This is a genomic window from Ensifer sp., from assembly GCF_035999135.1.
Classification (GTDB): Bacteria; Pseudomonadota; Alphaproteobacteria; order Rhizobiales; family Rhizobiaceae; genus Ensifer.
Genome location: NZ_DASYGZ010000162.1, coordinates 1 through 47,068, shown reverse-complemented (window position 1 = coordinate 47,068; position 47,068 = coordinate 1). Strand labels below are relative to the sequence as shown.

At 64.0% G+C, this 47,068-nt stretch carries 52 protein-coding genes and 2 pseudogenes; 34 read left to right on the top strand and 20 right to left on the bottom strand.

Translation table 11 applies throughout. The annotated features are described in order from the left end of the window. The first annotated feature begins 40 nt into the window (after nucleotides 1–40). From VGO12_RS21010 to VGO12_RS20985, 6 genes are all read left to right on the top strand, one after another. A complete protein-coding gene (locus VGO12_RS21010; RefSeq protein WP_327514693.1) occupies nucleotides 41–1,330 on the top strand; it encodes an RsmB/NOP family class I SAM-dependent RNA methyltransferase in 1,290 nt (429 codons plus the stop codon). Nucleotides 1,331–1,518: 188 nt separating this feature from the next. Then, nucleotides 1,519–2,799, top strand: a complete 1,281-nt coding sequence (locus VGO12_RS21005) for an imelysin family protein (RefSeq protein ID WP_327514692.1) — start codon at nucleotides 1,519–1,521, stop codon at nucleotides 2,797–2,799. 48 nt (nucleotides 2,800–2,847) lie between these two features. Beyond that, the gene (locus VGO12_RS21000; protein ID WP_327514691.1) at nucleotides 2,848–4,377 is read left to right on the top strand and encodes a di-heme oxidoredictase family protein; all 1,530 of its coding nucleotides are present in this window, start codon (nucleotides 2,848–2,850) and stop codon (nucleotides 4,375–4,377) included. Further along, nucleotides 4,377–5,492: an imelysin family protein gene (locus VGO12_RS20995; RefSeq protein ID WP_327514690.1), complete on the top strand. Its 1,116-nt coding sequence runs from the start codon at nucleotides 4,377–4,379 to the stop codon at nucleotides 5,490–5,492. Before VGO12_RS21000 ends, VGO12_RS20995 begins: the two co-directional genes overlap by 1 nt. 208 nt (nucleotides 5,493–5,700) lie before the next feature. Continuing rightward, nucleotides 5,701–6,690: a magnesium transporter CorA family protein gene (locus VGO12_RS20990; protein WP_327514689.1), complete on the top strand. Its 990-nt coding sequence runs from the start codon at nucleotides 5,701–5,703 to the stop codon at nucleotides 6,688–6,690. A 73-nt stretch (nucleotides 6,691–6,763) separates the two neighbouring features. Then, complete coding sequence (locus tag VGO12_RS20985) at nucleotides 6,764–7,849, top strand: DUF1513 domain-containing protein (protein ID WP_327514688.1); 1,086 nt, start codon at nucleotides 6,764–6,766, stop codon at nucleotides 7,847–7,849. 12 nt (nucleotides 7,850–7,861) lie between these two features. Here VGO12_RS20985 and VGO12_RS20980 read toward each other — a convergent pair whose 3' ends face one another. Further along, nucleotides 7,862–8,416: a GNAT family N-acetyltransferase gene (locus tag VGO12_RS20980; protein WP_327514687.1), complete on the bottom strand. Its 555-nt coding sequence runs from the start codon at nucleotides 8,414–8,416 to the stop codon at nucleotides 7,862–7,864. Between the two features lie 85 nt (nucleotides 8,417–8,501). On the opposite strand from VGO12_RS20980, the gene VGO12_RS20975 reads away from it, so the two are divergent. From VGO12_RS20975 to guaA, 4 genes are all read left to right on the top strand, one after another. After that, on the top strand, nucleotides 8,502–8,954 hold the full coding sequence (locus VGO12_RS20975) for a TspO/MBR family protein (RefSeq protein ID WP_327514686.1): 453 nt from the start codon (nucleotides 8,502–8,504) through the stop codon (nucleotides 8,952–8,954). A gap of 79 nt (nucleotides 8,955–9,033) precedes the next feature. Further along, nucleotides 9,034–9,486, top strand: a complete 453-nt coding sequence (locus tag VGO12_RS20970) for a PaaI family thioesterase (RefSeq protein ID WP_327514685.1) — start codon at nucleotides 9,034–9,036, stop codon at nucleotides 9,484–9,486. After that, nucleotides 9,483–10,121: a 5'-methylthioadenosine/S-adenosylhomocysteine nucleosidase gene (locus VGO12_RS20965; RefSeq protein WP_327514684.1), complete on the top strand. Its 639-nt coding sequence runs from the start codon at nucleotides 9,483–9,485 to the stop codon at nucleotides 10,119–10,121. Before VGO12_RS20970 ends, VGO12_RS20965 begins: the two co-directional genes overlap by 4 nt. A gap of 160 nt (nucleotides 10,122–10,281) precedes the next feature. Then, nucleotides 10,282–11,844, top strand: coding sequence for a glutamine-hydrolyzing GMP synthase (gene guaA, locus VGO12_RS20960; RefSeq protein ID WP_327514683.1), 1,563 nt, complete (start codon nucleotides 10,282–10,284; stop codon nucleotides 11,842–11,844). A 269-nt stretch (nucleotides 11,845–12,113) separates the two neighbouring features. On the opposite strand, the gene VGO12_RS20955 is transcribed toward guaA, so the two are convergent. Then, nucleotides 12,114–13,016 carry a LysR family transcriptional regulator gene (locus tag VGO12_RS20955; protein ID WP_327514682.1) on the bottom strand — a complete coding sequence of 301 codons (903 nt, stop codon included), beginning with the start codon at nucleotides 13,014–13,016 and terminating at the stop codon, nucleotides 12,114–12,116. Nucleotides 13,017–13,128: 112 nt separating this feature from the next. Between VGO12_RS20955 and VGO12_RS20950 the strand changes: the two genes are divergently transcribed. Next, entirely contained in the window at nucleotides 13,129–14,310 is a 1,182-nt protein-coding gene (locus VGO12_RS20950; RefSeq protein WP_327514681.1) for an MFS transporter, read from the top strand. Nucleotides 14,311–14,387: 77 nt separating this feature from the next. Here the strand turns inward: VGO12_RS20950 and VGO12_RS20945 are convergent, their stop codons facing one another. Then, complete coding sequence (locus tag VGO12_RS20945; protein WP_327514680.1) at nucleotides 14,388–14,831, bottom strand: MarR family transcriptional regulator; 444 nt, start codon at nucleotides 14,829–14,831, stop codon at nucleotides 14,388–14,390. Nucleotides 14,832–14,979: 148 nt separating this feature from the next. Between VGO12_RS20945 and VGO12_RS20940 the strand changes: the two genes are divergently transcribed. The 5 genes and pseudogenes from VGO12_RS20940 (at nucleotide 14,980) to VGO12_RS20920 (ending at nucleotide 18,268) form a co-directional block, all read left to right on the top strand. Then, a complete protein-coding gene (locus VGO12_RS20940; protein ID WP_327514679.1) occupies nucleotides 14,980–15,738 on the top strand; it encodes an alpha/beta hydrolase in 759 nt (252 codons plus the stop codon). 123 nt (nucleotides 15,739–15,861) lie between these two features. Continuing rightward, complete coding sequence (locus VGO12_RS20935) at nucleotides 15,862–16,191, top strand: metalloregulator ArsR/SmtB family transcription factor (protein WP_327514696.1); 330 nt, start codon at nucleotides 15,862–15,864, stop codon at nucleotides 16,189–16,191. Further along, nucleotides 16,188–16,655 carry an SRPBCC domain-containing protein gene (locus VGO12_RS20930; protein WP_327514678.1) on the top strand — a complete coding sequence of 156 codons (468 nt, stop codon included), beginning with the start codon at nucleotides 16,188–16,190 and terminating at the stop codon, nucleotides 16,653–16,655. Before VGO12_RS20935 ends, VGO12_RS20930 begins: the two co-directional genes overlap by 4 nt. Nucleotides 16,656–16,777: 122 nt before the next feature. Then, a pseudogene (locus tag VGO12_RS20925) lies at nucleotides 16,778–17,188 on the top strand (GFA family protein); the annotation flags it as partial. Nucleotides 17,189–17,356: 168 nt separating this feature from the next. Then, nucleotides 17,357–18,268, top strand: coding sequence for an alpha/beta hydrolase (locus VGO12_RS20920; RefSeq protein ID WP_327514677.1), 912 nt, complete (start codon nucleotides 17,357–17,359; stop codon nucleotides 18,266–18,268). 93 nt (nucleotides 18,269–18,361) lie between these two features. Here VGO12_RS20920 and VGO12_RS20915 read toward each other — a convergent pair whose 3' ends face one another. Both VGO12_RS20915 and VGO12_RS20910 read right to left on the bottom strand, forming a co-directional pair. After that, a complete protein-coding gene (locus tag VGO12_RS20915; protein WP_327514676.1) occupies nucleotides 18,362–18,829 on the bottom strand; it encodes a hypothetical protein in 468 nt (155 codons plus the stop codon). A 177-nt stretch (nucleotides 18,830–19,006) separates the two neighbouring features. Next, nucleotides 19,007–19,633: pseudogene (locus tag VGO12_RS20910) on the bottom strand (glutathione S-transferase family protein). A 160-nt stretch (nucleotides 19,634–19,793) separates the two neighbouring features. On the opposite strand from VGO12_RS20910, the gene VGO12_RS20905 reads away from it, so the two are divergent. Continuing rightward, entirely contained in the window at nucleotides 19,794–20,852 is a 1,059-nt protein-coding gene (locus tag VGO12_RS20905; RefSeq protein ID WP_327514675.1) for a succinylglutamate desuccinylase/aspartoacylase family protein, read from the top strand. Nucleotides 20,853–20,903: 51 nt separating this feature from the next. On the opposite strand, the gene VGO12_RS20900 is transcribed toward VGO12_RS20905, so the two are convergent. Then, complete coding sequence (locus VGO12_RS20900) at nucleotides 20,904–21,377, bottom strand: Lrp/AsnC family transcriptional regulator (protein ID WP_327514673.1); 474 nt, start codon at nucleotides 21,375–21,377, stop codon at nucleotides 20,904–20,906. A gap of 208 nt (nucleotides 21,378–21,585) precedes the next feature. On the opposite strand from VGO12_RS20900, the gene VGO12_RS20895 reads away from it, so the two are divergent. The 5 genes from VGO12_RS20895 (at nucleotide 21,586) to VGO12_RS20875 (ending at nucleotide 25,029) form a co-directional block, all read left to right on the top strand. Then, nucleotides 21,586–22,755 (top strand): amino acid aminotransferase, encoded by a 1,170-nt coding sequence (locus VGO12_RS20895; protein ID WP_327514672.1) that lies wholly within the window; start codon nucleotides 21,586–21,588, stop codon nucleotides 22,753–22,755. 7 nt (nucleotides 22,756–22,762) lie between these two features. Next, complete coding sequence (locus VGO12_RS20890; protein WP_327514671.1) at nucleotides 22,763–23,395, top strand: YitT family protein; 633 nt, start codon at nucleotides 22,763–22,765, stop codon at nucleotides 23,393–23,395. Between the two features lie 119 nt (nucleotides 23,396–23,514). Further along, nucleotides 23,515–23,859: an ArsC family reductase gene (locus tag VGO12_RS20885; protein ID WP_327514670.1), complete on the top strand. Its 345-nt coding sequence runs from the start codon at nucleotides 23,515–23,517 to the stop codon at nucleotides 23,857–23,859. 16 nt (nucleotides 23,860–23,875) lie between these two features. Beyond that, complete coding sequence (gene ybaK / locus VGO12_RS20880; RefSeq protein ID WP_327514669.1) at nucleotides 23,876–24,349, top strand: Cys-tRNA(Pro) deacylase; 474 nt, start codon at nucleotides 23,876–23,878, stop codon at nucleotides 24,347–24,349. 92 nt (nucleotides 24,350–24,441) lie between these two features. Beyond that, nucleotides 24,442–25,029 carry a dual specificity protein phosphatase family protein gene (locus VGO12_RS20875; RefSeq protein ID WP_327514668.1) on the top strand — a complete coding sequence of 196 codons (588 nt, stop codon included), beginning with the start codon at nucleotides 24,442–24,444 and terminating at the stop codon, nucleotides 25,027–25,029. Between the two features lie 157 nt (nucleotides 25,030–25,186). Here VGO12_RS20875 and VGO12_RS20870 read toward each other — a convergent pair whose 3' ends face one another. Further along, nucleotides 25,187–25,642, bottom strand: coding sequence for a MarR family winged helix-turn-helix transcriptional regulator (locus VGO12_RS20870; RefSeq protein WP_327514667.1), 456 nt, complete (start codon nucleotides 25,640–25,642; stop codon nucleotides 25,187–25,189). A 79-nt stretch (nucleotides 25,643–25,721) separates the two neighbouring features. Here VGO12_RS20870 and VGO12_RS20865 point away from each other — a divergent pair, with 79 nt between their 5' ends. The 3 genes from VGO12_RS20865 to VGO12_RS20855 all read left to right on the top strand — a co-directional run bounded on the left by VGO12_RS20865 (nucleotide 25,722) and on the right by VGO12_RS20855 (nucleotide 28,712). Further along, nucleotides 25,722–26,402 carry a glutathione S-transferase family protein gene (locus VGO12_RS20865; protein WP_327514666.1) on the top strand — a complete coding sequence of 227 codons (681 nt, stop codon included), beginning with the start codon at nucleotides 25,722–25,724 and terminating at the stop codon, nucleotides 26,400–26,402. Between the two features lie 92 nt (nucleotides 26,403–26,494). Then, nucleotides 26,495–27,373: an MBL fold metallo-hydrolase gene (locus VGO12_RS20860; RefSeq protein ID WP_327514695.1), complete on the top strand. Its 879-nt coding sequence runs from the start codon at nucleotides 26,495–26,497 to the stop codon at nucleotides 27,371–27,373. 85 nt (nucleotides 27,374–27,458) lie between these two features. Next, nucleotides 27,459–28,712 (top strand): aminopeptidase, encoded by a 1,254-nt coding sequence (locus tag VGO12_RS20855; protein WP_327514665.1) that lies wholly within the window; start codon nucleotides 27,459–27,461, stop codon nucleotides 28,710–28,712. A gap of 81 nt (nucleotides 28,713–28,793) precedes the next feature. On the opposite strand, the gene VGO12_RS20850 is transcribed toward VGO12_RS20855, so the two are convergent. The 3 genes from VGO12_RS20850 to VGO12_RS20840 all read right to left on the bottom strand — a co-directional run bounded on the left by VGO12_RS20850 (nucleotide 28,794) and on the right by VGO12_RS20840 (nucleotide 30,798). After that, entirely contained in the window at nucleotides 28,794–29,192 is a 399-nt protein-coding gene (locus tag VGO12_RS20850; protein WP_327514664.1) for a VOC family protein, read from the bottom strand. A 22-nt stretch (nucleotides 29,193–29,214) separates the two neighbouring features. Then, nucleotides 29,215–29,847: an RNA polymerase sigma factor gene (locus VGO12_RS20845; protein WP_327514663.1), complete on the bottom strand. Its 633-nt coding sequence runs from the start codon at nucleotides 29,845–29,847 to the stop codon at nucleotides 29,215–29,217. Nucleotides 29,848–29,919: 72 nt separating this feature from the next. Continuing rightward, nucleotides 29,920–30,798: an EamA family transporter gene (locus VGO12_RS20840; protein WP_327514662.1), complete on the bottom strand. Its 879-nt coding sequence runs from the start codon at nucleotides 30,796–30,798 to the stop codon at nucleotides 29,920–29,922. An 88-nt stretch (nucleotides 30,799–30,886) separates the two neighbouring features. On the opposite strand from VGO12_RS20840, the gene VGO12_RS20835 reads away from it, so the two are divergent. Then, nucleotides 30,887–31,381, top strand: coding sequence for a MarR family transcriptional regulator (locus tag VGO12_RS20835; protein WP_327514694.1), 495 nt, complete (start codon nucleotides 30,887–30,889; stop codon nucleotides 31,379–31,381). 6 nt (nucleotides 31,382–31,387) lie between these two features. On the opposite strand, the gene VGO12_RS20830 is transcribed toward VGO12_RS20835, so the two are convergent. Together VGO12_RS20830 and xseA are read right to left on the bottom strand one after the other, a co-directional pair. Further along, the gene (locus VGO12_RS20830; RefSeq protein WP_327514661.1) at nucleotides 31,388–31,978 is read right to left on the bottom strand and encodes an NAD(P)H-dependent oxidoreductase; all 591 of its coding nucleotides are present in this window, start codon (nucleotides 31,976–31,978) and stop codon (nucleotides 31,388–31,390) included. A gap of 28 nt (nucleotides 31,979–32,006) precedes the next feature. Then, nucleotides 32,007–33,620: an exodeoxyribonuclease VII large subunit gene (xseA, locus tag VGO12_RS20825; RefSeq protein ID WP_327514660.1), complete on the bottom strand. Its 1,614-nt coding sequence runs from the start codon at nucleotides 33,618–33,620 to the stop codon at nucleotides 32,007–32,009. A gap of 257 nt (nucleotides 33,621–33,877) precedes the next feature. Here xseA and VGO12_RS20820 point away from each other — a divergent pair, with 257 nt between their 5' ends. Continuing rightward, a complete protein-coding gene (locus tag VGO12_RS20820; RefSeq protein ID WP_327514659.1) occupies nucleotides 33,878–34,027 on the top strand; it encodes a hypothetical protein in 150 nt (49 codons plus the stop codon). Between the two features lie 24 nt (nucleotides 34,028–34,051). Further along, nucleotides 34,052–34,264: a hypothetical protein gene (locus tag VGO12_RS20815; protein WP_327514658.1), complete on the top strand. Its 213-nt coding sequence runs from the start codon at nucleotides 34,052–34,054 to the stop codon at nucleotides 34,262–34,264. Between the two features lie 3 nt (nucleotides 34,265–34,267). Here the strand turns inward: VGO12_RS20815 and VGO12_RS20810 are convergent, their stop codons facing one another. Next, nucleotides 34,268–35,047 carry a helix-turn-helix domain-containing protein gene (locus tag VGO12_RS20810; RefSeq protein WP_327514657.1) on the bottom strand — a complete coding sequence of 260 codons (780 nt, stop codon included), beginning with the start codon at nucleotides 35,045–35,047 and terminating at the stop codon, nucleotides 34,268–34,270. Between the two features lie 128 nt (nucleotides 35,048–35,175). Here VGO12_RS20810 and VGO12_RS20805 point away from each other — a divergent pair, with 128 nt between their 5' ends. Continuing rightward, nucleotides 35,176–35,580 (top strand): hypothetical protein, encoded by a 405-nt coding sequence (locus VGO12_RS20805; RefSeq protein WP_327514656.1) that lies wholly within the window; start codon nucleotides 35,176–35,178, stop codon nucleotides 35,578–35,580. A 70-nt stretch (nucleotides 35,581–35,650) separates the two neighbouring features. Here VGO12_RS20805 and VGO12_RS20800 read toward each other — a convergent pair whose 3' ends face one another. Further along, nucleotides 35,651–36,637, bottom strand: a complete 987-nt coding sequence (locus VGO12_RS20800; protein ID WP_327514655.1) for a Gfo/Idh/MocA family oxidoreductase — start codon at nucleotides 36,635–36,637, stop codon at nucleotides 35,651–35,653. A 200-nt stretch (nucleotides 36,638–36,837) separates the two neighbouring features. On the opposite strand from VGO12_RS20800, the gene VGO12_RS20795 reads away from it, so the two are divergent. Both VGO12_RS20795 and VGO12_RS20790 read left to right on the top strand, forming a co-directional pair. Further along, nucleotides 36,838–37,782: an aldo/keto reductase gene (locus VGO12_RS20795; RefSeq protein WP_327514654.1), complete on the top strand. Its 945-nt coding sequence runs from the start codon at nucleotides 36,838–36,840 to the stop codon at nucleotides 37,780–37,782. 24 nt (nucleotides 37,783–37,806) lie between these two features. Then, nucleotides 37,807–38,280, top strand: coding sequence for a GNAT family N-acetyltransferase (locus VGO12_RS20790; RefSeq protein WP_327514653.1), 474 nt, complete (start codon nucleotides 37,807–37,809; stop codon nucleotides 38,278–38,280). Here VGO12_RS20790 and VGO12_RS20785 read toward each other — a convergent pair. Continuing rightward, nucleotides 38,232–38,867 carry a hypothetical protein gene (locus VGO12_RS20785; protein WP_327514652.1) on the bottom strand — a complete coding sequence of 212 codons (636 nt, stop codon included), beginning with the start codon at nucleotides 38,865–38,867 and terminating at the stop codon, nucleotides 38,232–38,234. The two genes, VGO12_RS20790 and VGO12_RS20785, sit on opposite strands and share 49 nt — an antisense overlap. An 87-nt stretch (nucleotides 38,868–38,954) precedes the next feature. Beyond that, nucleotides 38,955–39,845, bottom strand: a complete 891-nt coding sequence (locus tag VGO12_RS20780) for a LysR family transcriptional regulator (protein WP_327514651.1) — start codon at nucleotides 39,843–39,845, stop codon at nucleotides 38,955–38,957. A 251-nt stretch (nucleotides 39,846–40,096) separates the two neighbouring features. On the opposite strand from VGO12_RS20780, the gene VGO12_RS20775 reads away from it, so the two are divergent. From VGO12_RS20775 to VGO12_RS20765, 3 genes are all read left to right on the top strand, one after another. Further along, the gene (locus tag VGO12_RS20775) at nucleotides 40,097–41,092 is read left to right on the top strand and encodes an aldo/keto reductase (protein ID WP_327514650.1); all 996 of its coding nucleotides are present in this window, start codon (nucleotides 40,097–40,099) and stop codon (nucleotides 41,090–41,092) included. Nucleotides 41,093–41,188: 96 nt separating this feature from the next. Next, nucleotides 41,189–41,551, top strand: a complete 363-nt coding sequence (locus VGO12_RS20770) for a nuclear transport factor 2 family protein (RefSeq protein WP_327514649.1) — start codon at nucleotides 41,189–41,191, stop codon at nucleotides 41,549–41,551. After that, entirely contained in the window at nucleotides 41,548–41,946 is a 399-nt protein-coding gene (locus tag VGO12_RS20765; protein ID WP_327514648.1) for a VOC family protein, read from the top strand. Before VGO12_RS20770 ends, VGO12_RS20765 begins: the two co-directional genes overlap by 4 nt. Before the next feature lie 65 nt (nucleotides 41,947–42,011). Here the strand turns inward: VGO12_RS20765 and pheT are convergent, their stop codons facing one another. The 4 genes from pheT to rplT all read right to left on the bottom strand — a co-directional run bounded on the left by pheT (nucleotide 42,012) and on the right by rplT (nucleotide 47,028). Continuing rightward, nucleotides 42,012–44,438 carry a phenylalanine--tRNA ligase subunit beta gene (gene pheT, locus VGO12_RS20760; RefSeq protein WP_327514647.1) on the bottom strand — a complete coding sequence of 809 codons (2,427 nt, stop codon included), beginning with the start codon at nucleotides 44,436–44,438 and terminating at the stop codon, nucleotides 42,012–42,014. A gap of 133 nt (nucleotides 44,439–44,571) precedes the next feature. Further along, nucleotides 44,572–45,654: a phenylalanine--tRNA ligase subunit alpha gene (gene pheS, locus VGO12_RS20755; protein ID WP_327514646.1), complete on the bottom strand. Its 1,083-nt coding sequence runs from the start codon at nucleotides 45,652–45,654 to the stop codon at nucleotides 44,572–44,574. Between the two features lie 50 nt (nucleotides 45,655–45,704). After that, nucleotides 45,705–46,478, bottom strand: coding sequence for a serine/threonine protein phosphatase (locus tag VGO12_RS20750; protein WP_327514645.1), 774 nt, complete (start codon nucleotides 46,476–46,478; stop codon nucleotides 45,705–45,707). A gap of 145 nt (nucleotides 46,479–46,623) precedes the next feature. Further along, the gene (rplT, locus tag VGO12_RS20745) at nucleotides 46,624–47,028 is read right to left on the bottom strand and encodes a 50S ribosomal protein L20 (RefSeq protein ID WP_275022268.1); all 405 of its coding nucleotides are present in this window, start codon (nucleotides 47,026–47,028) and stop codon (nucleotides 46,624–46,626) included. Between the last annotated feature and the right edge of the window lie 40 nt (nucleotides 47,029–47,068).

Below are 47,068 nucleotides of genomic sequence, written 5' to 3'. Positions count from 1 at the left end.
GCCATCGCCGTTACCACGGCGAAAAAGGAGTTGATCGAAGATGCGTTTGGGCGGCAGGCTCGCTGGAGCCATTGAGGTTCTTGAGGATATCGAAAAGCGGAAGCGCCCGGTCGCCGACGCGCTCAAGGATTGGGGCCTGTCTCACCGTTTCGCCGGATCCGGCGATCGATCCGCCATCGGCAACATCGTCTACGACGCGCTTCGCATGAAGCTCTCCCACGCCTATCTGATGGACAGCGACAGCGCCACGGCGCTCGGCCATGCCGTGATGTACCGCCAATGGGGCTTCACGCCGGAAACGCTGGCTGCCGAACTCGACGGCGACAAGTTTGCGCCCGAGATGCCCTCCTCCGACATGGCGCAAGCCTTCGCCACGCGCCGCCTCGAGGACGCGCCGGCCCACGTGCAGGGCGACATTCCCGAATGGGTCCAGGCCTCGTTTGAGGAAAACTTCTCCGACGACTGGCTCGACGAGGCCAAGGCGCTTGCCGGCCGTCCGACACTCGACCTGCGGGCCAACACCCTGAAGGCGACGCGCGCCAAGGTGCTGAAGGCGCTGGAGCGCAGCGGCGCCGAACCTGCCACGATCGCTCGCAACGGCATCCGCATCCCCGCCGGCGAGGGCGCCTCGCGCCTGCCGAACGTGACCGCCGAACTTTCCTTCCAGAAGGGCTGGTTCGAGGTCCAGGACGAAGGTTCGCAGATCGTCGCCGACCTCGCTTTCCCGCAGGAAGGCGAGCAGGTTCTCGACTACTGCGCCGGCGGCGGCGGCAAGACGCTCGCCATGTCGGCGGCGATGAACAACAAGGGCCAGGTCCACGCCTACGACACCGACCGCAAGCGCCTTGCGCCGATCATCGAGCGGCTGAAGCGTGCCGGCACCCGCAATGTCCAGGTGCATGAATCGACCGACAGCCTTGCGCCGCTTGCTGGCCGCTTCGACCGGGTGCTGGTGGATGCCCCCTGCACCGGCACGGGCACCTGGCGCCGTCGCCCGGACACGAAATGGCGGCTCAACCAGAAGAACCTCGAGGAGCGCATCTCCCAGCAGGAGGAAGCGCTCGCCAGCGCCGCGCAGTTCGTCCGCCCGGGCGGCCACCTGATCTACGTCACCTGCTCGGTCCTGCCCGAAGAAAACGAAGCGCAGGTCTACGGTTTCTGCGAGGACAATCCCGAGTTTGAAATTCTCTCGGCGGCGGATATCTGGGCTGGCCTCTTCGGCACGGACAAGCCTCAGCCCTGGTCGGCGGACATGAAGACGGTGACGCTGACGCCCGCCTCGACCGGCACGGACGGCTTCTTCTTCTGCCTGATGCAACGCAAGGGTTGACGCGTTTTGACATTGGTCAAAACACGCGCATCAGATTGAAAACGTTCTAAACTATACACTTTGACACCAGTTTGCTTTTGGTTCATGAGAGGCAGGCCCGGCGGGGCCTCTTCTTGAGGCCCGACGCCTGAACGACGCCGCATCCGCGGGCTCGCTCGGCTACGCCGAAGAAGCAACAGGAGAGGGTCATGACCAAGAATTTCTTCCGCGGCGCAGCGCTCGCGCTCATGACGGCAACGTCGGCGCTGGCCCTGCAGCCGGCCCATGCGGCAACCGATGCCGCCGCCGTGGTAAAGCATTACACCGCCGTCGCCCATGCCAAGTTCGAAGACGCGCTGACGACAGCGGAAGCGCTCGACAAGGCGGTCGACGCGCTGATCGCAACGCCGAGCGAGGAAACGCTGAAGGCCGCGCGCAACGCCTGGCTCAAGGCCCGCAATCCCTACCAGGAAACTGAAGTCTACCGTTTCGGCAACGCGATCGTTGACGAGTGGGAAGGCAAGGTCAACGCCTGGCCGCTCGACGAAGGCCTGATCGACTATGTCGACCCGAGCTACGGCACCGAGAGCGACGAAAACGCGCTCTTCACCGCCAACGTCATTGCCAACAAGACGATCAAGATCGACGGCAAGGACGTCGACGCCTCCAAGATTACGCCCGAATTCCTGGCGGGCACGCTGCAGGAAGCCGGCGGCATCGAGGCGAACGTCGCAACCGGCTACCACGCGATCGAATTCCTGCTGTGGGGCCAGGACCTGAACGGCACCAAGGCCGGTGCCGGCAACCGTCCCTACACCGACTATGACACCAAGGCCTGCACCGGCGGCAATTGCGACCGCCGCGCGGCATACCTGAAGGCCGCGACCGAACTGCTCGTTTCCGACCTCAAGGAAATGGTCGCCAACTGGACGCCGGACGGTGCCGCCACCAAGGCGGTCGAAGCCGATCCGAAGGCTGGCCTCGTTGCCATCCTCACCGGCATGGGCTCGCTCTCCTACGGCGAACTCGCCGGCGAGCGCATGAAGCTTGGCCTGCTCCTGCACGATCCGGAAGAGGAGCATGATTGCTTCTCCGACAACACGCACAACTCGCACCTGCACGACGCGATCGGCATCCAGTCGGCCTATACCGGCGAATACACCCGCGTCGACGGCACCAAGATGACCGGCCCGTCACTCTCCGAGCTCGTCGCTGCCAAGGACGCCGCCCTCGACAAGGAGATGGCCGGCAACCTCGCAACCACGGTCGAGAAGATGCAGGCAATGGCCAAGCGGGCGGAAACGACCGAGGCCTACGACCAGATGATCGGCGAAGGCAACACCGAGGGCAATGCCACCGTGCAGGCTGCGATCGACGGCCTGATCGCCCAGGCCAAGACCGTACAGCGCGTCATTGCGTCGCTGGATCTTGGCACCGTCGAGCTTGAAGGTTCCGACAGCCTGGATAATCCTAACGCTGTCTTCCAATAAGCTGAAAAGGCGGGCCGCCCCCAATCGGTGCGGCCCGATCCTCCTCTGATGAAACCTGGCGCCTTTCGCCTCCTCGCGCTTCTACTTGTTCCGGCGTTCGCGACCGCCCTGCCCGCCGCCGCCGGCGACGACCTTCCGACCAGACGCACCGACCTTACGAGCAAGGACCGCCAGCGCGTCGAAGCTGTGACGCGGCCGACGACGGATTTCTCCAAGGCAGAAACCTTCGAAGCCATGTCCGGCGGTGCTGCGACCTCGATCGCGCCCATCAATGCCGACAGTTTTTCGCAGTTCTCCGCCAACCTCACCTTTCAGGAAGAGGAAGGCTTCAAGCTCGGCAATGCGCTGTTTCGCAAGCTCTGGGTTTCCTCGCCCTCCTCCACGCAAGCCTCCGACGGGCTCGGCCCGCTCTACAACGCCCGCGCCTGCCAGAGCTGTCACCTGAAGGACGGCCGCGGCCGGCCGCCCGAGGGCGCCGCCGACACGACCTCGATGTTCTTCCGCCTGGCGCGCCCGCCGCGCGACGACGCGGAGCGCCGGATGATCGCTGAGCACCAGGTGGTGAACTTCGGCGACCCGGTCTATGGCGCCCAGCTTCAGGACAGCGCCGTGCCCGGGCTTGCGGCCGAGGGGCATCTGAAGGTCAGCTACACCGAAGAACCCTTTACTTTCCCGGATGGCGAAACGGCTTCGTTGCGCAAACCCGACTACAGTGTTTCCGATCTCGCCTATGGACCGCTCGATCCGGAAACGACGCTTTCGCCGCGCGTGGCGCAGCCGATGATCGGCCTTGGCCTGATCGAAGCGATCCACGACGCGGACATCCTGGCGCTGGCCGATCCTGACGATGCGAACGGCGACGGGATCAGCGGCCGTCCGGCGCTGACGCGCGACCCGAGAACCGGCAAGCTGATGCTCGGGAGGTTCGGCTGGAAGGCGCAAAATGCGACGGTTCGCCAGCAGAGCGCCGATGCCTTTGCCACCGATATCGGCATTTCGTCGCCCGATGCCGACCGGCCGCATGGCGACTGCACGGCGGCGCAGACGAAATGCCTGACGATGGCAACGGGCGTGCAGGCGCGTCTCGGGCCGACCGAGGCGCCCGATCCGGTGCTCGACCTCGTCACCTTCTATTCGGAAAACCTTGCGGTGCCGGCGCGGCGCAAGGCGAGCTTCGCCGAGACGCTGCGTGGCAAGAAGGTCTTTTACGACCTCGGCTGCACCAGCTGCCACACGCCGAAATTCGTCACCCGCCGCGGTAGCGCGGGCAAGGCGCAGTCGTTCCAGCTGGTCTGGCCCTATTCCGATTTCCTTTTGCACGACATGGGCGAAGGTCTCGCGGACGGACAGCAAGTGGGCGTCGCTTCCGGCAGCGAATGGCGCACGCCGCCGCTCTGGGGCATCGGCTTGACGAAGACCGTCAGCGGGCACACCTTCCTGCTGCACGACGGACGCGCCCGCAATTTCACCGAAGCGATCCTCTGGCATGGCGGCGAAGGGCAGAAGGCCCGCGACGCCTATGCCGCCCTTGCCGCAAGCGATCGCCGCGATCTCCTTGCCTTCCTGGAGTCACTCTGATGCACCGTAACCGTAGACTTCCGCTCGCTTTAGCACTGGCCCTGACGTCCGCCGTCCCCGCGGCGGCGCAGGAGGGAAGCCCGCTCTCCCCGCGCGTCGTCAACGAGGCGGCGGTGCCGACCGTCATGGCCAAGGCCGTCGACGACTTCATCATTCCCGGCTATCGCAATCTGACGGAGAAGGCGGCGGCCGCGAACGCGGCAACGGCCAAACTCTGCGCAGCACCGTCTGAGCCGGCGCTCGAGACCGCCCAGAGCGCATTCTCCGACCTGGTCGGCGCCTGGTCGGCGATCGAGATCGTGAGGCTTGGTCCGGCGCTCGAACAGAACCGCTTCGAGCGTTTTCTCTTCTACCCGGACCGCAAGAGCACGGGCCTCAAGCAGGTGCAGGCGGTTCTTTCGAAACAGGACGAAAGCGCGACGGACGTCGCCAGGCTCAAGGGCAAGAGCGTCGCAGCGCAGGGGCTCGGCGCGCTCGAATACGTGCTCTACGGCACCGGCTCTGAATCCCTGTTGAGCAAGGAGGGCGACTTCCGTTGCCGCTACGGTCTGGCGATCACCAAGAACCTCGACGATATCGCCAACGAATTCCTCGCCGCCTGGCAAAAGCCGGACGGCATCCAGGCCGCCTGGAAACACCCCGGCCCTGACAATCCCGACTTCCGCGATAACCGGGAGGCGGCGACCGAACTGCTCGGTATTCTTGTGCACGGCGTCGAGACGGTGAAGGACCAGCGGCTGAAGCCCTTCTACGAAGGCAAGGATGACAAGGGCCACCCGAAGCTTGCGATCTACTGGCGCTCGGGCAACACCATGGCGTCGATCGCCGCCAATATCCGCGGCCTGAAGGCTCTGTTCGACGTTGCCGACATGCAGAGCCTTTTGCCGGAAGACAGCCGCTCGGTGGCGGGTTCCGCCGACTTCGTCTTCAAGTCTGTGATCGGCATGGCCGCCAACATCGACGGGCCGATCGAGCAGGCGCTTACCGACGAAAACAAGCGCGCCAAGCTCGCCTTCCTGTCGCTCAACACCAGCGACCTGCTCGACCGGCTGAACAAGGATTTCGGCGGCGCGATCGGTCTTGGCGCCGGCTTCTCCTTTGCCGACGGCGACTGACCAAAACCACCGCGCTGGCAGGGTGTTGACAATCATGGCTTTTGGGCGCAAAGCGCTTTTCGTGTCCGCTCTCGCGGGCACGTTTCACCACAAGGACCAACTCCCAATGAACCCCGACAGTCGAAGTCGAGCCTTCACGCTCACGGCCGTCCGGTCCTGATTTTTCAGGGCTTCAGGCGGTCGGATGACTCGCCCTATGGAGCCCAATATGCTGCGCATCTACAAAAGCCAGAACAGCCACCTCGTGCTCGTCGACATGATCGACGGCATCGCCCTGCCGACGCCGGCAATCTGGTACGACCTCTACAATCCATCGGCCGAGGAAACGCGGCTCGTCGAAGGCCAGCTCGGGATCGAGATCCCGACCCGCGACGAGATGCAGGAGATCGAGCTTTCCGACCGCCTCTACCAGGAGGCCGGCGCCGAATTCATGACGATGACGGCGGCCGCCAAGCTCGACAGCGATTATCCGGTCAAGGTGCCGGTGACCTTCATCCTCAAGGGCACGACACTGGTCACGGTGCGCCATGCGGATCCGAAGCCGTTCCAGAATTTTTCCAACCGCATCCAGAAGGCCAACGGCCAGATCTGCGAGAGCGGCGAACTGGTGATGCTCGGGCTGCTTGAAGCGATCATCGACCGCACGGCGGACGCGCTGGAGCGCGCCGGCAGCGAGGTCGACGGTATTTCACGCGAAGTGTTCCGCAAGACCAATGCCAGCGCCACCAAGAAGACGCGCGACCTGCAGTCGCTGATCGAGCAGATCGGCCAGAAGGGCGACCTGCTTACGGTCATCCGCGAAAGCCTGGTCAGCATCGGCCGGCTCGTCGCCTATCACGTCGCTCTTGAGGGCATGGGGCCGCGCAAGGCCGGCAAGGAAAGCCGCCAACGGATCAAGCTGATCCAGCGGGATGCGACCTCGCTTGGCGACCACGCGCTGTTCTTGTCGAACAAGATCAACTTCCTGCTCGACGCGACGCTCGGCCTCATCAATCTGGAGCAGAACCAGATCATCAAGATCTTCTCGGTCGCCGCCGTCGTCTTCCTGCCGCCGACGCTGGTCGCGTCGATCTACGGCATGAACTTCGGCGTGATGCCGGAGCTGCAGTGGGAGTTCGGCTATCCTGCGGCACTGATGCTGATGGTGATCTCGGCGATCGTGCCCTATTTCTACTTCAAGCGGCGCGGCTGGCTCTAGAGCCTGATGCAGCGATATCGCAGCCCCCGGTGTCCGGCGGGGCTGCGAAACCACAGAAGCAAGCGAGGATGGCATGGCGGCCACCACGGGTCTGATCGACCGACGCATTTTCCTCAAGATGGCTGGCGCCGCCTGGGTGGCGGGCCTTATGCCCGACCGCGCCTTCGCGCTCGGCAAGGCGGATGCGGTGTTCGCCTCGGCCTTCATGACGCCGGACGGGAACTATGGCGTCGCGACGCTGACGGAAGCCGGCGCGATCATCGATCGCACGGCGCTGCCGGCCCGCGCCCACGGCATGGCCTATTCTCATAGCAGCCGCCGCGCCGTCGCCTTTGCCCGGCGTCCCGGCACCTATGCGATGATCCTTGCGTCCGATGGGGCTGCCGATCCCATCGTCATCGCCGCAGCCGAAGGCCGGCATTTCTATGGCCATGGCTGCTTCTCGGCCGACGGCAAGCTGCTTTACGCCACGGAGAACGACTTTGCCGCCAACCGCGGCATGATCGGCATCTATGACGGTACCGACCGCTTCGCCCGCATCGGCGAATTCCCAACCTATGGCGTCGGGCCGCACGACATGACGCTCAGCGCCGACGGACGGCTGCTCGTCATTGCCAATGGCGGCATCGAGACCCACCCGGATTTCGGCCGCACCAAACTCAACCTCGACCATATGGAACCGAGCCTGACGCTGGTCGATACCAGCACCGGAGCGCTCGTCCAGAAACACGGTTTGCCCGATGAGCTCAGCCGTCTTTCGACCCGGCATGTCGACATCGGTCCCAAGGGCGAGATCTGGTTTGCCTGCCAGTACGAAGGCGCGCGCAACGACCTGCCGCCACTCGTCGGCACGTTCGCAAGGGGTGAGGACCTCAAGTTCCTGCAATTGCCCGAACGCACAACCGAGGCGCTCGCAAACTATGTCGGCGCCATCGCCGTCAACCGCTCCGAAGGTCTTGTCGGATTGACGTCGCCGAAGGGCGGCGTTGCCGTAACCCTCGACGCGCGCACAGGTGACGTCTTGAAGGAGGAGCGAGTGGCCGATGCCGCAGGTGTGGCCGCCGCCCGGCATGGCTTTGCGATTTCCTCCTATGACGGGCGCTTCAGGCAGGAAAAGAGCCGCGTCGCCTGGGACCAGCACATCGTGCGCCTGGCTTAGGCTGAGACACCTTCAGGCCGAATAACGGCCCTTGCCCGAGAGCTTTGCCAGGTCGTTCCAGCGATAGGCCGTCTGCTCGTGATTTTCGCCGCCGAGGCTCACCTGCCCCTGGCCGACGGCGGCAGCACCGAGATGCTCGTAGAATGCCCGGTTCGGATTGCTGGACAGCACCCAGGCAAACAGCGACTTTCCACCCAGTTCCCGGCAATGCGCCGCAGCGCTTCGCACCAGCGCCGAACCGATGCCGGCACCTTGATACTCTTCAAGCACGTAGAGCGCATAAAGCTCGCGGTCGAAACGCGGCGGCATCGAGCGGGCCTTGCCATAGTTGGCGAAACCGATCACCCGGTTGGTGCCCATGTCCACCGCAACCATGTGGAAGACGTCGGCGACGCGCATGCGCCGGGCATGACGCAGCGCCTGTTCCTCGATGGTCATGGCGTCGAGGAAGGCGTCCGAGATCAGCCCACGGAAGGTCGATCGCCAGGTTTCGACGATAACGGAGGCGATCATCATGATGTCATCAGGGCCGGCCGGCCGGATGTCGATGCGTCGGATGGTCTTCATGGCCCCTGATATAGGTGCCGCATGGCGGCTTCGAAACAGCGTGCACAGCTGGAAAGCCTGAAACTCTGTCCTATCTGTGGCAGCCATGAACAGAACCGTCGTCCATGCAGTCTTCATCGCCGCCGTTCTTGGCATCGGCCTCCTCATCGGCATCAACAACATCCCCGGCGAATGGTACCAGTCGCTGACAAAACCGGCGTTCAATCCGCCCAACTGGATTTTCGCCCCGGTCTGGTCGATCCTCTACGTGATGATCGGCCTTGCCGGCGCCCGGATCTTTCTCGACCATCGCCACACCGCGGCGATGCGATTGTGGTTCGCGCAGATGATCCTCAACTTCCTCTGGTCGCCGCTTTTCTTCGGCATGCAGGACATTTCGTCGGCGCTGATCGTCATCATCGCGCTCGTGATCGCCGTCGCCGGTTTCGTTGTGGCGAGCTGGCAGCGGGATCGCCTGTCAGCGCTGCTGTTCCTGCCCTACCTCGCCTGGGTAGCCTTCGCGACCCTGCTCAACGGCTCGATTTTCCTCATGAATTGAACTTGTCGTCCCCTGGCGACCGTGCCACTGTCCCGCGACCTCCAGGCTATGACGCCGCCAACCAGGGCCTTTCCAATTGATGGACGACCGCGACCCACCCGACTTTCGAAAGCGCATCCGCGACAGCTTTGCGCGACAGGCGGCAATGCGCACGATCGGCGCCGAGCTGACACTCGTCGAACAGGGCACCGTCGAGATCGAACTGCCCTTCGACGACAAGCTGACGCAACAGCACGGGTTCCTGCATGCGGGCGTCATTTCGGCGGCGCTCGATTCCGCCGGTACCTATGCCGCCTATTCGGTGATCGACCCCGATGCCTCGATCCTGACGATCGAATTCAAGGTCAACCTGCTTTCGCCGGGGCGCGGCGAGCGCTTCCTGTTTCGCGGCGAGGTGACCAAGCCCGGATCGACGATCATCGTCTCGGACGGGCGCGGCTATGCGATCCGCGCCGACGGTCCGGCGAAGCTGATCGCCTCGATGACGGGAACGATGATGGTGGTGCGCGGACGCGAAGGGATCGAAGGATGAGTTTTGCCATCAAGGACGTTGCCGGACGCAAGGTTCTCTACGTCATGGCCGTCGATGCCGAGTACGGACCGCACCTCAAAGCCCGCATCAAGCCGCTGATGACCGGCGTCGGCCCGGTCGAAGCAGCCGTCGTGCTGACGCGCACGCTTGCCGAACGAGCCGCAGAGCGGGCCTTGCCCGATCTTGTCGTTTCGCTCGGTTCGGCCGGCGCCGCCAATCTTGAACAGACGGAGGTCTATCAGGCTGTCTCCGTCGGCTATCGCGACATGGATGCCTCGCCGCTTGGTTTCGAGAAGGGGAGAACGCCGTTTCTCGACCTGCCGGCGGTGGTGCCGTTGCCGTTCAGAATCCCCGGCGTGCCCGAAGCGCGGCTTTCGACCGGCGCCAACATCGTCTCGGGCGCTGCCTACGAGACGATCGATGCCGACATGGTGGAAATGGAGACCTTCGCGGTCCTGCGTGCCTGCCAGTCCTTCGCCGTGCCGCTGATTGCGCTGCGCGGCATCTCCGACGGCAAGGCCGAGCTGAAGCATGTGAGCGACTGGACGGAGTATCTTCACGTCATCGACGAGAAGCTTGCAGCTGTGGTCGATCGGTTGGAGAATGCGATCTCAAGCGGCGCGATCCCGCTCTAAACGCGATCGTCAGTCTGAGCGGGATGCGGGTGGAAACCCCACACACTTTTCCTCATCTCGCTCTGAAACCCCGGAATTGTCGGGGTGCAATTGATTTGTTGCGCTGCTGGCGGCCTTTCATTAAAGGCTCGCCATGATCAAGCTTGTTTGAAGGCTTCCAATGACCCAGACAGCCCATCCCGATACCGTCCTCATCGTCGACTTCGGCAGCCAGGTGACGCAGCTCATCGCCCGCCGCGTCCGGGAATCCGGTGTTTACTGCGAAATCGTGCCGTTCCAGTCGGCGGAAGAAGGTTTTCAGCGGCTGAAGCCGAAGGCCGTGATCCTGTCCGGCAGCCCGGCCTCGACGCTCGACATCGGCTCGCCGCGCGCCCCGCAGGTGATCTTCGATAGCGGCCTTCCGGTCTTCGGCATCTGCTACGGCCAGCAGACCATCTGCGCCCAGCTCGGCGGCAAGGTCGAGAGCGGCCACCACCGCGAATTCGGCCGCGCGTTCCTCGAAGTTGAAAAGGACTGCCCGCTGTTTGAAGGCCTCTGGTCGGTCGGCTCGCGCCACCAGGTCTGGATGTCGCACGGCGACCGCGTCACCGCGATCCCCGAGGGCTTTGAGGTCGTCGCGACCTCGGCCAACGCGCCGTTCGCCTTCATCGCCGACGAGAAGCGCAAGTATTACGCCGTGCAGTTCCACCCGGAAGTGGTGCACACGCCCGACGGCGCCAAGCTGATCTCCAACTTCGTGCACAAGATCGCCGGCATCAACGGCGATTGGTCGATGTCGGCCTACCGCGCCAAGGCGGTGGACGCGATCCGCAAGCAGGTCGGCGACAAGAAGGTCATCTGCGCGCTCTCGGGCGGCGTCGACAGCTCAGTTGCGGCACTCCTCATCCATGAGGCGGTCGGCGATCAGCTCACCTGCATCCTCGTCGACCACGGCCTGATGCGCAAGGACGAGGCGAAGAACGTCGTCGCCATGTTCGAGGAACACTACAACCTGCACCTCCTGCACGTCGACGCCTCCGACCGCTTCATCGGCGAACTGGAAGGCCAGAGCGATCCGGAAACCAAGCGCAAGATCATCGGCCGCCTCTTCATCGAAGTGTTCGAGGAAGAGGCCAAGAAGCTCGGCGGCGCGGATTTCCTCGCCCAGGGCACGCTTTACCCCGATGTCATCGAAAGCGTTTCCTTCACCGGCGGTCCGTCGGTGACGATCAAGTCGCACCACAATGTCGGCGGCCTTCCCGAGCGCATGAACATGCAGCTCGTCGAGCCGCTGCGCGAACTGTTCAAGGACGAGGTCCGCGTGCTCGGCCGCGAGCTCGGCCTGCCCGACAGCTTCATCGGCCGGCACCCCTTCCCGGGTCCCGGCCTTGCCATCCGCTGCCCGGGCGGCATCAGCCGCGAGAAGCTCGAGATTCTCCGCGAAGCCGACGCGATCTATCTCGACGAAATCCGCAAGGCCGGTCTCTACGACGCCATCTGGCAGGCCTTTGCCGTGCTGCTTCCGGTGCAGACCGTCGGCGTCATGGGCGACGGCCGCACCTACGAATTCGTCTGCGCCCTTCGCGCCGTCACCTCGGTCGACGGCATGACCGCCGACTTCTACCACTACGACATGGAGTTCCTCGGACGCGCGGCAACGCGCATCATCAACGAGGTCCGCGGCATCAACCGTGTCGTCTACGACGTCACCTCGAAGCCGCCGGGAACGATCGAGTGGGAATAAGCCCTCGTCTCGCCGAGTGGCAGGAAAACCGAGAAAAGCCCGCGTAACTGCGGGCTTTTCTTGTTCTGAACCCTGTACTGCCTGGCCCGGCCGCACGCCAGGAACGAGATGCGCGGAAAGCGCATCTGCAAGGTGACGACGCGCGCTTCAGGTTTTTAAAGCGCGTCGTTATCGTAAAGCAGCTGCGCGCTTTTGCGCACCATGCTTTAGAGCAATTCCAGGAAAAGTGTGGAACGGTTTTCCGTCCTGAATTGCGTGGTATCAAAGAGTTAGATCTGCAACTCGGCAAGCAGTTCCAGCATGGCGTCCACCTTGGGCAGCAACTGTCTGCCGACGGGCCAGATCAGATTGAGCGGCAGACCCTCCGTCGTCAGTTCCGGCAGAATCGGCACCAGTTCGCCACGTTCTATCTCGCCGCTGACCAGCCAAGTCGCCAGTTGTGCGACGCCGCATCCAGCCTTGACCGCGGCGACCAGAGCCTCGGCATTGCCAATTGTCATGCGGCCCTCCATTGTCCGACGCTCGACCGCACCGGGGGCATGCGCAATCAACCAGGGGCTGGGCATGCCATCGGCCTTGCCGTAGAGCAGGGCATCGTGCCGCGCGAGTTCGGCCAGCGACAGAGGCGTGCCGCGCTTGGCCAGGTAGTCGGGCGAGGCGCAGAATATCAAGCGTTCGCGGCCCAGGGAGCGGTGCCCCACGGAGGCGGGCCAGTGATCCGGGCCGCCGATGCGCACCGCCACGTCGACGCCCTCCTCAAGCAGATCGACGAAGCGATCGGTGAAGGTGACATGCGGACGCAATTGCCGGTGCTGCTGCGCGAACCGAAGCAACAGCGGCCAGACGCGCAGACGGCCAAACGTCGTCGGCACATCGAGCCTCAGGCGCCCCACCGGCTCCCTGCGTTGCGCGGCGAGCACCGCCTCGGCTTCTTCCAGATCGGCCAGGACACGCAGGCACGTGCTATAGAACGCCACGCCCGCGTCGGTCAGCGCAAGGCGGCGAGTCGTGCGCTCGAACAACCGGTTACCCAGCCGATCCTCAAGGCGCGCCACGCTCTTGCTGACTGCGGAACTGGTCAAGTGCAGGCGTGCTGCCGCTGCCGTGAAGCTGCCTGCGGCAGCCGTTGCCACAAAGGTCTCGATGCCTTTGAGGCGCTCCGCTGACATCATGTTTTCCTCACCTATTGCGGATCTCAATTCATGAATTGAATGAAAACATATCCGAGATGAGAATGAAATTCTTGAATAGATTGATGACATCGAATTCGCACAGGAACTTCCGATGTCATCCCTTGCAACACCAAGCGACGCGGCTCCGGCCAGCCGCGACAGCCTCGCCATTGCCATCCTCGCGGTAGCGGCCTTCGTCATCGTTACCACCGAATATCTGATCGTCGGGCTGCTGCCAGCACTGGCCCGTGATCTCGAGATTTCGATTTCGGCCGCCGGTCAACTCGTCACCCTGTTCGCCTTCACGGTCATGTTGTTCGGGCCCTTGCTGACAGCGCTGCTGTCGCACCTCGAACGCAAGCGCCTGTTCATCGCCATTCTTCTGATCTTCTCCGTGTCCAACGCCCTGGCCGCGATCGCGCCGAATATCGGGATTCTCGCGCTCGCCCGTTTCATTCCGGCGCTGGTGCTGCCGGTGTTCTGGGGCACGGCGAGTGAGACGGCCGGCCAAATTGTGGGACCAAGGCGCGCCGGCCGCGCCGTTTCGCAGGTCTATCTCGGCATCTCCGCCGCCCTGCTCTTCGGCATTCCGCTGGGCACGCTCGCATCTGATGCCGTCGGCTGGCGCGGCACGTTCTGGATCCTCGCAGGTCTGTCGCTTGTGATGGCTTTGGCCCTGGCGGTGTTCATGCCAACTGTGGCGCTGCCCAGACGGCTGCGCCTTGCGGAACAGGCCCGCATCCTGAAAGACCCTCGTTTCGTCGGCAACGTCGTGCTGTCGGTGGTGGTGTTCACCGCCATGTTCACCGCTTACACCTATCTGGCCGACATGCTGGAACGGATAGCCGGCGTGGCCCCGGCGCATGTGGGGTGGTGGCTCATGGGCTTCGGTGCCGTTGGCCTCATTGGCAACTGGTTGGGCGGACGTTTTGTCGATCGCAGCCCACTCGCTGCCACCGCCGCATTCTCGCTGCTGCTGGGGGCCGGCATGGCGGCCAGCGCGGCGCTGGCGGGTTCCTTCGTCTTGCTGGGACTGGCGCTTTCGGTGTGGGGCATCGCCTATACCGCGCTCTTTCCCATCTGCCAGGTGCGGGTGATGAAGTCCGCGTCACACGCTCAAGCGCTGGCCGGAACCTTGAACGTGTCCGCCGCCAATGCGGGTACAGGCTTTGGCGCGATCATCGGCGGCCTGGTGATTAACCAGTGGGGATTGGGAAGCATCGGCTACGTGGCCGCAGGCATTGCGGCCGTCGCCATTCTGCTCGCAGCCTGGATCTCACGGCTGCGACCGTGATGAACACACTCGCGGCGCATGTGTAGGCCGCGGACCGCCGGTCCTCCGTCCCTGATGCAGTGGAGATGCACGCGCCGCTACTTCACCGCGCCGTGCATCCCGTCGCGCAGTTTGCGGACCTTCTCGTTCAGATCGATCATCTCGGCTACGGTAAAGCCGGAGTGTTCGAGGAGGGAATCGGTCAGGCAACCGGTCTTTACGCGCAGGTCGCGTCCTATCGCACTCAGGTGAACTTCGACCAGTCGCTCGTCGACCGTGCTGCGAAGCCGGCTGAGAAAACCGGCGGCCTCAAGTCGCTTGACGGCCGGCGTGATCGTGCTCGGCTCCAGGTTCAGACGATCTGCGATCGCCGAGATCGTCAATCCGTCCTTTTCCCAGAGCGTGCTGAGCACGAGATACTGGGTGTAGGTCACGCCAAGGGCATCAAGCATCGGCTTGTAGAGGCGGTTGATGGCGATCGACGCCGAATAGATCGAGAAACAGAGCTGGCTGTCCAGCGGCAGGGTGGGTGCATCGGACATCGCCGTCTCCTTGAGCTTTCTCGCTTCGCGCTGCGAAAATCAATATCGCGATAAAAAGTATCTTTACAACAAAATCGGGTAGGCGCATACGATACTTATCGCGATAACGATTTTCGCGGAAACCACCTCAACCCAAGGAGACCCGAAAATGATCAAGACCCTCATCACCGCCGCCGCTTTCGCACTCTCCGCAAGCGCACTCACGCCAGCCCAGGCCGCCCCCGCCGCCAAGAATGTCGTGCTCGTGCACGGCGCCTTTGCCGACGGTTCGGGCTGGCAGGGCGTCTACAACATCCTGAAGAAGGACGGTTACAACGTCACGATCGTCCAGAACCCGACGCTTACGCTTGCCGGCGACGTGGCCGTCACCAAGCGCGCGATCGCCGCACAGGACGGCCCGGTCGTGCTCGTCGGTCATTCCTATGGCGGCGTGGTCGTCTCCGAAGCCGGCACCGACGAGAAGGTGAAGTCCGTCGTCTATATCGCCGCCTTCGCGCCGGATAAGGGCGAGTCGGTTTCCACCCTCATCGCCAACCCTCCGGCGGGCGCACCGGTTCCGCCGATCCTGCCGCCGGTCGATGGTTTCCTTTCGCTCGACAAGGCAAAGTTCGCCGCCGCCTTCGCCGCCGACGTCGACCCCGAACTTGCCGCATTCATGGCCGACTCGCAGGTTCCGTGGGGTGTCGAGGCGGCTGCAGGCACTGTGACCGCACCGGCCTGGAAGGAAAAGCCGAGCTTCTATCTGGTCGCTGCCGACGACCGGATGATCCCGCCGGCTGCGCAGCGGCTGATGGCAAAACGCGCCGGCTCGACTGTCGTCGAAACGTCAGGCAGCCACGCCGTCTACGTCTCGAAGCCCGACGTCGTTGCGGCAATTATCGAACAGGCGGCCCAGGCAGGCGAATGAACTGAATTCATTCCACGCGATGCGCGGTAGGCGCAACTTGAGAAAGGGCGGACCGGACGGTTCGCCTTTTCGCTTTTCAATAGTATTGACTAATCAATTAGTAAATGCTATTTGTTTTTCATGATGATCGAAACCGCCCCCGTCACCGCCGTCATGCGTGCCCTTGCCGATCCGACGCGAAGGGCCGTGTTCGAGCGCATCGCCAATGCCGACGAGATCACCGTCGTCGAGCTGACCCGCGGCAGCGGCGTGACGCAAGGGGCGATATCCCAGCACCTCAAGTCGCTGAAGCAGGCGGGCCTCGTCACTGAGCGGCCGGAGGGGCGCAACGTCTATTACCGCGCCGAACCCGAAGGGCTGGCGCCGCTCGTCGACTGGATGAGCCATTACGGCAGCTTCTGGCGCGACCGCTTCGCCAACCTGCGCACCCTTCTCAAGGAGATCGATCCATGACCGACGCAGCAGCCCTGAAACTGGAGACGCAGGACATCGTCATCGACGAGGTCTTTCCGCACGCACCCGAGACGATCTGGAAGACACTCACCAACGGCGAGCTGATGGGGCGATGGATCATGCCGCCGACAGGCTTTCAAGCGGTCGAAGGCACGCATTTCACCTTCCAGACGACGCCGGCCGGTGCCTGGGACGGAACGATCCGGTGCCAGGTGCTGGACGTGCGCCCGCATGAGCGCTTCGTCTACTCCTGGAAAGGCGGCGACGAGGGCAATGTCGGCTACGGCTCCCGCCTCGACACGGTCGTCACCTGGACGCTGACGAAGGTCGGCAACGGCACCCGCCTTCGCCTTGTGCATTCCGGGTTTGTCGTGCCGAAAAACGACAGCGCCTATGCAAACATGAGCAATGGCTGGCCCAAGGTCCTGTCGCGCCTCGGCTCGATCACCGACGAACAGCGTTGAGAGACGAGGCCCGGCCCGATCGTCACGGCGATCGGGTTTCCTTCCCCCCTTAACAGGCAAAGGCCGCGCCGCCCCCCTCGCTGCGCCCGAAGCTTTGCCGTGCCCAGGACAGGAGCGACGACATGAGCAAGACCTATATCGGCGGATGCGCCTGCGGCGCCATCCGCTACGAGATCGCCGGCGAGCCGGTGTTTTCCAACGACTGCCAGTGCCGGGACTGCCAGCACGAGAGCGGAACCGGCCACGGTTCGCATATGACCTTCCGTCGCGACGGGGTGAAGCTTCAGGGCGAGGCCGCCCATTGGGACATGGTCGCCGACAGCGGCCACGTGAAGACGCGCGGCTTCTGCCCGACCTGCGGCTCGCCTGTCTACATGACATTTTCGGCCATGCCCGAATTCTTCAGCGTGCGCGCCGCGAGCCTTGACGATCCGAGCCGCTACAAGCCTGATGCGGCGACCTATGCGGTGCGCGGCCATCACTGGGACCATCTCGACCCTGCCCTCACGAAATTCGAGACGATGCCGCCGATGCAGCGCCGTCGGCGGCCGTCGAAGGTCTCGCCGGCCTTAAAGACAGACACCATCGTTCGGCAAAGGCGAACAATAACTCCGCTTTCCGGCTACTAGTTCGAACACCTGGCTGATGTCATCTTCTGCCCATCGAAACGCCACTTGGCAACTCGCAAACAGGAGAGACAGATGCTTCGTTCCCTCATGGCCGGCGCAATCATGGCCTTTGCCGCCCCCGCACTGGCCGACGTTCAGCCCTATCCGGCAGCCTTCAAGACGCAGGAGATCGCCACCAACGGCACGAGCCTTCACGTCCGCGTCGGCGGCTCCGGCCCCGCCGTCGTACTGCTGCACGGCTATGGCGAGACCGGCGACATGTGGGCGCCGCTCGCCGCAGAACTCGTGCGTGACCACCGTGTCATCGTGCCGGATCTCAGAGGCATGGGGCACTCGGAAAAACCTGCAGCCGGCTATGACAAGAAGAACGAAGCCAGGGATATCGCTGGCGTACTCGAGGCCTTGAAGGTGGACGAGGCAGACGTTGTCGCGCACGACATCGGCAATATGGTCGGCTACTCGTTCGCCGCGCAATTCCCGTCACGGACGACAAGGCTGGTGCTCATGGACGCGCCCCTGCCCGGCATCGGCCCTTGGGAGGAAATCCTCAAGAACCCGCTGCTCTGGCACTTCCGTTTTGGCGGGCCCGACATGGAGCGGCTGGTGGCTGGCCGCGAGCGCATCTACCTCGATCGCTTCTGGAACGAATTCTCCGCCGATCCAACGAAATGGGATGAAGCGTCGCGCGCGCACTATGCCAAGCTCTATGCCCAACCTGGAGCCATGCGCGCCGGGTTCGCCCAGTTCGCAGCCTTCGACCAGGACGCGCTCGACGACCAGGCTCTCTTGAACAAGGGCAAGCTCAAGATGCCGGTTCTCGCCGTCGGTGGCGAAAAATCCTTCGGGCCCACCATGGCCGTCGTTGCCCGGGCGGCCGCCGACACCGTGACGGAACTGGTCATTCCGGCATCCGGCCATTGGCTGATGGAAGAGCAGCCGGAAGCGACGGTGCAAGCGATCCGCAACTTTCTCGATGCTGAGTGATCGAAGCGCCTGACACCGGGCGTAGGCTCCCGAGAAAACGCCCGCGCGCCGTGTAAGGTGCGCGGGCTTGCGCGTCGATGGTCAGCCCTCGGTTCAGGTGTGCTTCAGCTGCGAATTGCAGATGCTGTAAAAGCCGCCGCCCTTCTTGATCCAGGTCAGGCCGCCCAGGCTGTTGTTCGCCTTGTCGGCGTTGTACTGGTCAAGGCAGGTGTGCATGCGCGCCTTGCCCGCGGTTTCACTGGAATACTTGGCATCGACCTTCTTCGGGAAGACGACGCCCTTTGGCGCCTTGGCCGTCGTCGTCGCGGGCTCCGGCGCGTTTTCCGTGTTGCTGGCGGTCGGCTCCTCGTTGGTCATCGCGGCCGGCTTGGCTGCCGCCGCGTCGGTTCCACATTGCGCCTTGCGGAAGTCATTCCACTTCATGCCATTCAAGGAACCGGCGGCCTGGGCCGACTTGTACTTCGCGCTGCACTCGCTCATCGTCAGAGCGTGGGCGCCGGAAGTGAAAATGAAGGGGGAGAACGAAAGAACTGCGATTGCTGCAATACGGGTGATTTTCATGGAAATTCCCCTTTGCCAGAGGCAACAAACGCCCAAGAGGCCCTTGAACGCCAGCCTCGCCAGAAGAATCTGCCGCGTTTGTGACCGGATGATGGACATTGCCCGCGCGCCAGCGCCCCAAAGCCATCACGCCTTGGTGAACTGTCCGCCGCCCTCGCCCATGATGGGTGAGCAACCTCAGGCCGGCGGAATGAAGGCCTGGCTGATCGTCTGGAACACCGGAAGCGCTTCCAGCTTTGCGGCATGCGCGCTCAGATGCGGATGATCTGCGATCGCCACCAGATCCGGATGCACATCCTTAAGGAAGCGCAGCACGGCGGCAACGGCGATATCCGCGTGACCGATGCGTTCCGAGAACCAGTATCCGGACCGGCTTTCCGCGCGGCTCGCTTCGAGCACGGCGAGTGTCTCCTCGATCTGGCGACGGCAGCGGTCGACCCAAAGCGTCGACACCGCGCCATGCAGGCGCGTCTCTTAAAACAGGCTGACCGCCTTGTCGCCGAGGCCTGTCGCAAGCGTGGCGATCCAGAGCGCACGGTGGCGCGCCGGCTCGACCCGGGGGAACATCACCTCGTCGTCGGTAACGAGACTGTCGAGATAGTCGAGGATGATGTGGCTGTCGGCGAGCGCCAGCCCGTCGTCCAGCACCAGGATCGGGACGCGCGTCAACGGATTGTAGGCACGAAGCGCGTCTGCGTTGCCGAAAGCGGACCAGGGACGATGTTCGAACGCCATGCCGTAGAGCGTCAGCGCGATGCCGACCCGGCGGACGAATGGAGAATCATATTGGCCGATCAGGATCATTCTGCCGTCTCCTGCATGCATGGGCGGTGCCGACAACAATAGGCATGGGGCAGAAATCAAAGCGAGAGCGCCATCGCCGCAATACCCAGTTCTTAGCGACTTGCAGTGGACTGAAGGAATGCCGATAAGCGCCACCAACACGTCGATACGGGAGGAGCCCATGGACATTTCCGAAATCATCATCGCCGGCGATACGGCCGGCATCGAGTGGCGCCTGCCGGTCTTCCGCTTCAAGGGGAAAAACGCCGCAGCGCCGAAGACCTATATCCAGGCGGCGCTGCATGCGAACGAACTGCCGGGCACGGCGCTCGCCCATTTCCTCATCGAAGAGCTGCAACAGGCGGACAAGAGCGGCGCCATCCTCGGTGACATCGTGGTCGTGCCACAGGCAAACCCGATCGGCACGGCGCAGTCGCATTTCGGCGAACTGCAAGGCCGGTTCGACCTCGGATCGCGCACCAACTTCAATCGTGATTTTCCGCTGACTTCGCTGACCAACCGCGACAGCCTCATCGAGGATCTCGATCGTTTCTCTGCGACCGACCGGCTGAAGCGGCAGCTGCTGCATATGGCGCTCGGCGCCGACCTGATGCTCGATCTGCATTGCGACGACGAGGCGCTGCAATACGCCTATATCGACGACGCCTTCTGGCCGGAAGCGGGCGATCTCGCCGCCGCACTCGACATGGAAGCGGTGTTTCTCTCGGACGGCGAAAGCTCGGCCTTCGAGGAGGCGGTCGCCTATGCGTGGAAATATGAAACGGGACAGAAGAAGACCCGGCTTCCCGGCCGCCTGTCGGTGACGGTCGAACTTCGCGGCACACGCGACGTCTATCCCGATCTTGCCCGCAAGGATGCCGAGGGCGTGTTCCGCTTCCTCGTTGCCCGCGGCGTTGTCGCAGGCGACGATCGCGTACTGGCCCCGTTTACCGGCGTCGTCGCGCCGCTCGACAACATCGAGATGATCCGCGCACCGGAGGCCGGCGCGATCCTGTTTCACCGCGACATCGGCGAGAGGGTGAAGAAGGGCGACCTGCTCGCGACCATTCTCGCGCGTCCGGGCCAGACGGGTGGCGCGGTCGAGGTCCGCGCGCCGCAGGACGGGCTGATCGTCACCCGCGTCTCGACGCGGCTCGCACGCCGGCGTTCGGACCTGATGAAGATCGCCTGCGCTCAAGCCACAAGCGCCGTGCGCAAACCGGGCCCGCTCGAAGCCTGAGAGGCGGCGCCTGCAAGGGCGCGGCCGGCTCCTGACACCACAGACAGGCCGTCACGCAAGCGTGGCGGCCGTCATCTTCGGACTGTCGAGCAGAATGGTCGAGCGCAGCGTCTTGATCTCGGCGACCTGCTCGAACTCGCTCCAGAGCAGCCGCTTGTAGTCGGCCACGTCGCGCACCGCGATCTTCAAGAGAAAGTCGAAATCGCCGGCGACAGTGTGGCATTCCACCACCTCGGGCATGCGCGACACGAGTTCGATGAAGCGCTGCCCGACCTTGCTGGCGGTGCGCTCCAGCGTCACCTCCACGAAGGCCTGGAAGCCGATGCCGGCCGCCTTCGGATCGACGGCCACCGTCTGGCGGATGACACCGGCCGCGTACAGTCTGGCAAGGCGGCGCGACAGCGGCGCGGGGGAGAGCCCCACCCTTGCCGCAAGCGCGTTGTTGCTGAGCGACGCATCCTCGACCAGGAGACGAATGATCCGCCGGTCGACCTGATCCAGCTCCATAACCATCTTCTCGACCATCCCGACCCTCCGTCGCGCAAATCAGCAAATGAATTGCAGAAGTTCGCGCAAATAGCACGCGGCTATTGTTGTCCCGGTGGCAAAAATACCGTCGATTTTGCGCCAACCCTGACTTAAGAAGGAAGCCGCTGGACGGCCAAAGGAACGGCAGCCGGCAACGCTTCTCGACCGCACTCGCATCGCTGCCACTCAAGGGGGACTTTCCGGCATGTTCGACGCTCTGACCCGCCAACCCGATGATCCGTTGCTCGCCCTGATCGGGCTCTACCGCAAGGACGAGCGTCCCGGAAAGGTCGACCTCGGTGTCGGCGTCTATCGCGACGAAACCGGCGCCACGCCGATCTTTCGCGCCGTGAAGGTGGCCGAGACACGCTTGCTCGAGACCCAGGACAGCAAGGCCTATGTTGGCCCCGAGGGCGATCTTGTCTTCGTCGACCACCTCTGGACACTGGTCGGCGGCGATACCGTCGATCGCAACCATGTCGCCGGGGTGCAGACACCGGGCGGCTCCGGGGCTCTGCGGCTCGCTGCCGACCTCATCCGCGAGATGGGCGGAAAGCGCATCTGGATCGGGCTGCCGAGCTGGCCGAACCACGCGAGCATTTTCAAGGCGGCCGGGCTCGAGCCGGCAGGCTACCCGTTCTTCGACGTGCCGACGCAAACCGTGCTCTTCGACACGATGATGACGGCGCTGCAGGGAGCGTCCTCCGGTGACGCTGTCCTCTTGCATGCCGGCTGCCACAACCCGACCGGCGGCGTCATTACCCAGGCACAGTGGATGGAGCTTGCCACTGTCATCGCCGAGCGCGGCCTGCTGCCGCTCGTCGATCTCGCCTACCAGGGCTTTGGCCGCGGCCTCGACGAGGACGTCGCCGGACTGCGCCACCTGATCGGCGTCGTGCCGGAAGCACTCGTCGCGGTCTCCTGCTCCAAGTCGTTCGGCCTCTACCGCGAACGGGCCGGCGCCATCTTTGCCGTCACCAGCGCGTCCGCCACGGCCGACAAGGTCCGCTCCAATCTCGCTGGACTTGCCCGCACCAGCTACTCGATGCCGCCGGATCATGGCGCAGCCATCGTGCGCACGATCCTTGCCGACCCCGAGCTTCAGAGCGACTGGAGGCAGGAACTCGAGACCATGCGGCTGCGGATCGCCAACATCCGCACGGCGCTTTCTGAAGGTCTTCGTGACCGCTGGCAGGCGCTCGGCGCGGTTGCGGGACAGGAAGGCATGTTCTCGTTGCTGCCGCTTGCCGAGGCCGACGTGCTCAGGCTGCGCAACGAACATGGCATCTACATGCCCGGTTCCGGCCGCATCAACATCGCCGGCCTGAAGACGGCGGAAGTCAACGGCGTCATCGCCAAGTTCAAGAACCTCTGAGACAACGATGGCCGAGCAAAGCATGACCGCGTCCGATATCCCGACCGAACGCCATCGCCTCTATGAGGATGCGCTGGCGATCCTCACGGGCACGCTGATCATGTCGCTCGGCGTCGTCATCTACAGCAAGGCGATGCTCTTGACCGGCAGCACGTCGGGCCTGGCGCTGCTTCTGCAATATGCGACCGGAGCCGAATTCTGGCTGGTGTTCTCGCTCGTCAACCTGCCCTTCTACGTGCTCGCCGTGAAGCGGCTCGGCTGGATGTTCGCCTTGCGCACCTTCCTTGCCGTCAGCCTCGTCGCATTGTTTTCGCGGCTGACGGCCGGCTGGGTCGAATTTGCCCGGCTCGATCCGATCTACGCCGCCATTGTCGGCGGCGGGCTGATGGGCACCGGCCTGCTCATCCTGTTTCGCCACCGCACCGCGCTCGGCGGCATCAACATCCTTTCGATCTACCTGCAGGAGAAATTCGGGATCCGCGCCGGCTACTTCCAGCTTGGTGTTGACCTGGCGATCCTTGCCGTCGCCTTCTTCGTGCTGCCGCCGGCAAACCTCGCGCTCTCCGTCATCGGCGCCGCCGTCGTCAACATGACGCTCGCGATCAACCACAGGCCGGGGCGCTATGCCGGCGTGACCTGAGACGTCTCGCGGTCTTCCCTCGGGCGCGACAGGGCGCTATCACTCCAGCCACTTTCTGAGGTTACGCGATTCCGGGCGGTCGCCCGCCGGGATCGCCGAGAGCGGTCCAGGGGCATGGCATGACGGTCACGATTTACGGCATCAAGAACTGCGACACGATGAAGAAGGCGCGGACCTGGCTCGATGGCCAGGGCATCGCCTATCATTTCCACGACTACAAGGCAGAAGGCATCGACCGCGAGCACCTCGAGCGCTGGTGCAGGCAAGCCGGCTGGGAAACCGTGCTCAACCGCGCCGGCACGACGTTTCGCAAGCTCGACGACGCCGACAAGCAGGGGCTCGATGAGGAGAAGGCGATCGCGCTGATGCTCGCGCAGCCCTCGATGATCAAGCGGCCGGTACTTGAAGCCGACGGCAATCTGCTGATCGGGTTCAAGCCGGATCTCTACGAAGCGACGCTGTAGCACCGGAGCGGACCCCATGTCGAAGACCACGCGCGCGACGCTGGCCCTTTCAAAGGCTGGTGTCCCCTTCAGCGTTCATGCCTACGACTATGACCCGAATGCCGAGCGGGTGGGTCTGCAGGCGGCCGAAGCGCTGGGCGAGGATCCGCGCCGGGTCTTAAAGACGCTTATGGCCGAGGTCGACGGCAAGCCGGTCTGCTGTGTCGTGCCGTCGGACCGGGAGGTGAGCATGAAGAAGCTCGCTAGCGCCTTTGGCGGCAAGTCGGCGGCGATGATGAAACCGGCCGATGCCGAGCGGCTGACCGGCTACCATGTCGGCGGCATCAGCCCGTTCGGGCAGAAGAAGGCGGTGCCGACGGCGATCGAGGAAGCAGCGCTTTCCGAGGCTGAGGTCTATATCAATGGCGGTCAGCGCGGATTGCAGGTCCGGCTCGCACCCCGCGACGCCCAGGCCGCCCTGAAGGCGATTGCCGCACCGCTGATTGCCTGATCCTGCCATCAAAATATCACGGATTGCTTGTATCGACCGCTCGACGGATGGGATCGCGTGCGCCCGCCAGGGATCGGTTTCGGGGTTGTTTCATGACATCAGCAAGAATTCCGCGTGCGAAGCGTCTCGTGAAACGCCTCGCCGTCGTAACCGCTGCGCTTGGCGCCGGCCTCGCCGTCTATCTTGTCGGCTTGCAGTGGACCGGCAATTTCCACACGCTCGTCGCCGGCGAGGTCTATCGCTCGGCCCAGCCGGGTCCCGAGGCGATTTCGGCCTATTCCAAGGCCTATGGCATCCGCACCATTCTCAATCTGCGCGGCGAGAAAAAGGATGAGCGCTGGTACCAGGACGAAGTCGGGGCCGCCGCAAAGAATGGCATCACGCTTATCAACTTCCCGATGTCTGCCTCGGCGACCATCGACCGCAAGGAAACCGACGCGTTGATGGCGATCCTCAGGGACGCGCCGAAACCGCTGCTGATCCATTGCCGCGCCGGCGCCGACCGCACCGGCCTCGTCTCGACGATCTACCTGCAGCAGATCGCTGGCGTCGACGAGGAGACGGCCGAATGGCAGCTTTCGCCGCTCTACGGCCATCTGGCCCTGCCCTATATCTCAGGCACCTTCGCCATGGACGAGACCTGGGAAGCGCTGGAGAAGTCCTTCGGGTTGGATAGCTGAGCGGCCAAAGTCAAAGATTAGCGTCGCCCCTCATCCGGCCTGCCGGCCACCTTCTCCCCGCACGCGGGGAGAGGGCTAGTCCTCGGGTTAAGCCCGAGGAGAGGGGCGGTCATGCATTGGATCGACCGGCGTTCCGCTCTCTCTGAATTGCCGTTCTCTACCGCAGCTTCGCCAGCAGCGCCGCGAGCTGCTTTGCCTCCGCTTCGCTCAACCGCGCACCGACATGCGCTTCGATCGACGGCCCATAGGTCCGCCACATGCGCTCGCGCATCGCCCGGCCCGTCTCCGTGACCACCACCCATTGCCCGCGCCCATCGGCACCAACAGCCTCGCGGCGGACCAGCCCTTCCTTGACCAGACGATCGATCAATCGCGAGAGATTGTACTGGGCAAGCAGCGTGCGCGCCTCGATCTCGAAGGGCCGCAGCCGGCCCTCGTCCGCCTGCACGAGCTCCCACAGCACGTCGTACCAGCCAAGCGGCGGCAGGCTCGCGGCCTTGAAGTCGGCCTCGATCCGGGCCAGCACGCTTTCGCGCGCCCGCATCAGCCCGATCCAGGCACCCGTTGTTTCCGGCCTCGGTCGGCCGGCGGCATTTCTTTCGTCATCGCTCATAGATGCAATTACATCCATCTTGAAAACCAAGGCAAGCCCACATACATGCAGATGCATCTACTTTAACCGGGAGACTGTTATGACCGCCACGCTTACCCTCGTCAGCCACCATCTTTGCCCCTATGTGCAGCGCGCGTCGATCGCGCTCGACGAAAAGGGCGTCCGCTTTGAGCGAACCAATATCGACCTCAATGCCAAACCGGACTGGTTCCTGAAAATCTCGCCACTCGGCAAGGTGCCGCTTTTGCAGGTCCCGGCCGAGACAGGCGAAACCGTGCTTTTCGAAAGCTCCGTCATTGCCGAATATGTCGAGGACTCCCAGGACGGCGCGAAGCTTCACCCAGCGGATGCGCTGGAGCGGGCACGCCATCGCGGCTGGATGGAGTTCGGCTCGTCGATCCTTTCGGATCTCTGGGGCTTTGAAACCGCCAAGGACGCAGAAACCTTCGAGCAGAAGCGCCAGGCAATTGCCGGCAAGTTTGCGACCGTCGAGGCGGCGCTCGGTGACGGTCCGTATTTTGCCGGTGCCCGTTTTTCCCTCGTCGACGCGGTCTTCGCGCCGATCTTCCGCTACTTCGATCTTTTCGACACACTTGCCGACCACCGCATCTTCGACGGTCTGGACCGGGTCGGCCACTGGCGAGAGGCGCTCGCACAACGGCCGAGCGTCAAGGCTGCGGTCACCGCGGATTACGGCGATCGGCTAATGGCTTTCCTTCGGGAGCACGACGCCTATCTCCTGCGGGCTGGCCGCGCCTGAAGCGACGGACCGCGTCGGGCGACCTTCATTTCTGTCGCGCGCTGCCCTATGACGGTGCCAAACCCGTTCTGGAGGAGCGCATCGTGACGGACATGACCTCGACCCTGACGATTCTGGAACCCTGTCCCGGCGTCTACGCCTATTACGACGGGCGTGTCGCCGGGGCGCGGCTTCACTCGCCAGCGCCCAACTGGCTTGACGACGGCGCCTATGAGCTCGGCGTCGCCTCCTATGCCATCGTCGATGGCGGCGAAGCGCTGGTCTACGACACGCATATCTCGCTCGACCATGCCCGCGCAATCCGCAGGCATCTCGAAGATCTCGGCGTGACAGCCATCCGGGTCGTGCTCAGCCACTGGCACAAGGATCACATCGCCGGAAACGCGGTCTTTGCCGATTGCGAGATCGTCGCGCTTCAGCTGACCGCGGAGAAGCTCGACGAAAACCGCGAAAAGATCGAAACGGCGACGCCGCCGATCCATCCGCTTGTCATACCCAACCGCCTGTTTGCGAAATCGCTCACACTCAGCGTCGGCAAGCGGCTCGTTGAATTGCATCACTTCGCCATCCACAGCGCCGATGGCAATGTGATCTGGCTGCCGGAAGAGCGACTGCTGCTTGCGGGCGACACGCTCGAGGACACGACCACCTATATCAGCGAGGCCGACCAGACAGCGACGCACATCGCCGAACTGACGCGCCTGCGGCAATGGCCGATCGCCAAGATCCTGCCTGCCCATGGCGACCGCGAACGCATTGCCGCCGGCGGCTACGGGCCGGACCTGATCGATGCCAACCGGCGCTATATCGAAAGACTGATCGAAGCGATCGCGGCCGGTGCCGAGATCGGCACGCTGAAGGATTTCGTCGCCGATGAGATCGCCGCGGGAGCGATCCTCTATTTCGCGCCCTATGAAGCCGTGCACCAGAGCAATGTCGAGCGGGTGCGCGCCGCACTCGGCGCGCGCTGATTGCAAAGCCTCAGGCGATCGGCCTTCATTTTCGCCGCAAAGCGCCCTAAATCTTGTTCTTTCGAATTCAAACGACAGGCACATCATGACCTATCCCGCCAACACGCCTAATCCCATCGATCCGGTGAAACTCGACAAGCTTGCGGAAGTCGCAATCCAGGTCGGCCTGCAGCTGCAGCGCGGCCAGGACCTGGTGATGACCGCGCCGGTCGCGGCGATGCCGCTGGTGCGACTGATCACCAAGCACGCCTACAAGGCGGGCGCCGGGCTGGTCACGACGCTCTATTCGGACGAAGATACGACGCTTTCGCGCTATGCCTATGCGCCTGACGAGAGCTTCGACCGGGCGAGCGACTGGCTGTTCAAGGGCATGGCAGAAGCCTTTGCCGGGGGTGCAGCGCGGCTGGCGATCTCCGGCGACAACCCGATGATGCTGTCGGCGCAGGATCCGGCCAAGGTCGCCCGCGCCAACAAGGCGAACTCGATCGCCTACAAGCCCGCGCTCGAAAAGATCTCCAACTTCGACATCAACTGGAACATCGTTTCCTACCCGAACCCGTCCTGGGCGAAGCTGGTCTTCCCGAATGACCCGGAGGACGTTGCGGTCGAGAAGCTGGCCAACGCCATCTTCGCCGCCTCGCGCGTCGATGTCGCCGATCCGGTCGCCGCCTGGAAGGAGCACAATGCCAATCTCGCGCGGCGTTCGGCGTGGCTGAACGGCGAGCGTTTTTCCGCCCTGCACTTCACGGGTCCTGGCACCGACCTGACTGTGGGCCTCGCCGATGGGCATCTCTGGTGCGGTGGTGCGTCGGAAGCCAAGAACGGTGTGACCTGCAATCCGAACATCCCGACCGAGGAAGTGTTCACGACCCCACACGCGCTGCGCGTCGAGGGCCATGTCTCCTCGACCAAGCCGCTGTCCCACCAGGGCACGCTGATCGACAATATCCAGGTGCGCTTCGAGGGTGGCAGGATCGTCGAGGCGAAGGCCTCGCGCGGCGAGGAGGTGCTGAACAAGGTGCTCGACACCGACGAGGGCGCGCGCCGGCTCGGCGAAGTGGCGCTGGTGCCGCATTCCTCGCCGATCTCGGCGAGCGGCGTGCTGTTCTACAACACGCTGTTTGACGAAAACGCCTCCTGCCACATCGCGCTCGGCCAGTGCTATTCCGGATGCTTCATCGACGACACCAAGCTGACGCCGGAGCAGATCCGCGCGCAAGGCGGCAATTCGAGCCTGATCCATATCGACTGGATGATCGGTTCAGGCCAGGTGGACATCGACGGCGTGCGCGCCGACGGCAGCCGCGTGCCGGTCATGCGCAAGGGCGAGTGGGCCTGATCCGGGCCGATCGTCAGGAGCATTTATTGAGAGGGCTTTCGGCCGCCGCAGCACACGCGGCGGCCTTTTCTGTGGCACCCGTCAGCCGTGGGCGGCGCGTTTCAGTCGCGGGACCTGAGCCGACTGGTAGAGCGACAGGACGTGCCCGTCCGGATCGGCGAATTCCGCCGACCAGCCGCCGGGCGCATGGCTCACCGGGGTGACGATAGTGGTGCCCTTCTCAGCGAGACCGGCGACCACGTCGTCGATGCCGCCCTCGGCGAGATCGAACACGATGATGGGTGAATTGCCGGGTTTGCTTTCCACGACGAAGAAGACCAGTTCGACCTCGTCTTCTATCTTCGCCATCAGCCAGGCTCCGGCGTCGTCGTCATCCATGCGCTGCACCTCAAGTCCCAGCACATCCCGATAGAAGACCTCCGTCCGATCGAGGTCCGATATGTAGTAGCAGACGGCTCCGATACGCGGTTTCGACAGCATTGCTTGCTCCCTTTTCCGTTGGTTACGCCGGCTTGTTGCCGCCGGTCGCGGTTTTGTGAGGCGGGCGAGACGAAAAACTGACCGCAAAGAGATGACCGTCCGGATCGTGGCTGGCGAATGCCGCCTTGCGGCTACGCGTCATGGGCAGGAGCGCCTGGCGGATACGGCCGCTTTCGAGCGGAAAGCGCAGCCCGACCAGTTCCAGATTGCTCTCGCTGTTGCCGGCGTCGCGCCAGGCCCGCCGCAGCTGCAGAATGCGCTGGCGCAGCGCCTCGTCGGAAATCCTGAGGAGATGACGAATCTCCGGCCGGTTGTGCCCGGCGACAGCAAGCAGCATCACGATCCTGGGAGCGGGTGCCAAAGTCGCGGCAAAGGCGAGCGGATCGTTCGAACCCGCACCAGTTTCCGCTGCCGGGAGGCTCGACTGACGCTCGCGGCGAAGGCGCCGCGCGGCGGTGCGCGCCTGCATCGCCGCCAGCTTGCGAATGACGCCGCAGAACCAGGCGCGGTCCTCGCCCGTCGGGAACCGCCCTGCCTTCAGCGCGACGACCAGCGCCTCATGCAGCAAATCCTCCGCTTCGGCGGCGCGGCGGGTCTGGCGCCGCGCAAAGCGGAGGAGATCGGAATACTGCGCCGGCGTCAGGTGCTCGGTCATGGGCGGCAGCGCTTCCTGCAGTTGCGGTAGCCGGCAATGTGACGGGCCGCCCCTGCGGTTGCAAGTCCCACCTCAGGCGCGGACGGGACTTGCCTTGGGCGCCTGTTGCGCACGCTGGCTGAACCAGACGCTGGCGAAGACGACGAGAATGCCCAGTGCCTGGATTGGCGTCAGTTGCTCGCCGAGCACGCCCCAGCCAAGCAGGATGGCGACGACCGGGCTCAAGAAACCGAGCGGCGAGACGGCGGAGGGTTCCAGCCGCGACAGGCCGCGGAACCAGAGCAGATAGGTGAAGGCAGCGCCGATCAGGCCGAGATAGGCAAGGCTGAGCACGTTTGTCGCCGACAGCGCCGGGAACGACGGTTCGAAGAACAGCGCCACCGGCACGAGCAGCAACCCGCCCGCCGCGAGCTGCCAGGCGGTGAAGGTCAGCGGCGGCACCGGCGGCGCCCAGTGCCGGCTGAGCACCGTGCCGAAGGCCATCGAGACGGCACCGGCAAGGCCCGCCATGATCCCGAGCGGATCCAGTGTCGCGCCGGGGGTCAGCACCAGCAGGCCGACGCCGACGATACCGGCAAGGCCCGCAACCACGCTGAGCGCGCGGATCGGCGAACCGAGAAAGACCCGCGACAGCAGGATGACGATCAATGGCTGGACGGCACCGACCGTCGCTGCGACACCACCCGGCAACCTGTAGGCCGAGACGAACAGCATGGCCCAGAAGAACGAGAAGTTCAGCGCTCCAAGGATGAAGGTACGTGGCCACCAGATGCCTTCCGGCAAGCGCCGGACGATGAGGAGCAGCAGCAGTCCCGCCGGCAGCGCGCGCAGCATGGCGACGGTCAGCGGGTAGCCCGACGGCAGGAACTCGGTGGTGACGAGATAGGTGCTGCCCCAGATGGCCGGAGCGAGTGCGGTCAATGCGAGATCGACGGTGCGGTTCGAGTTCATATCTTTACCTCAAGAATCTCTACATCAAGATAAATTGAAGCTATCACAGTTTATCTCTACGTCAAGATACTCTATGCTGAGAAAAATGATGGAGGCTTGGATGGATCGCGTCGACAGGATTTTGGCCCAATGGAACCGGGAGCGGCCGGACCTCGATGTTTCGGCCATGGGCCTGCTCGGTCGCCTTTCGCGGGTTTCGACGCATATCGCCCGGGAAATCGAGAAGTCGTTTTCCGAACGCGGGTTGAATGCGTCGAGCTTCGACGTGCTCGCCACGCTGCGCCGTTCCGGTCCGCCCTACCGGTTGTCGCCCAACGAACTGCTGGATACGACCATGGTCAGCTCCGGCACCATGACCAACCGCATCGACCAGCTGGAAAAGGCGGGACTCGTCGAACGGATCGCCAATCCCGAGGATCGCCGCAGCGTGATCATCGCGCTCACGAAAGAGGGTCTGCGTCGCGTCGACGAGGCAGCGACCGCGCATGTGGCAAACCAGCATCGCGTCGTTTCCAAGCTCTCGCCCGAGGAACGCCTGGTGCTCAACGCACTGCTGCGCAAATATCTCGCGGCGTTCGAATAGCCGCGATCACAGACTGGAGGCAAGCCGGCGGACACGCTCCAGATGCGCCTTGCGTTTGGCGTCGGTTGCCCGATCCATGTCGTGCAGCGAAAGCATGCGGAAGTTCAGGCCCTTGGCGCAGAAGGCGGCGATGCCGCGCTTCAGCAGCCGTTTCACCGGATTGCCCATATAGAGGTGAACCACCCACCAGGGCGAACCGGTCGTCGTCAGGGCCCAGAACAGCTTGATGTTGTTGAGCCGCGGGATGATGCGGCCGCCGGACGGGTCGTTGTCGAAGGCGACGCCTGGGGCAAAGACGCGATCGAAGAAACCTTTGAGGATCGCCGGGAAATTGAACCACCACTGCGGAAAGACGAGCACGAGGCCATCGGCCGCCTGCAAGCGCGCGATCCAGTCGGCCGCGTCCGATCGATCATAGCTATCGGTAAAATAGCTGTCTCGCTCGGCGACGCTCAGCCGTGGGTCGAAATTCTCGCGGTAGAGATCGAGCAGATCGATCGTATGTCCGCTCGCTTCCAGTGCGGCCTTGGCCTCACGGGCAACGCTTGCGGCAAAACTGTCTTCAAGCGGATGGGCAAGCACGAGCAGAATACGCATGGTTTCCCCAAACAGGAACAGAAGGAGACTAGAACAGGCTGCCCTGTTTCGGCGGATCGCCGCTTGTCGGCTCCGAAGACTTGACTGCCGCCGGCTTCTTGCGCGCAACCGTCGGCGGAACGGCAGGCTCGCCCTCGGCTTCGCCCGCAATCGCCGAAACGCGACCATCGGCGAATTCCAGAATCAGGTCCATGCCAGCCGAGACCGACGCCGCTTGCCGTACCGGACCGCCCTCGGCATCCCGGACCAGGGCAAAGCCGCGCTGCAGGACGTTGCGATAGGAGAGCGACTGCAGGATGCGGTCCTGCGCCACGATGACGCTGCGCAGACGCCTGACGTCGGCGCGCACGGCCACATCCGACCGGGCGGCAAGGCCACCGACGCGATCGGCGGCGCGATGGATCTGGCCGATGAGGCGCGAGGGCAGCGCGCGCAGAGCGGCATCAGCCGCCTGGACCCGGGCCTCGCCGCGATGCACCTGGCGCTCGACGATGCGCTCGGCCTTGTTGATGGCATCGGCAAGGCGCTGACGTCGCTCGGAAAGCTTGCCCTTGAGGAGATCCGCGCGCAGGTTCGCCGAAACGCGTTCGAACTGCCGGCGCTTGTTGGCGGTGTTCATCGTGAGACCGCGCCCAAGACCAACGGCGGCCTCGTCGAAGCGGCGGCGCGGGAGTGCCAGCAACTGGTCGAGCGACGGAAGCGCGCGCGCCAGCGAACGCACCGCTTGACGACGGTTGTCCATCTGCCGCCCAACCGCCGCCTTGAGGCGTGCCGAGAGCCCGGAGATACCCGCGTCGAGATCGGCCTTGACCGGCACCGCCATCTCGGCGGCGCCGGTCGGCGTCGGCGCCCGCTGGTCGGCGGCATAGTCGATCAGGGTCCAGTCGGTCTCATGCCCGACAGCGGAAATCAGCGGGATCTCGGACGCCGCTGCGGCGCGAACGACCGCCTCGTCGTTGAAGCCCCACAGATCCTCCAGGCTGCCGCCGCCGCGTGCGACGATCAGAACGTCCGGGCGGGCGATCGGCCCACCGGGCTCGATGGCGTTGAAGCCGCGGATCGCCGCCGCCACCTCGTCGCCCGAACCGTCGCCCTGCACCCGCACTGGCCAGACGACGACATGCACCGGGAACCGATCGGCAATCCGGTGCAGGATATCGCGGATGACGGCTCCGGTTGGCGAGGTGACGACGCCGATAACCTTGGGCATGTAGGGCAACGGCCGCTTGCGGCCGGCATCGAACAGCCCCTCGGCGGCGAGCTTGCGCTTGCGCTCTTCGAGCAGCGCCATCAGCGCGCCGGCGCCGGCCGGCTCCATGGATTCAATGACGATCTGGTATTTTGACGACCCCGGGAAGGTGGTGACCTTGCCGGTCGCGATCACTTCCATGCCCTCCTCGGGGCGGAAGCGCAGGCGCGAGAAGGTGCCCTTCCAGATCACCGCGTCGATGCGCGCGCGGTCGTCCTTGAGAGCGAAATAGGCGTGGCCCGAGGAATGTGGGCCCCGATAGCCGGAGATCTCGCCGCGCACGCGCACCTGGTCGAAGGCCTGCTCGACCGTTCGCTTGATCGAGCCCGAAAGCTCGCTGACCGAATACTCGGTGAGGTTGCTCGGAGAATCGCTGTCGAAAAAAGAAGCCATGGCTCCTTTTACCGCACCCTTCGCCGAAGGCCAGCACATCCCGTGCAATCCAGCTGTCCACGGCGACGGCTTTCAGGGTTTCAGCGCGTAGAGCCGGATGGAGGAACCCCTGGAACCGGAAGCGGCGACAGGAGCGCCGGCTCCTGCCCGAGGCCAGTGCGCAGGGGCTGCTTGCGCTTGCTCTGAGCCCAACGCTGATCATCGCCCTCGCCGTCTGCGGCATCGGCACGATCATCTGGATCTCCACGATCAAACCGGTGCCCCGGACGATCGCCTGCTCGTTCATGGCGCTGACGTTTTGCATCGTGCCGCTGTTTGCCGCCCTTTTCCTCGGCGAGGCCGTGACACTGCCCTACGCCTTCGGCGCCGCGCTGATCATCGGCGGCATGATCATCATCAACTTTTAAGTGATAGCCGGTATCAAGGTCCCCATGATTGTCACCGCGTCCTTCCTACTCGGCCTTGCCGCCTGCGGCCTCAGATCGGTGCGCGCCTGCCTGCTGATCGGCGCGGTTCTGATGGCGCTTGCCGGTTGGAGCGGCGACTGGATTCAGGTGACGGCGGCGATCGGCGCCTACAACATGGGCATGGCGCTGGCGCTGTGCGGCGCCATCGCCTTCGGCCTTCAGCGCCACCGCCGATAGCATCTATCCCTTCCGCTCGAAGAACGCCCTGGTCTGCTCATCGGCCGGAAAAAAGGATTCAATCAGCACGCCTTCGACGAGCGCATCCTGGGTCGAGCCGAACGTCTGAAGCGTGGTGATGAAGCTCAGCCGCAGGCCGTCGATGTCGAGGTCGATCGGCAGGACCGGCAAACGATCCGTGTCCGGGTGGTTCTCAGCGGCGCGCAAGACGGCCGGATTGGACGCGGCCTTTTCCAGGCGCTTGCCGAGGCGGCTGCGCGGACCCTGCAGCCAGGCCTCGGTGCGCACGCGCTGGACGAGATCGGCAGCGGCCGCTTCCCAGTTGAGAACCAGCCGACGAACGTTCTCGTTGCCAAGGAACACATCAAGGAAATTCTCGCCCGGTTGAAACGGCACGTCGGCGGCGACGGCCAGGTTCGCAAGCGCCGGATTGACGACGAGCAGCGTGTATTCGTGGTCGAGCACCAGTCCGGGATAGGGGTCGTGGCGCGCCAGAATGAGCCTGATGGCGTTGGCGACGGCAGGCGGCATGGCGTCCAGCCCCGCGGCGGAACGTGTCGCCATGCGCGGCCGATAGCCGGCTGCCGAAAACAGCGTGCCCTGGTCCCGCGCCGGAATGTCCAGTACCGAGGCCAGTCTCAGGATCATGCCTTCCGACGGTTTCGATCGCCCGGTTTCCAGAAACGACAGGTGCCGCGCGGAAATGCCGGCAGCGACGGCAAGGTCGAGCTGGCTCATGCGGCGATGTCCACGCCATTCCTTCAGGTGTTCGCCAAACTGCATGGATCGTGATTCTCCGTTTTGCCGGAGAGTGGCGTGCGCGCGGCGTAAAATCCATTACCTCAGAGGTAATTGGTTTGATGACACCGTCCCGGCACTCTCCGGCCATCGACAAACGGATGGAGCCGACCATGAACTTTTCGAACCGCAGCCTGCTCAACAAGACCTTCCTTGCCGACGGCGTCTACTCGCTCGCCGTCGGCGCCGTGCTGATCCTTGCCGCGGCACCGCTTGCTTCGCTGTTCGGCCCGGCGGCGACACCGGCGCTGCTGAAGCTGCTTGGCGTCGGCCTCGTCTTCTGGGGGATCTTCCACCTCTCCGCGGCCCGCAACGGCGGCCCGGTGGCGACAGCGGCCCGCGTCAGCATAGCTGGCGACGTGCTCTGGCTGGCGGCAAGCCTCGCCTTGCTTGTCGCGGTCTACCCGTCGCTCTCGGTCTACGGCATCGGCTTCATCGTCATCGGCCTGATCACCGTGACCGATTTCCTGGTCTACAAGCTGCGTGGCCTTACCCGGGAACGGGCGGCGATCGCCTGACGGCGACCGCAGGCATTGGCGCATCACAAAGGGCCCGCCGGTAAACCGGCGGGCCCTTTGTCCCGTGCAGTCAGATCGTTTCCCAGCCGTCCTTGGCGCTGGCGCGATAGATGGCGTCAATGAATTTCTGATTGAGACGCGAGTTTTCGAGCGTCACCACTTCCTCCGGCTCGCCCTTGGCGGCCCGTGCGAAGGCCTCCGCCTGGAGCTTGTACTGGCGCGCATCCTGGAAGCGGAAGAGCTGGGACTGGCCGTGGTTCTGGTTGGTCAGTTCCACTTCTTCGCGACCGTAGCGGTCGGCGTTGAAGGGCGACTTGACCTCGATGAAACCCTTGTCGCCGTGAAACACCATGACCTGGCGCGCAGCGAGCTGGGTGGAGATGTAGAAGCTGAGCTCGAAATCGCCGAAGTCCGCCCGTACGCTCGAATAGATGTCGGTGCCGAACTCCGGATCGCGGTCGGTGCTTGCCTGCACGCGCAGCGGCTCCCTGGCCGTGACGAAGCGCGTGGTGATCGTCGGATAGACGCCGATATCCGGCAGCCCACCGCCACCCAGCGCCGGAATGTTGCGCATGTTGTTGGGATCGCGGTTGAAATAGGTGAAGGCGCCCTGGACGTGGCGCAGCCGGCCAATCGCGCCCTCGGCGATGAGCGAGCGCACCTTGCGCCAGACGGGGCTGTAGGTGACCATGAAGGCCTCGGCGATCAGCACGCCGTTGCGGTCGCGCGCCGCCAGCAGCGTATCGATCTCCGAGGCGCGCAGCGCGATCGGCTTTTCGCACAGCACATGCTTGCCGGCATTGGCCGCCTTGACCGACCACTCGATGTGCTGGGACGTCGGCAGGGGAATGTAGACCGCGTCGATCGTGTCCGATGCCAGCATCTCCTCGTAGGATCCGAAGGCGTGCGGCACCGAAAAGCGATCGGCCATGGCCCGCGCCCTGTCGAAGTCGCGGCTGGCGACGGCAGACACGACACAGTTTTCTGCATCCTGAATGGCCGGCACGACGAGGTCGCGGCCGATCCTGGCCGTCGACAGAATTCCGAAACGTAACATGGTGATGCTCCCCTGATTTGGTGACAGAGACTAGCGCCGAGGTACGTACCTAGCAAGCCGGAGGCATGGGATCGGTGGGGATGGACCGGATGCAGAAAAATGCCGCAAGGCGGGTGACAATGTCAGCTTTTCTGCCCTATCTTTCCCAGACAAACCTCCCGTGACTTCAATGCCCTTATCCAGTCCAATGGAGCGAAACCATGGAAAAACTGAGACTTGGCCGCACCAACTTGAACATCGCACCCCTGGTCTTCGGCGGCAACGTCTTCGGCTGGACCGCCGACGAAAAGACCTCTTTCGCGCTGCTCGACGCCTTTTTTGACGCCGGTTTCAATGCCGTCGACACGGCCGACGTCTACTCCTCCTGGGCTCCCGGCAATCAGGGCGGTGAATCCGAAACGATCATCGGCAAATGGCTGAAACAGTCTGGTCGCTCACGGGACAAGGCCGTCATCATCACCAAGGTCGGCTCCGAACTCGGACCGGACCGCAAAGGCCTGTCGCGCCGCTGGATCGTGCAGGCAGTCGAAGATTCCCTGAAACGCCTGCAGACCGACTACATCGACCTCTACCTCTCGCACTGGCCGGATCCGGAGACGCCCTACGAGGAGACGCTTTCGGCCTATGACCAGTTGCTGTCGGAAGGCAAGATCCGCGCGATCGGCGCCTCCAACCTCAATTCACTGCAGCTGCGCGAAGCGCTCGACGTGTCGGCGAACCTCGGCCTACCGCGCTACGCCGTCCTGCAGCCGGAATACAATCTCTACGACCGCGACAGTTTCGAAGGACCGTTGCGGGATCTCTGCATCTCCGAGGAGATCGGCGTCATCACCTATTTCGGCCTGGCGCGCGGTTTCCTCTCCGGAAAATACCGGACGCACAAGGATCTTGAAGGCTCGACGCGCGGCAGCGGCGTCGAGAAGTATCTCGATGGCCGCGGCATGCGCATTCTCGGCGTGCTCGACGCCATTTCGGCCGAGACCGGCGCAACCCAGGCAGAAATCGCGCTTGCCTGGGTGCGGACCCGCAAGGGTGTCACCGCGCCGATCGCCAGCGCCACCAGCCTCGCGCAACTGCAAAGCCTCATTCGCTCCACCGAGCTTGAGTTGTCCAGCGAAGCGATCCGACAACTCAACGATGTCTGAGCACGACGGGAGCAGACCAGCATTATGACATTGACGATACGTGCGGCGGAAAGCGGCGACGAGGCGGCCTGGCGCCAGCTGTGGTCCGGTTATGTCGCCTTTTCCGGCACCGAGCTTGCCGAGGATATCATCGACCTCACCTGGAACCGGCTGATCGATCCCTCAGCCCCGCTCTTTGCCCGGCTGGCGATCCTTGATGGACAGGCGGTCGGCTTCTCCGTCTGCCAGGAGCAGCTGGCCACCTTCTTCCGGCGGCCGATCTGCTACATCGAGGATCTCTATGTCGATCCGGCGGCGCGTGGCCGGGGCGTGGCGCGCGCGATGATCGACGACCTGATTGCGCTCTGCCGGGACAAGGACTGGGACCGGCTCTACTGGTACACCGAGGGCGACAATCACACGGCACGGCGGCTCTACGACCACTATTCCGGCACCGACGAGCACGTGCGCTACAAGGTCAACTTCGGCACGGTCCTGAAGTCCGGGAACCCGGCATAGGCCTCGGCGTGGCTGCCGGCCTGGTTCGCCATGCCGGCTTTCGTGAGGAGACCACGCGGCTGAATGAAGCTTGATATCCGCCGGGCGGGGCGCTCGTGCCATTGGATGTTGAAGGCCCACAGTTTTGGGAAAAAACACAGCGACGCATAGGGCAGATGGTCGTGGATCCACCAGGCGATCGACTGCCAGCCGCCGATTTCGCCGCGGCGATCCCATGCCCAGGGGATGACGATGCAGGCGCTGGCGCCGATGCATCCATCGGCGTCGCGCATGTCCCAAATGTGGTCTGCGGCTGAGGCGGCGTTGGTCGAACAATTGAGGCCATTGGCATTGCCGAAGCCGTTGACCGCGCGGTTGCGGTAGCCCGAGCGGATCACGAGACGGCCGAAGGTCGCCTCCAGCGGCTCGAGCAGCTCTTCGCAAAGGTGCCTCCCGGCCTCGATCGCCAGATCGGGATCGTCGGGAATGTTCGGGATGCGATAGAAATCGGCAATCTCGGAATGCAGGAAATCGCGAAGGAAGAAATTTCGCGACAGCCGTGTGCGCCCGAGATCCTCGAGGCCTCTCATCGAACCGGGTCTTTTCATCGTCTCCTGCCTTCCGATGCATCGTTTTGTCCGTCAAGGCGACCATGTCCAGACATGCCGCGAGCCGCCACCCGATATCGCGACCTGCTAGCCGCTGTGGCGAAAGAAATCGATGAAGGCGCGCAACGCCGGCCGCATCTGCCTGCGGCTCGGATAATAGAGATAGGGACCGGCATAGGGGGCGCACCAGTCCGCCATGACCCGCTCCAGCCGTGCTTCGGCGATCGAGGTCTCGACGCGCGACAGGAACAGATAGGCGAGACCCGCCCCGCCGATCGCCGCTTTGATGATCGGGCGATCCTCGCCCAGGATCAGCGGCCCCTCGACCGATACGGTCAGCTCCGCGCCATCCTTCTCGAACTCCCAGCGATAGAGCGCGCCGTTGGAAAACCGTCGCCGGATGCAGCGATGCTGCGCCAGATCGCGTGGATGCTGCGGCCGGCCATGGCGCTCGAAATAGCCCGGCGAAGCGACGACGGCGCTTTCGAGATCCGGGCCGACCCTGACGGCGATCATGTCGGCCTCGAGACTTTCACCGAGCCGGATGCCGGCGTCGTATCTCTGTTCGACGATATCGGTGAAGCCGTCCTCATTGGCGATTTCGAGCACGATATCCGGATAAAGGTCGAGAAAGGCGCCGAGCCGGGGCGCAAGAATGAGGTCGGCGGCAAAGCGCGGCGCGGTGATGCGCAGGTTGCCGGCCGGTCGCTCCCGCGCGTCGGCGGTGGCTTCCAGCGCATGGGCGATTTCGTCGAGCGCCGGCGCCAGCCGGTCGAGGAGCCGGCTGCCCTCTTCCGTCGGCGCCACGCTGCGGGTGGTTCGCGCCAGAAGCCTTATCCCGAGGCTCGCCTCGAGCGCGCCGACCGCGTGGCTGATCGCCGACGGCGCCACGCCCAGTTCACGCGCGGCGGCACGAAAGCTGCCATGGGCGGCGACGGCCGCCAGCACTGCGAGTTGGGAAAGCTGTGTTCGGTTCATTGATCGAAACAATAGAACAGCCCGTGAGAATTGACAGTGATTTTCAGTCGCCGCGGTCCGCTCTATTCTTCAATCGTTGCTCACGCAGGATAAGACGAGGCGTTCGTCTGCGATAGCACAGCACTGAAGGAGCCATCCCTCGCCGTCAGCAGGTGCATCGATGGTCTCCTGCCGTCACTTCACGTGTCAGACGAATGGACGCGCTCTCCCAGCGCGCGGTTCTGATGCGGAACACCCCGAAAGGAAACGACATGAAGACCCGCAAACTCGGGAATGACCTGACCGTCTCCACCATCGGCCTTGGCTGCATGGGCATGAGCTTCGCCTATGGCGCCAGCGACGAGGCCGAATCCACCCGCACCCTTCACCGCGCCGTCGAGCTCGGCATCACGTTTTTTGATACCGCCGAGGTCTATGGCCCCTTCGAGAACGAAAAGCTCGTCGGCAGGGCGCTCGCCCCGGTGCGCGACAAGGTGACGATCGCGACGAAGTTCGGTTTTCGCATCGAGCCGGGCGTTCCGGCGGCGCAGGCGATCAGGGGCGTTGACGGGCGACCGGAACACGCCAAGGCGGTGGCGGAAGCCTCGTTGAAGCGCCTCGGCACCGATGTCATCGACCTTTACTACCAGCACCGTGTCGACCCTGACGTACCGATCGAGGACACGGTGGGCGCGATGGCGGAGCTGGTGCGTGAAGGCAAGGTGCGCGCGCTCGGCCTGTCGGAAGCCAGTGCCGCCACCATTCGCCGCGCCCACAGGGTTCACCCGATCGCCGCGGTCCAGAGCGAATACTCGCTGTGGTCGCGCGATCCTGAGGAAGACGTGCTCGCCACCTGCAAGGAACTCGGCATCGGCTTTGTGCCCTACAGCCCGCTTGGGCGCGGCATGCTGACCGGCGCCATTCGCAAGGCTGACGAGCTTTCGGCCGACGACTTCCGCCGGTCGCTGCCGCGTTTCCAGGCGGAGAACTTCGACGCCAATGTGCGCCTCGTCGAAACGCTTGAAGGGCTGGCGCGCGCGAAAGGCGTGACCGCAGCCCAGCTGGCGCTTGCCTGGGTGATCCATCAGTACGACTTCATCGTGCCGATCCCAGGCGCGCGCAAGCTCGACCATCTGGAACAGAATGCGGCCGCGGCGGACATCAAGCTGACATCAGAGGAAGCCGGACTGCTCTCCGACGCGCTCTCTCCGTCCCTGGTCTCCGGCAAGCGCTACAGCGACGCTTCGCTGGCGCTGACGAACCGCTGAGCCAAAAATCTCTCCGCTCGATCGGGCGGAGAGATTCGAATTTCCCGGCGGGCGCGCTACCTCTCCTTGCGAGCAACAACTGGGGAGGTGCGGGGAATGTCCGACGAACAGGCGATCAGCGCAGTGGTTCACCTCTATGTGGACGGCATGGCCTTTGCCAACGAGGGGGCATTGCGCAAGGCCTTCCACCACGACGCGGCGATCATCGGCAATTACAACGGCGCGCTTGAATGGATGACGCGCGACGGCTTCATCAAGGCGATCCTCGACACCGGCGCCTCGCCACCCGGCACCCAGCCGGAAATGGACGTCCAGACGATCGACATCACCGGCGATGCTGCGAACGTGAAGGTGGTCGACAGCTTCGCCGGCGAGCGCTTCACCGACTATCTGTCGCTGGTGAAAATCGACGGCCGCTGGTTGATCGTCAACAAGATCTACCATCTGCACGCCGGATGACCGAACCTCAGCATCGTCCGCCAGCAACCGGCCGGCTGATCGCCATCGACCATGTGCAGCTCGCGATGCCCGCAGGTGGCGAAGATGCCGCGCGCGGCTTTTACGGCGGATTGCTGGGGTTTCAGGAAATCGCCAAGCCGGACACACTGCTTGCCCGTGGCGGCTGCTGGTTCGAGCAGGGAGACGTGCGCCTGCACCTTGGTATCGACGTCGACTTCGTCGCCGCCCGCAAGGCCCATCCGGCCTTGCTGGTCGATGATCTCGACCGGATGGTCCTGAGGCTCGAAGCCGGCGGCATCGCGATCACCCATGACGAAGCGCTTGCCGGATACCGCAGATGTTACGTCAGCGACCCCTTCGGCAACCGCATCGAACTGATGCAGCGGATGGAATGACCGCAAACGAAAGGGCCGCTGCGATGCAGCGGCCCTTTTTGGTTCTGATCCGATGCGGGCGGGTGTCAGGCGCGCAGCACGCCGCCCGTGGTCTTCGTCACGTTGGCGACGATCTTGGCGGTCAGCGCCTCGAAGTCCTCGTCGGTCAGGGTGCGCTCGACCGGCTGGATGGTGACTTCGATGGCGATCGACTTCTTGCCTTCGCCGAGCGAGGCGCCCTCGAAGACGTCAAAGACGCTGACGCCGGTCACCAGTTTGCGGTCGGCGCCGGAGGCCGCCCGCAGGATGGCGCCAGCCTCGACCGTCTTGTCGACGACGAAGGCGAAGTCGCGCTTGACCGCCTGGAACGGCGAGAGATCGAGCGCCGGCTTGGTGCGGGTCGCCTTCTTCTTCGGTTCCGGCATGGCGTCGACATAGATCTCGAAGCCGCAAAGCGCGCCCGAGACATCCAGCGCTTCCAGCGTCTTCGGGTGGAACTCGCCGAAAGTACCGAGCACGATCTTCGGACCAAGCTTGATCGTGCCGGAGCGACCCGGGTGGTACCAGGAGGGACCGCCCGGCTCGAACTGGACATTGCCCATCGGCACGCCGCAGGCTTCGAGCACCGCGATCGCATCGGCCTTGGCATCGAAGACGTCAACCGGCTTGCCGCCGCCCTTGGCGGCGTTCGACCAGAGGCGGCCGGCGCCGTTGAGCGAAGCCGTACCACGACGGATGCCGCCGGCAACACGGCGCTGGGCGTCCGGCGTATCGCCTTCATAGGTGCCCGACACCTCGAACAACGCGACATCGCCAAAACCCTTGTCGGCGTTGCGCTGGGCGGCCGTGAGCAGGCCCGGCAGCAGCGACGGGCGCATGTCGGACATGTCGGCGGCGATCGGATTGGCGAGCTTCAGCGCCGGCGCGCCACCACCGAAGAGCTTTGCCTGATCTTCCGGAATGAACGACCAGGTGACCGCTTCCAGCATGCCGCGGCTTGCCAGCGTACGTTTGGCAAGACGGGTGCGGATCTGCAGCGTCGTCAGGATCTTGCCGTTGACGGTGCCATGGCTCGGCAGCGGCGATGCGACGATGTTGTCGACACCATGGATGCGCATGACCTCTTCGACGAGGTCGGCCTTGCCGTCCACATCGGGCCGCCACGAGGGTACCGAGACCTGGAAGCGCTCGCCCGAACCTTCGACGCCGAAGCCGAGTTTCTTCAGGATCGAGATGCTCTCGTCAGAAGAGACCTCAAGGCCGGTCAGCCGCTTCACTTCGGAAACCGGAAAATCGACGATCTTCGGCTGGTAGCCGGCGTAACCGACCACTTCGGCCTTGGCCGCCGTACCGCCGCAGAGTTCGAGCACCAGTTCGGTGGTGCGCTCGAGGCCGGGCACCATGTATTCAGGGTCGACCCCACGCTCGAAGCGGTAGCGCGCGTCGGTGATGATACCGAGCGTGCGACCGGTCTTGGCGATGTTCATCGGGTCCCAGAGCGCCGACTCGATCAGCACGTCGGTGGTGTTCTCGTCGCAGCCGGAATGCTCGCCGCCCATGACGCCGCCGATCGATTCGATCGCCTTTTCGTCGGCGATAACGACGTTGTTGGGGCCGAGCTTGTATTCGCGCTGGTCGAGCGCCAGCACCGTTTCGCCGTCCTTGGCGCGGCGGACCGTCAGGTTGCCCTTGACCTTGGCGGCGTCGAAGACGTGCATCGGCCGACCCTGGTCGAAGGTCATGTAGTTGGTGATATCCACCAGCGCGTTGATCGGGCGGAGCCCGACGGCGAGCAGCCGCTGCTGCATCCACTTCGGCGACGGGCCGTTCTTGACGCCGCGCACCAGCCGCAGCGAGAAGCCGGGGCAGAGATGCGCGTCTTCGCCGAGATCGAGCGTCAGCTTGGTCGAGGTTTCGCCTTCGACCGCAAACGACGGTGCCTTCCGTGCCTTCAGCGTGCCGAGGCCGGAGGCCGCGAGATCCCGGGCGATACCGTAGACGCTGGTGCAGTCCGGCCGGTTCGGCGTCAGGTTGATCTCGATCATCGGATCGTCGAGGCCGGCATAGGTGGCGTAGCTCGTACCGACGGGCGCATCGTCAGGCAGGTCGATGATGCCGTTGTGGTCGTCGGAGATCTGCAGTTCCTTTTCCGAGCACATCATGCCGCGGCTTTCGACGCCGCGAATGGTGCCGACGGCAAGCGTCACGTCGATGCCGGGCACGTAGGTGCCAGGGGCTGCGAAGGCGCCGACGAGGCCGGCGCGGGCGTTCGGGGCGCCGCAGACGACCTGGATCGGGGCGCCGTTGCCGGTGTCGACCATCAGAACGCGAAGCTTATCGGCGTTCGGGTGCTGTTCGGCCGAGACGACCTTGGCAATGACGAAGGGCTTGAAGGCGGCCTTGTCGTCGACGTCCTCGACCTCGAGCCCGATCATCGTCAGGCGGGCGCAGATCTCTTCCAGCGAAGCGTCGGTATCAAGGTGGTCCTTGAGCCAGGAAAGCGTGAATTTCATGATTTCACCTGTGTCCTAGGAGCATTTTGCAGTCAGGTGACATCACCTGACGTCGCACAAATGCGGCAAATAAAAAGAACGAGTGGAAGCGCGAACGAATGCGAGCGCATCCACTCTGATCAGCTGCGCGCGATCAGGCCGACAGGCCGCCGAACAAGGTCGGCATGTCCAGCGGGCGGAAGCCGTAGTGCGTCATCCAGCGCACGTCGGCGTTGAAGAAGTCACGCAGGTCCGGCATGCCGTATTTCAGCATGGCGATGCGGTCGAGGCCCATGCCCCAGGCAAAACCCTGATACTCGTCCGGATCGAGCCCGCCGGAGCGCAGCACGTTCGGGTGCACCATGCCGCAGCCGAGGATCTCCATCCAGTCGGTGCCTTCGCCGAACTTGACGATCGGGCCGGAACGGTCGCACTGGATATCGACCTCGAAGGACGGCTCGGTGAAGGGGAAGAACGACGGGCGGAAGCGCATCGTCACCTGGTCGACCTCGAAGAAGGCCTTGCAGAACTCTTCCAGCACCCAGCGCATGTTGGCGACATTGGCCGCCTTGTCGATCACCAGGCCTTCGACCTGGTGGAACATCGGCGAGTGGGTCGCGTCGGAATCCTGCCGGTAGGTCTTGCCGGGGATGATGATGCGGATCGGCGGCTTTTGCGCTTCCATCGTGCGGATCTGCACCGGCGAGGTGTGCGTGCGCAGCACCTTGCGCTCACCCTTTTCATCCGGATTGAAGAAGAAGGTGTCGTGCATCTCGCGCGCCGGATGCCCCTCGGGGAAGTTCAGCGCCGTGAAATTGTAGTAGTCGGTTTCGATGTCCGGCCCTTCGGCGATCGAGAAGCCCATGTCGCCGAAGATCGCGGTGATCTCGTCGACGATCTGGCTGATCGGGTGAATGCGGCCCCGCTCGGCGGGCGATGAGCGCAGCGGCAGGCTGATGTCGACCGTCTCGCGCGCCAGGCGCTCGGCGATCGCCTGGTCCTTCAACGCCGCCTTGCGGGCGGCGATCGCCTCGGCGACCGTGTTCTTCAGCGCGTTGATCTGCGCGCCGCGGGTCTGGCGCTCTTCCGGCGTCATGGTGCCGAGCGTCTTCAGGAGTTCGGAGATCGAGCCCTTCTTGCCGAGCGCGTTGACGCGCACCGCTTCGATCGATCCCTCGTCCAAGGCGGCGTCGATGTCCGCCAGCAGTGTCCGTTCCAGTGTTTCCAGTTCGCTCATTCTGTCCTGCCTCGATGCGGGAATGGTTCGGTTTGTTTCGGTTCTAGTCTTCAAGGATAGGATTGCGTCGCGGTCGCAAGATAGGTCGTCGCGGCAATAAATCGGATAAGGTCGTTACCGTTGCGAAGGCGCAGCATCAGCCGCGCCATCGGCAGAAAACGGATGAAGAAAGGCATGATGTCGGCAAGCGCTCTTGCCGCGTCCTCGGGCGCTGCGGCCTTCCACGCGGCAAAGGCGCGCGCCGAGGTCTGCGGCAAGGCTGCCCGGCTCGCCACCTGCAGGAACAACAGCCACACGTCGCGGGCCTGCGCGGTTGCGAGCGGCATCACCGTCGCCGGCACTTCCTCGAAATCGAGAAAGCCGAACCCGTCGTCGTCGATCGCGAAATCGCGCGGGTGCGGCCGGCCGTGGCAGAGGCCCGCGGCGTGCAGGCGCCCCAGCTCGGCAGCGCAGCGCACGAGAAACTGGTCGTGGGCCTCCGGATCGCAGTCGCGCAAGGGACCCATGTGTTTGCTGACCGGCAAGCCGAGATGCGTGAGAACCAGCACAGTCGGTCCGCGATAAACGATCTGCGGGGTTCTGAAACCGGCAGCGGAGAAAGCGGCGATCTGGCCAACCTCGCGCTCGATCATCCCTTCGATATCGAGCAACGGCGAAGGTCGGAGCATTGCAAACCCGCCGACGCGGGCGGCAAGCCCCTGGATGTGGCAGCCGAGGCGAAGGCCGGTGCGCCGGTACCGCTTGATCCAGACGTAACGATCCTTGAGCTCGCAACGTTCAACGCGATCCCTGCCGGCGGCAAGCGCTGCCAGCAGAACCGTCATATCCTCGTCGTCCAGCTCCGGGACCGTGGAGGGTCCCTTTCGATCGTCGTGCACTTTCGTCCCGCAGAATAAGAAAAACCCGCGCCAGCCCTGCCAGCGCGGGTTTCCCAACAAATTTCAAGAACGGTTTTGGGAAAACGCTGGCTTAACGGACAGCGCTTTCAAACTCGTTGGTCGTACCGGCTTCCTTGAGGTAGGCAAGTGCCTTCTTGGAAGCTTCGACGAGGGCGCCGAACGCTGCCGGCTCATGGATAGCCATGTCGGACAGAACCTTGCGGTCGACTTCGATGCCAGCCTTGTTCAGGCCGTCGATGAAGCGGCCGTAGGTCAGGCCGAATTCGCGGACAGCAGCGTTGATGCGCTGGATCCAGAGAGCGCGGAAGTTGCGCTTGTTGACCTTGCGGTCGCGGTAAGCGTACTGCTTCGAACGGTCAACCGCAGCCTTTGCAGCGCGGATGGTGTTCTTGCGACGGCCGTAGAAGCCCTTGGCTGCCTTCAGCGTCTTCTTGTGCTTGGCGTGGGCGGTAACGCCGCGTTTTACACGTGCCATGTCATGATCTCCTTAACGTGTCCAATATGCCTGAAAGTCT

Excerpts from the sequence above, each read along its gene's own strand:
- VGO12_RS20830 (WP_327514661.1), bottom strand. The coding sequence starts at position 31,978 with ATGCGTATTCTGCTCGTGCTTGCCCATCCGCTTGAAGACAGTTTTGCC.
- VGO12_RS20965 (WP_327514684.1), top strand. The coding sequence starts at position 9,483 with ATGAGTTTTGCCATCAAGGACGTTGCCGGACGCAAGGTTCTCTACGTC.
- VGO12_RS20900 (WP_327514673.1), bottom strand. The coding sequence starts at position 21,377 with ATGGTCGAGAAGATGGTTATGGAGCTGGATCAGGTCGACCGGCGGATC.
- VGO12_RS20885 (WP_327514670.1), top strand. The coding sequence starts at position 23,515 with ATGACGGTCACGATTTACGGCATCAAGAACTGCGACACGATGAAGAAG.
- VGO12_RS20980 (WP_327514687.1), bottom strand. The coding sequence starts at position 8,416 with ATGAAGACCATCCGACGCATCGACATCCGGCCGGCCGGCCCTGATGAC.
- VGO12_RS20915 (WP_327514676.1), bottom strand. The coding sequence starts at position 18,829 with ATGAAAATCACCCGTATTGCAGCAATCGCAGTTCTTTCGTTCTCCCCC.
- VGO12_RS21010 (WP_327514693.1), top strand. The coding sequence starts at position 41 with ATGCGTTTGGGCGGCAGGCTCGCTGGAGCCATTGAGGTTCTTGAGGAT.
- pheT (WP_327514647.1), bottom strand. The coding sequence starts at position 44,438 with ATGAAATTCACGCTTTCCTGGCTCAAGGACCACCTTGATACCGACGCT.
- VGO12_RS20850 (WP_327514664.1), bottom strand. The coding sequence starts at position 29,192 with ATGCTGTCGAAACCGCGTATCGGAGCCGTCTGCTACTACATATCGGAC.
- VGO12_RS20750 (WP_327514645.1), bottom strand. The coding sequence starts at position 46,478 with ATGACGGTTCTGCTGGCAGCGCTTGCCGCCGGCAGGGATCGCGTTGAA.
- VGO12_RS21000 (WP_327514691.1), top strand. The coding sequence starts at position 2,848 with ATGAAACCTGGCGCCTTTCGCCTCCTCGCGCTTCTACTTGTTCCGGCG.
- rplT (WP_275022268.1), bottom strand. The coding sequence starts at position 47,028 with ATGGCACGTGTAAAACGCGGCGTTACCGCCCACGCCAAGCACAAGAAG.
- VGO12_RS20950 (WP_327514681.1), top strand. The coding sequence starts at position 13,129 with ATGTCATCCCTTGCAACACCAAGCGACGCGGCTCCGGCCAGCCGCGAC.
- VGO12_RS20975 (WP_327514686.1), top strand. The coding sequence starts at position 8,502 with ATGAACAGAACCGTCGTCCATGCAGTCTTCATCGCCGCCGTTCTTGGC.
- VGO12_RS20990 (WP_327514689.1), top strand. The coding sequence starts at position 5,701 with ATGCTGCGCATCTACAAAAGCCAGAACAGCCACCTCGTGCTCGTCGAC.
- VGO12_RS20995 (WP_327514690.1), top strand. The coding sequence starts at position 4,377 with ATGCACCGTAACCGTAGACTTCCGCTCGCTTTAGCACTGGCCCTGACG.
- VGO12_RS20890 (WP_327514671.1), top strand. The coding sequence starts at position 22,763 with ATGGCCGAGCAAAGCATGACCGCGTCCGATATCCCGACCGAACGCCAT.
- VGO12_RS20795 (WP_327514654.1), top strand. The coding sequence starts at position 36,838 with ATGGAAAAACTGAGACTTGGCCGCACCAACTTGAACATCGCACCCCTG.
- ybaK (WP_327514669.1), top strand. The coding sequence starts at position 23,876 with ATGTCGAAGACCACGCGCGCGACGCTGGCCCTTTCAAAGGCTGGTGTC.
- VGO12_RS20920 (WP_327514677.1), top strand. The coding sequence starts at position 17,357 with ATGCTTCGTTCCCTCATGGCCGGCGCAATCATGGCCTTTGCCGCCCCC.
- VGO12_RS20940 (WP_327514679.1), top strand. The coding sequence starts at position 14,980 with ATGATCAAGACCCTCATCACCGCCGCCGCTTTCGCACTCTCCGCAAGC.
- VGO12_RS20860 (WP_327514695.1), top strand. The coding sequence starts at position 26,495 with ATGACCTCGACCCTGACGATTCTGGAACCCTGTCCCGGCGTCTACGCC.
- xseA (WP_327514660.1), bottom strand. The coding sequence starts at position 33,620 with ATGGCTTCTTTTTTCGACAGCGATTCTCCGAGCAACCTCACCGAGTAT.
- VGO12_RS20805 (WP_327514656.1), top strand. The coding sequence starts at position 35,176 with ATGAACTTTTCGAACCGCAGCCTGCTCAACAAGACCTTCCTTGCCGAC.
- VGO12_RS20905 (WP_327514675.1), top strand. The coding sequence starts at position 19,794 with ATGGACATTTCCGAAATCATCATCGCCGGCGATACGGCCGGCATCGAG.
- VGO12_RS20790 (WP_327514653.1), top strand. The coding sequence starts at position 37,807 with ATGACATTGACGATACGTGCGGCGGAAAGCGGCGACGAGGCGGCCTGG.
- VGO12_RS20955 (WP_327514682.1), bottom strand. The coding sequence starts at position 13,016 with ATGATGTCAGCGGAGCGCCTCAAAGGCATCGAGACCTTTGTGGCAACG.
- VGO12_RS20865 (WP_327514666.1), top strand. The coding sequence starts at position 25,722 with ATGACCGCCACGCTTACCCTCGTCAGCCACCATCTTTGCCCCTATGTG.
- VGO12_RS21005 (WP_327514692.1), top strand. The coding sequence starts at position 1,519 with ATGACCAAGAATTTCTTCCGCGGCGCAGCGCTCGCGCTCATGACGGCA.
- VGO12_RS20780 (WP_327514651.1), bottom strand. The coding sequence starts at position 39,845 with ATGAACCGAACACAGCTTTCCCAACTCGCAGTGCTGGCGGCCGTCGCC.
- VGO12_RS20775 (WP_327514650.1), top strand. The coding sequence starts at position 40,097 with ATGAAGACCCGCAAACTCGGGAATGACCTGACCGTCTCCACCATCGGC.
- VGO12_RS20770 (WP_327514649.1), top strand. The coding sequence starts at position 41,189 with ATGTCCGACGAACAGGCGATCAGCGCAGTGGTTCACCTCTATGTGGAC.
- VGO12_RS20785 (WP_327514652.1), bottom strand. The coding sequence starts at position 38,867 with ATGAAAAGACCCGGTTCGATGAGAGGCCTCGAGGATCTCGGGCGCACA.
- VGO12_RS20985 (WP_327514688.1), top strand. The coding sequence starts at position 6,764 with ATGGCGGCCACCACGGGTCTGATCGACCGACGCATTTTCCTCAAGATG.
- VGO12_RS20870 (WP_327514667.1), bottom strand. The coding sequence starts at position 25,642 with ATGAGCGATGACGAAAGAAATGCCGCCGGCCGACCGAGGCCGGAAACA.
- VGO12_RS20765 (WP_327514648.1), top strand. The coding sequence starts at position 41,548 with ATGACCGAACCTCAGCATCGTCCGCCAGCAACCGGCCGGCTGATCGCC.
- VGO12_RS20875 (WP_327514668.1), top strand. The coding sequence starts at position 24,442 with ATGACATCAGCAAGAATTCCGCGTGCGAAGCGTCTCGTGAAACGCCTC.
- VGO12_RS20810 (WP_327514657.1), bottom strand. The coding sequence starts at position 35,047 with ATGCAGTTTGGCGAACACCTGAAGGAATGGCGTGGACATCGCCGCATG.
- VGO12_RS20815 (WP_327514658.1), top strand. The coding sequence starts at position 34,052 with ATGATTGTCACCGCGTCCTTCCTACTCGGCCTTGCCGCCTGCGGCCTC.
- VGO12_RS20855 (WP_327514665.1), top strand. The coding sequence starts at position 27,459 with ATGACCTATCCCGCCAACACGCCTAATCCCATCGATCCGGTGAAACTC.
- VGO12_RS20895 (WP_327514672.1), top strand. The coding sequence starts at position 21,586 with ATGTTCGACGCTCTGACCCGCCAACCCGATGATCCGTTGCTCGCCCTG.
- VGO12_RS20840 (WP_327514662.1), bottom strand. The coding sequence starts at position 30,798 with ATGAACTCGAACCGCACCGTCGATCTCGCATTGACCGCACTCGCTCCG.
- VGO12_RS20970 (WP_327514685.1), top strand. The coding sequence starts at position 9,034 with ATGGACGACCGCGACCCACCCGACTTTCGAAAGCGCATCCGCGACAGC.
- VGO12_RS20930 (WP_327514678.1), top strand. The coding sequence starts at position 16,188 with ATGACCGACGCAGCAGCCCTGAAACTGGAGACGCAGGACATCGTCATC.
- pheS (WP_327514646.1), bottom strand. The coding sequence starts at position 45,654 with ATGAGCGAACTGGAAACACTGGAACGGACACTGCTGGCGGACATCGAC.
- VGO12_RS20935 (WP_327514696.1), top strand. The coding sequence starts at position 15,862 with ATGATCGAAACCGCCCCCGTCACCGCCGTCATGCGTGCCCTTGCCGAT.
- VGO12_RS20945 (WP_327514680.1), bottom strand. The coding sequence starts at position 14,831 with ATGTCCGATGCACCCACCCTGCCGCTGGACAGCCAGCTCTGTTTCTCG.
- VGO12_RS20800 (WP_327514655.1), bottom strand. The coding sequence starts at position 36,637 with ATGTTACGTTTCGGAATTCTGTCGACGGCCAGGATCGGCCGCGACCTC.
- VGO12_RS20835 (WP_327514694.1), top strand. The coding sequence starts at position 30,887 with ATGGAGGCTTGGATGGATCGCGTCGACAGGATTTTGGCCCAATGGAAC.
- VGO12_RS20845 (WP_327514663.1), bottom strand. The coding sequence starts at position 29,847 with ATGACCGAGCACCTGACGCCGGCGCAGTATTCCGATCTCCTCCGCTTT.
- guaA (WP_327514683.1), top strand. The coding sequence starts at position 10,282 with ATGACCCAGACAGCCCATCCCGATACCGTCCTCATCGTCGACTTCGGC.